Source organism: Streptomyces tritici (assembly GCF_048500665.1).
GTDB classification, from domain to species: Bacteria; Actinomycetota; Actinomycetes; order Streptomycetales; family Streptomycetaceae; genus Streptomyces; species Streptomyces tritici.
The window spans coordinates 827501-884707 of sequence record NZ_CP183183.1 but is presented as its reverse complement, the minus strand read 5'-3'; the positions used below and the strand labels follow the sequence as shown (position 1 = coordinate 884707).

Annotated in this window: 47 protein-coding genes (2 of these 47 only partly in view); 29 read left to right on the top strand and 18 right to left on the bottom strand. The window is 74.9% G+C overall.

Annotated elements, in window-relative coordinates; genetic code table 11:
• Together ACNJ93_RS04080 and ACNJ93_RS04075 are read left to right on the top strand one after the other, a co-directional pair.
• Nucleotides 1-32: the 3' portion of a hypothetical protein gene (locus tag ACNJ93_RS04080; RefSeq protein WP_418955939.1), read on the top strand. Its footprint begins 1090 nt before the window's first position; only the last 32 of its 1122 coding nucleotides appear in the window; its start codon lies beyond the left edge, outside the window; it ends in the stop codon at nt 30-32.
• 9 nt (nt 33-41) lie between these two features.
• Nucleotides 42-1133, top strand: coding sequence for a phosphotransferase family protein (locus ACNJ93_RS04075; protein WP_418955938.1), 1092 nt, complete (start codon nt 42-44; stop codon nt 1131-1133).
• Nucleotides 1134-1145: 12 nt separating this feature from the next.
• Here the strand turns inward: ACNJ93_RS04075 and ACNJ93_RS04070 are convergent, their stop codons facing one another.
• The gene (locus tag ACNJ93_RS04070; protein ID WP_418955937.1) at nt 1146-1520 is read right to left on the bottom strand and encodes a hypothetical protein; all 375 of its coding nucleotides are present in this window, start codon (nt 1518-1520) and stop codon (nt 1146-1148) included.
• 169 nt (nt 1521-1689) lie between these two features.
• Between ACNJ93_RS04070 and ACNJ93_RS04065 the strand changes: the two genes are divergently transcribed.
• The 4 genes from ACNJ93_RS04065 to fxsA all read left to right on the top strand — a co-directional run bounded on the left by ACNJ93_RS04065 (nt 1690) and on the right by fxsA (nt 5779).
• Nucleotides 1690-2130: an Lrp/AsnC family transcriptional regulator gene (locus ACNJ93_RS04065; protein ID WP_030691308.1), complete on the top strand. Its 441-nt coding sequence runs from the start codon at nt 1690-1692 to the stop codon at nt 2128-2130.
• Nucleotides 2131-2171: 41 nt separating this feature from the next.
• Nucleotides 2172-3800, top strand: a complete 1629-nt coding sequence (locus tag ACNJ93_RS04060) for an amidohydrolase (protein WP_418955936.1) — start codon at nt 2172-2174, stop codon at nt 3798-3800.
• A 557-nt stretch (nt 3801-4357) separates the two neighbouring features.
• On the top strand, nt 4358-5128 hold the full coding sequence (locus ACNJ93_RS04055) for a polyprenol monophosphomannose synthase (protein WP_418955935.1): 771 nt from the start codon (nt 4358-4360) through the stop codon (nt 5126-5128).
• Between the two features lie 57 nt (nt 5129-5185).
• Nucleotides 5186-5779 carry an FxsA family membrane protein gene (gene fxsA / locus ACNJ93_RS04050; RefSeq protein ID WP_418955934.1) on the top strand — a complete coding sequence of 198 codons (594 nt, stop codon included), beginning with the start codon at nt 5186-5188 and terminating at the stop codon, nt 5777-5779.
• A gap of 119 nt (nt 5780-5898) precedes the next feature.
• Here fxsA and ACNJ93_RS04045 read toward each other — a convergent pair whose 3' ends face one another.
• The 4 genes from ACNJ93_RS04045 to ACNJ93_RS04030 all read right to left on the bottom strand — a co-directional run bounded on the left by ACNJ93_RS04045 (nt 5899) and on the right by ACNJ93_RS04030 (nt 9363).
• Complete coding sequence (locus ACNJ93_RS04045) at nt 5899-6273, bottom strand: RNA polymerase-binding protein RbpA (RefSeq protein ID WP_026278069.1); 375 nt, start codon at nt 6271-6273, stop codon at nt 5899-5901.
• Between the two features lie 255 nt (nt 6274-6528).
• The gene (locus ACNJ93_RS04040) at nt 6529-7890 is read right to left on the bottom strand and encodes an MFS transporter (protein WP_418955933.1); all 1362 of its coding nucleotides are present in this window, start codon (nt 7888-7890) and stop codon (nt 6529-6531) included.
• Between the two features lie 43 nt (nt 7891-7933).
• The gene (locus tag ACNJ93_RS04035) at nt 7934-8698 is read right to left on the bottom strand and encodes a glycerophosphodiester phosphodiesterase (RefSeq protein WP_418955932.1); all 765 of its coding nucleotides are present in this window, start codon (nt 8696-8698) and stop codon (nt 7934-7936) included.
• Nucleotides 8695-9363 carry a YczE/YyaS/YitT family protein gene (locus tag ACNJ93_RS04030; RefSeq protein WP_418955931.1) on the bottom strand — a complete coding sequence of 223 codons (669 nt, stop codon included), beginning with the start codon at nt 9361-9363 and terminating at the stop codon, nt 8695-8697. Before ACNJ93_RS04030 ends, ACNJ93_RS04035 begins: the two co-directional genes overlap by 4 nt.
• A gap of 103 nt (nt 9364-9466) precedes the next feature.
• On the opposite strand from ACNJ93_RS04030, the gene ACNJ93_RS04025 reads away from it, so the two are divergent.
• A complete protein-coding gene (locus tag ACNJ93_RS04025) occupies nt 9467-10966 on the top strand; it encodes a PLP-dependent aminotransferase family protein (RefSeq protein WP_418955930.1) in 1500 nt (499 codons plus the stop codon).
• 75 nt (nt 10967-11041) lie between these two features.
• Here ACNJ93_RS04025 and ACNJ93_RS04020 read toward each other — a convergent pair whose 3' ends face one another.
• Both ACNJ93_RS04020 and ACNJ93_RS04015 read right to left on the bottom strand, forming a co-directional pair.
• Nucleotides 11042-12679 carry a hypothetical protein gene (locus ACNJ93_RS04020; protein WP_418955929.1) on the bottom strand — a complete coding sequence of 546 codons (1638 nt, stop codon included), beginning with the start codon at nt 12677-12679 and terminating at the stop codon, nt 11042-11044.
• A 43-nt stretch (nt 12680-12722) separates the two neighbouring features.
• Entirely contained in the window at nt 12723-12917 is a 195-nt protein-coding gene (locus ACNJ93_RS04015; RefSeq protein ID WP_046907412.1) for a hypothetical protein, read from the bottom strand.
• Nucleotides 12918-13196: 279 nt separating this feature from the next.
• Between ACNJ93_RS04015 and ACNJ93_RS04010 the strand changes: the two genes are divergently transcribed.
• Together ACNJ93_RS04010 and ACNJ93_RS04005 are read left to right on the top strand one after the other, a co-directional pair.
• The gene (locus tag ACNJ93_RS04010; protein WP_418955928.1) at nt 13197-13616 is read left to right on the top strand and encodes an ankyrin repeat domain-containing protein; all 420 of its coding nucleotides are present in this window, start codon (nt 13197-13199) and stop codon (nt 13614-13616) included.
• Between the two features lie 229 nt (nt 13617-13845).
• Nucleotides 13846-15261, top strand: coding sequence for a HEAT repeat domain-containing protein (locus tag ACNJ93_RS04005; protein ID WP_418955927.1), 1416 nt, complete (start codon nt 13846-13848; stop codon nt 15259-15261).
• A gap of 160 nt (nt 15262-15421) precedes the next feature.
• Here the strand turns inward: ACNJ93_RS04005 and ACNJ93_RS04000 are convergent, their stop codons facing one another.
• Nucleotides 15422-16123 carry a transcriptional regulator gene (locus tag ACNJ93_RS04000; RefSeq protein ID WP_418955926.1) on the bottom strand — a complete coding sequence of 234 codons (702 nt, stop codon included), beginning with the start codon at nt 16121-16123 and terminating at the stop codon, nt 15422-15424.
• Between the two features lie 7 nt (nt 16124-16130).
• A complete protein-coding gene (locus ACNJ93_RS03995) occupies nt 16131-17564 on the bottom strand; it encodes a nucleobase:cation symporter-2 family protein (RefSeq protein WP_418955925.1) in 1434 nt (477 codons plus the stop codon).
• A 415-nt stretch (nt 17565-17979) separates the two neighbouring features.
• On the opposite strand from ACNJ93_RS03995, the gene ACNJ93_RS03990 reads away from it, so the two are divergent.
• The 5 genes from ACNJ93_RS03990 (at nt 17980) to ACNJ93_RS03970 (ending at nt 25720) form a co-directional block, all read left to right on the top strand.
• Entirely contained in the window at nt 17980-19113 is a 1134-nt protein-coding gene (locus ACNJ93_RS03990) for a glycosyltransferase family 4 protein (protein ID WP_418955924.1), read from the top strand.
• Between the two features lie 83 nt (nt 19114-19196).
• The gene (locus ACNJ93_RS03985; protein WP_418961302.1) at nt 19197-20324 is read left to right on the top strand and encodes a glycosyltransferase; all 1128 of its coding nucleotides are present in this window, start codon (nt 19197-19199) and stop codon (nt 20322-20324) included.
• Nucleotides 20325-20350: 26 nt separating this feature from the next.
• Nucleotides 20351-21433, top strand: coding sequence for a GDSL-type esterase/lipase family protein (locus ACNJ93_RS03980; RefSeq protein WP_418955923.1), 1083 nt, complete (start codon nt 20351-20353; stop codon nt 21431-21433).
• Nucleotides 21430-25080, top strand: coding sequence for a hydantoinase B/oxoprolinase family protein (locus ACNJ93_RS03975; protein ID WP_418955922.1), 3651 nt, complete (start codon nt 21430-21432; stop codon nt 25078-25080). Before ACNJ93_RS03980 ends, ACNJ93_RS03975 begins: the two co-directional genes overlap by 4 nt.
• Before the next feature lie 136 nt (nt 25081-25216).
• Nucleotides 25217-25720, top strand: coding sequence for a hypothetical protein (locus tag ACNJ93_RS03970; RefSeq protein ID WP_418955921.1), 504 nt, complete (start codon nt 25217-25219; stop codon nt 25718-25720).
• Between the two features lie 104 nt (nt 25721-25824).
• Here ACNJ93_RS03970 and ACNJ93_RS03965 read toward each other — a convergent pair whose 3' ends face one another.
• From ACNJ93_RS03965 to ACNJ93_RS03955, 3 genes are read right to left on the bottom strand one after another with little or no spacing between them, the layout of a single operon-like run.
• Nucleotides 25825-26691, bottom strand: a complete 867-nt coding sequence (locus tag ACNJ93_RS03965; protein ID WP_418955920.1) for a biotin-dependent carboxyltransferase family protein — start codon at nt 26689-26691, stop codon at nt 25825-25827.
• Nucleotides 26688-27305, bottom strand: a complete 618-nt coding sequence (locus ACNJ93_RS03960; protein ID WP_418955919.1) for a 5-oxoprolinase subunit B family protein — start codon at nt 27303-27305, stop codon at nt 26688-26690. The genes ACNJ93_RS03965 and ACNJ93_RS03960 overlap by 4 nt, the downstream gene beginning before the upstream one ends.
• Entirely contained in the window at nt 27302-28066 is a 765-nt protein-coding gene (locus ACNJ93_RS03955; RefSeq protein ID WP_418955918.1) for a LamB/YcsF family protein, read from the bottom strand. The genes ACNJ93_RS03960 and ACNJ93_RS03955 overlap by 4 nt, the downstream gene beginning before the upstream one ends.
• A 219-nt stretch (nt 28067-28285) precedes the next feature.
• Here ACNJ93_RS03955 and ACNJ93_RS03950 point away from each other — a divergent pair, with 219 nt between their 5' ends.
• The 7 genes from ACNJ93_RS03950 (at nt 28286) to ACNJ93_RS03920 (ending at nt 39213) form a co-directional block, all read left to right on the top strand.
• A complete protein-coding gene (locus ACNJ93_RS03950) occupies nt 28286-29002 on the top strand; it encodes a GntR family transcriptional regulator (RefSeq protein WP_418955917.1) in 717 nt (238 codons plus the stop codon).
• 97 nt (nt 29003-29099) lie between these two features.
• A complete protein-coding gene (locus tag ACNJ93_RS03945; RefSeq protein ID WP_418955916.1) occupies nt 29100-30626 on the top strand; it encodes a hypothetical protein in 1527 nt (508 codons plus the stop codon).
• Nucleotides 30623-31204: a hypothetical protein gene (locus tag ACNJ93_RS03940; protein WP_418955915.1), complete on the top strand. Its 582-nt coding sequence runs from the start codon at nt 30623-30625 to the stop codon at nt 31202-31204. Before ACNJ93_RS03945 ends, ACNJ93_RS03940 begins: the two co-directional genes overlap by 4 nt.
• Nucleotides 31201-32100 carry a hypothetical protein gene (locus ACNJ93_RS03935; RefSeq protein WP_418955914.1) on the top strand — a complete coding sequence of 300 codons (900 nt, stop codon included), beginning with the start codon at nt 31201-31203 and terminating at the stop codon, nt 32098-32100. The genes ACNJ93_RS03940 and ACNJ93_RS03935 overlap by 4 nt, the downstream gene beginning before the upstream one ends.
• Before the next feature lie 41 nt (nt 32101-32141).
• Nucleotides 32142-36953, top strand: coding sequence for a hypothetical protein (locus ACNJ93_RS03930; protein ID WP_418955913.1), 4812 nt, complete (start codon nt 32142-32144; stop codon nt 36951-36953).
• A gap of 102 nt (nt 36954-37055) precedes the next feature.
• Nucleotides 37056-38252 (top strand): NAD(P)/FAD-dependent oxidoreductase, encoded by a 1197-nt coding sequence (locus ACNJ93_RS03925; RefSeq protein WP_418955912.1) that lies wholly within the window; start codon nt 37056-37058, stop codon nt 38250-38252.
• Nucleotides 38253-38262: 10 nt separating this feature from the next.
• On the top strand, nt 38263-39213 hold the full coding sequence (locus tag ACNJ93_RS03920; RefSeq protein WP_418955911.1) for a sigma-70 family RNA polymerase sigma factor: 951 nt from the start codon (nt 38263-38265) through the stop codon (nt 39211-39213).
• A gap of 110 nt (nt 39214-39323) precedes the next feature.
• Here the strand turns inward: ACNJ93_RS03920 and ACNJ93_RS03915 are convergent, their stop codons facing one another.
• Nucleotides 39324-39734, bottom strand: coding sequence for a hypothetical protein (locus ACNJ93_RS03915; protein ID WP_418955910.1), 411 nt, complete (start codon nt 39732-39734; stop codon nt 39324-39326).
• Nucleotides 39735-40172: 438 nt separating this feature from the next.
• Between ACNJ93_RS03915 and ACNJ93_RS03910 the strand changes: the two genes are divergently transcribed.
• The 4 genes from ACNJ93_RS03910 to ACNJ93_RS03895 are packed head-to-tail and all read left to right on the top strand — an operon-like array spanning nt 40173 to nt 44464.
• On the top strand, nt 40173-43019 hold the full coding sequence (locus tag ACNJ93_RS03910; RefSeq protein WP_418961301.1) for a nitrate- and nitrite sensing domain-containing protein: 2847 nt from the start codon (nt 40173-40175) through the stop codon (nt 43017-43019).
• On the top strand, nt 43016-43456 hold the full coding sequence (locus ACNJ93_RS03905) for a roadblock/LC7 domain-containing protein (RefSeq protein ID WP_418955909.1): 441 nt from the start codon (nt 43016-43018) through the stop codon (nt 43454-43456). Before ACNJ93_RS03910 ends, ACNJ93_RS03905 begins: the two co-directional genes overlap by 4 nt.
• A gap of 8 nt (nt 43457-43464) precedes the next feature.
• Complete coding sequence (locus tag ACNJ93_RS03900; protein ID WP_418955908.1) at nt 43465-43878, top strand: DUF742 domain-containing protein; 414 nt, start codon at nt 43465-43467, stop codon at nt 43876-43878.
• On the top strand, nt 43859-44464 hold the full coding sequence (locus ACNJ93_RS03895; RefSeq protein ID WP_418955907.1) for a GTP-binding protein: 606 nt from the start codon (nt 43859-43861) through the stop codon (nt 44462-44464). Before ACNJ93_RS03900 ends, ACNJ93_RS03895 begins: the two co-directional genes overlap by 20 nt.
• 163 nt (nt 44465-44627) lie before the next feature.
• Here ACNJ93_RS03895 and glpK read toward each other — a convergent pair whose 3' ends face one another.
• The 3 genes from glpK to ACNJ93_RS03880 form a co-directional block, all read right to left on the bottom strand.
• The gene (glpK, locus tag ACNJ93_RS03890; RefSeq protein ID WP_418955906.1) at nt 44628-46133 is read right to left on the bottom strand and encodes a glycerol kinase GlpK; all 1506 of its coding nucleotides are present in this window, start codon (nt 46131-46133) and stop codon (nt 44628-44630) included.
• Nucleotides 46134-46159: 26 nt separating this feature from the next.
• A complete protein-coding gene (locus tag ACNJ93_RS03885; RefSeq protein WP_418955905.1) occupies nt 46160-46921 on the bottom strand; it encodes an MIP/aquaporin family protein in 762 nt (253 codons plus the stop codon).
• A gap of 285 nt (nt 46922-47206) precedes the next feature.
• On the bottom strand, nt 47207-48016 hold the full coding sequence (locus ACNJ93_RS03880; protein WP_418955904.1) for a M15 family metallopeptidase: 810 nt from the start codon (nt 48014-48016) through the stop codon (nt 47207-47209).
• A 92-nt stretch (nt 48017-48108) separates the two neighbouring features.
• On the opposite strand from ACNJ93_RS03880, the gene ACNJ93_RS03875 reads away from it, so the two are divergent.
• Together ACNJ93_RS03875 and ACNJ93_RS03870 are read left to right on the top strand one after the other, a co-directional pair.
• On the top strand, nt 48109-48609 hold the full coding sequence (locus ACNJ93_RS03875) for an NUDIX domain-containing protein (RefSeq protein WP_418961300.1): 501 nt from the start codon (nt 48109-48111) through the stop codon (nt 48607-48609).
• Nucleotides 48606-49691: a hypothetical protein gene (locus ACNJ93_RS03870; protein ID WP_418955903.1), complete on the top strand. Its 1086-nt coding sequence runs from the start codon at nt 48606-48608 to the stop codon at nt 49689-49691. Before ACNJ93_RS03875 ends, ACNJ93_RS03870 begins: the two co-directional genes overlap by 4 nt.
• A gap of 226 nt (nt 49692-49917) precedes the next feature.
• On the opposite strand, the gene ACNJ93_RS03865 is transcribed toward ACNJ93_RS03870, so the two are convergent.
• Nucleotides 49918-52302, bottom strand: coding sequence for a glycoside hydrolase family 31 protein (locus ACNJ93_RS03865; RefSeq protein ID WP_418955902.1), 2385 nt, complete (start codon nt 52300-52302; stop codon nt 49918-49920).
• A 215-nt stretch (nt 52303-52517) separates the two neighbouring features.
• On the opposite strand from ACNJ93_RS03865, the gene ACNJ93_RS03860 reads away from it, so the two are divergent.
• Complete coding sequence (locus ACNJ93_RS03860; protein WP_418955901.1) at nt 52518-54539, top strand: acetoacetate--CoA ligase; 2022 nt, start codon at nt 52518-52520, stop codon at nt 54537-54539.
• 80 nt (nt 54540-54619) lie between these two features.
• Nucleotides 54620-55645 carry a hypothetical protein gene (locus ACNJ93_RS03855; RefSeq protein WP_418955900.1) on the top strand — a complete coding sequence of 342 codons (1026 nt, stop codon included), beginning with the start codon at nt 54620-54622 and terminating at the stop codon, nt 55643-55645.
• 114 nt (nt 55646-55759) lie between these two features.
• Here ACNJ93_RS03855 and ptsP read toward each other — a convergent pair whose 3' ends face one another.
• A protein-coding gene (gene ptsP / locus ACNJ93_RS03850) for a phosphoenolpyruvate--protein phosphotransferase (RefSeq protein WP_418955899.1) crosses the window boundary here: on the bottom strand, nt 55760-57207 show its 3' portion. It continues 223 nt past the right edge of the window; only the last 1448 of its 1671 coding nucleotides appear in the window; its start codon lies off the right edge, out of view — the gene reads right to left on this strand; it ends in the stop codon at nt 55760-55762.

Here is a 57207-nt window from a genome sequence, read left to right as displayed (position 1 = left end):
GTTTCGCCGACCACACGTCCGTCGCCGAGTGAGGAGCAGCCATGGCCGCCGCCCCCCGTCCCCGCACCACCACCCGTGACCCCGAGGAACTCGGCCGCCGGCTCACCGCCTGGCTCGCGCCGAGACTGCCCGGCGTCCGGATCGCCGGCCTCGAAGTCCCCGCCTCCAACGGCATGTCCAGCGAGACCCTGCTGTTCACCGTCGACCACCCCGACGCCCCGGCCCGCGGCTGCGCCCTGCGGCTGGCCGCCGACCCCGCCGCGTACACGATCTTCCCCGTGTACGACATGGAGCGGCAGCACCGCGTGATGCGGCTCGTCGGCGAGCACACCGACGTGCCGGTGCCCCGGGTGCTCTGGCTGGAGACCGACCCCGGCCCGCTCGGCGCGCCGTTCTTCGTGATGGAACGCGCCGAGGGCCGCGTCCCGCCGGACGTCATGCCCTACACGTACGAGGGGAACTGGCTGCACGCCGCCACCGACGCCGAACGCGCCCGCCTGGAGGCCGCCTCGATCGGCGTCCTCGCCCGGCTGCACGACCAGTTCCCCGCGAAAGAGGCCGAGTTCCTGCTGCCGGACGGCGCCGGCAGCCCGCTGCGCCGCCACGTCGACGCCCAACGCGCCTACTACGCCTGGGTGGTGGACGGGCTCGCGCCCTCACCGCTGATCGAGTCCGCCTTCGCCTGGCTGGAGGACCACTGGCCCGCCGACGAGGGCCCCGCCGTCCTGAACTGGGGCGACGCCCGCATCGGCAACATCGTCTACGACGGCTTCCAACCGGCGGCCGTGCTCGACTGGGAAATGGCCGGCTGCGCCCCGCGCGAGGTCGACCTCGGCTGGACCGTCTACCTCCACCGCTTCTTCCAGGACCTCACGGTGAGCTTCGGCCAGCCGGGACTGCCGGACTTCCTGCGCCGCGACGCCGTCGAGCGGCGCTACGCCGAACTGACCGGCCACACGCCGCGCGACATGGAGTTCCACACCCTCTACGCGGCCCTGCGGCACGCGATCGTCATGCTCAGGGTCGCGTACCGGCAGGCGCACTTCGGAGAGGTGGAGGTGCCGGAGAACCCGGACGGCCTGATCCTGCACCACGCCACGCTCGCGGCGATGGTGCGCGGGGAGTACTGGTGAGGGACCGCGCCGTCAGGCGGCGCGGCGCAGCTGACGCGCCTTCATCGGACGCGAGCCCGGACCGCCGACGTGCGAGAAGGGCTGCATCCGCCAGTCGAGCCCCTGCGGCAGCGTCAGCAGAAGGCCGGTGTCCTGCTCCTGCACGTCGAGGGTCTCGTCGGCCGGGCGGGCGTCCGCGGCCGCGCGACCGGTGCCCGGGCACACGGTCAGCGTGAACGGGTTCCACGGCGTGGGGCAGAGCGCGTGCTCCGGGAGCACGTCCTCGTCCGCCAGCAGCGCGATCGGCTGGGCGCAGTCCGGGCAGACGACCCGGTACATCTCAAAGGTGTCGTAGGCGTCGAGGACGTCGTCCTCGGAGGTCACGACGGAATCGACAGGCTCCTGCATGGAGAATCTCCCCCTCGGGTGGGCCGGCCACGTACGTATGGCCTCGACCACAGCAAGCAATTCCCCTCGCGCGCGCCGTATAACCGCGAGGTCACGATCCACTCCACGGCTGACCTGTGGTCTTCGTCACATGCCTCTCGCAGGTGCCGTGCACATGTAAGTTGACCGCATGGAGGAGCTGGATCGTCAGATCGTCGAATTGCTCGTCAAGGACGGGCGCATGAGCTACACCGACCTGGGCAAGGCCACCGGCCTGTCCACCTCGGCGGTGCATCAGCGCGTCCGGCGGCTCGAGCAGCGCGGGGTGATCCGCGGCTACGCCGCGGTCGTCGACCCCGAGGCCGTGGGCCTGCCCCTCACCGCCTTCATCTCGGTGAAACCCTTCGACCCCAGCGCCCCCGACGACACCCCGGACCGGCTGGCCGACATCCCGGAGATCGAGGCCTGCCACAGCGTGGCCGGCGACGAGAACTACATTCTCAAGGTGCGCGTGGCCACGCCGCTCGAACTGGAGCACCTGCTCACCCGGATCCGCTCCCAGGCCGGCGTCTCCAGCCGCACCACCGTCGTCCTGTCCACTCCGTACGAGGCCAGACCGCCGCGCATCTAGGGGGCGTCCGGCGGCTCGTGGCCGGGGCCTAGGCTGGTCGCATGACCGACAGCCTGACCCAGCGTCTGCCCGAGGACGCGCACCGCACCGTCCTGCTCCGCCGGGGAGAAGTCCACAGCCCCGCCGACCCCTTCGCCACGGCCATGGTGGTGGAGCGCGGACACGTCGCCTGGGTGGGCTCCGAGGGCGCGGCCGACGCGTTCGCCGACGGCGCCGACGAGGTGATCGACCTCGACGGCGCCCTGGTCACCCCGGCGTTCGTCGACGCCCATGTGCACACCACCGCCACCGGCCTGGCCCTGACCGGGCTCGACCTGTCCGGGGCCCGCTCACTCGCCGACGCCGCCGCGCGCATCCGCGCGTACGCCGCGGACCGGCCCGGCGACCGGATCCTCGTCGGCCACGGCTGGGACGCGGCCCGCTGGCCCGAGCGGCGCGCCCCGCGCCGTGAGGAGCTCGACGAGCTCACCGGCGGCCGGCCCCTCTACCTCACCCGGATCGACGTCCACTCGGCCGTGGTCACCACCGCCCTGCTCGATCTCGTCCCCGGCGTCCGCGACCTCGACGGCTTCCGCGACGGCGAGCCCCTGACCGGCGACGCCCACCACGCGGTGCGCGCCGCCGCGTACGGCGCCCTGGCGCCCGCCCAGCGCACCGAGGCGCAGCGGGCCGCGCTCGCCCACGCCGCCTCCCTCGGCATCGGCACCGTCCACGAGTGCGGCGGCCCGCAGATCTCCTCCGAGGACGACTTCACCGGACTGCTGGCCCTCGACGGGCCCGGCCCGCGGATCGTCGGGTACTGGGCCGACCTCGACGTCGAGCGGGCCCGCGCGCTCGGCGCCCGCGGCGCCGCCGGCGACCTGTTCGTGGACGGCTCGCTCGGCTCGCACACCGCCTGCCTCCACGAGCCGTACGCCGACGCGGCCCACACCGGATCCGAGCGCCTCGACGCGGCGGCCGTCGCCGCGCACGTCGTGGCCTGCACGGAGGCCGGGCTGCAGGCCGGTTTCCACGCCATCGGCGACGCGGCGGTGACCGCCGTGGTGGAGGGCGTCCGGGCCGCCGCCGAGAAGCTGGGGCTCGCCCGGATCCGGGCCGCCCGGCACCGCGTCGAGCACGCGGAGATGCTGACGCCCGAGACGATCGCCGCCTTCGCCGAACTCGGGCTCACCGCCTCCGTCCAGCCCGCCTTCGACGCCCTGTGGGGCGGCGACGAGGGCATGTACGCGGAGCGCCTCGGCGTGGAGCGGGCCCGCGCCCTCAACCCGTACGCGGCGCTGCTGCGCGCCGGTGTCCCGCTGGCGCTCGGCTCGGACAGCCCGGTCACCCCGCTCGACCCCTGGGGTACCGTCCGGGCCGCCGCCTTCCACCGCACGCCCGAGCACCGGGTCTCCGTCCGGGCCGCGTTCACCGCCCACACCCGCGGCGGCTGGCGGGCGGCCGGCGTCGACGACGCGGGCGCGCTGGTGCCGGGCGCCCCGGCCGACTACGCGGTCTGGCGCACCGGCGAGCTCGTCGTGCAGGCCCCCGACGACCGGGTGGCCCGCTGGTCCACCGACCCGCGCTCCGGCACCCCCGGCCTGCCGGATCTGACCCCGGGACGCGAACTCCCCGTCTGTCTGCGGACGGTCGTAGGCGGACAAACGGTATTCCTGAGCCCGAACGAGTGACATCGGGACATTTCGCACCCTCGGAAGGAGGTCCGCAGGCTCCGCCGCGACCTGCGGATCTTCCTCGCCGGCCGCCGGCTCCCGGCCGTCCGCCCAGGTCAAACGGGTGTTGACAGCGAGCCGCCACCGGCCGGTAGGTTCGGCGCGTCCACCACGGGACGTCCGACCGGTTCACACCTCCACGCAGTCGCCGAACGCCGCTGGGTCATGGGACGGCCGCGCCGCACAGGGCGCGGACCAACCCCCGAGCCAGGTTCAGCGTCCGTGCCTCGGGGGCGAGGGAAGGTTTTTCCGGCGGAGGGTGCGATCCGGGTGGGGCCCGGGCGTTCAGTAGACAACGGCTCTGGCCGACCCGCAGCCGGCGGGACGGCAGGTCGGCCCGAAGGACGCCGGGCCCCCACCCGCAGCGCATCCGGGACCTCCCGTGCCCGGCGGCCCCGGCCGGGGCCGCCGGCGCGTGCGGGCCGGGACGCGGACGGCGCGCACGCCCGAGACGCCGGCCCTCGCACGGACCTCGCTATGGTGGGCATTCGCGTACGGACGTCAAAGGGGCAGCATTGAACGACGGTGGGCAGCGACGGTACGGCCCGCTCGGCCGGGTCCTGGTGATCATCCCGACCTACAACGAGGCCGAGAACATCAAGCCGATCGTCGCCCGGGTGCGGGAAGCGGTCCCCGAGGCGCACGTCCTGGTCGCGGACGACAACAGCCCCGACGGCACCGGCAAGTTCGCCGACGAGCTCTCCGTCGAGGACGACCACGTCCACGTCCTGCACCGCAAGGGCAAGGAGGGCCTCGGCGCCGCCTACCTCGCCGGATTCCGCTGGGGCATCGAGCACGACTTCGGGGTCCTCGTCGAGATGGACGCCGACGGCTCGCACCAGCCCGAGGAACTGCCCCGGCTGCTCACCGCCCTCAAGGGCGCCGACCTCGTGCTCGGCTCCCGCTGGGTGCCCGGCGGCCGGATCGTCAACTGGCCCAAGTCCCGCGAGTTCATCTCCCGCGGCGGCAGCCTGTACTCCCGCGTCCTGCTCGACCTGCCCCTGCGCGACATCACCGGCGGCTACCGGGCCTTCCGCCGCGAGACCCTGGAGGGCCTCGGCCTGGACGAGGTCGTCTCGGCCGGGTACTGCTTCCAGGTCGACCTGGCCCGCCGCGCCGTCGCCGCCGGCTACCACGTCGTCGAGGTGCCGATCACCTTCGTGGAGCGCGAGGTCGGCGACTCCAAGATGAGCAAGGACATCCTCGTCGAGGCGGTCTGGCGGGTCGCCGGCTGGGGCATCGGCGACCGGGCCCGCAAGATCGGCCGACGGCTCGGCCGCGGCTGACGGGCGCCGACCCCCTCTTTACGACGTTCCTGCGGGCCGCCAGGCACACTGGGGGACATGACGACCGGCGCACCGCCTCCTCTCGCCCCGAAGCGCTCCCGCCTGCGCACCTTCCTCCCGCTCGCCCTCGCCGTCTGGCTGGTCCTGGAGATCTGGCTGCTGACGCTCGTGGCGGGCGCGGCCGGCGGACTGACCGTGTTCCTGCTCCTCGTCGGCGGCGCCGTGCTGGGCGCGGCCGTCGTCAAGAAGGCCGGCCGGCGGGCGTTCGCCAACCTGTCCACCACCTTCAAGGAGGCCCAGGCGGCCGCGCAGAGCGGCCGGGTCCCCGAGGCCCCGCGGCAGAGCGGCGCGGACGACCGCAACGGCTTCCTGATGCTCGGCGGCCTGCTCCTGATGATCCCCGGCTTCCTCTCCGACGCGGCCGGTCTGCTGCTGCTCGTCCCGCAGGTCCGCTCGGCCCTCGGCCGGTACACGGAGAGGGCCGTGGAGCGCCGGATGAGCGCCGCGACGCCCGGCAGCCTCCAGGACGCCTTCCGGCAGGCCCGCATTCACCGGCCGGACGGAAAGGTCGTGCAGGGTGAGGTCATCCGCGACGACGCGCCGCAGGGGCCCGGCGGCCCGCAGGCGCCCCGCCCGCCCCTGACGCCCTGACGCAGCGCGGGGCGCCCCTCGTCCGGGGCGCCCCGGAGGTACGCGAACGCCGCGGGGCCCGGTACACCCTGAACGTGTACCGGGCCCCGCGGCGTTGCTGCGTGCCGTCGCGCTCCCCGCTAGGCCGACTTGCGGCTGTCGCGCGGATGCACCGCGATGTTCATGGCGCCGGAGCGCAGGACGGCCAGCCGCTCGGCCAGCACCTCCTCGAGCTCCTCGCGGGTGCGCCGCTCCATGAGCATGTCCCAGTGCGTACGCGCCGGCTTGCCCTTCTTCTCCTCGGGGCCGTCCCCGTCCACCAGGAGTGCCTGGCTTCCGCAGACCTTGCACTCCCACTCCGGCGGAATCTCCGCCTCGACCGAGAACGGCATCTCGAAACGATGCCCCTTCTCGCATGCGTACTCCACCGCCTGGCGCGGGGCCAGATCGATGCCGCGGTCGGTCTCGTAGCTGGTCACCACGAGGCGCGTGCCGCGAAGAGCTCGCTCACTCATGAATCGTGCCTCCCGGGCTTGTCGCCCACAGGACAGGTGTCGCTGTCGTCGTCATCCGGTCAACGTCCGGTCGGCGGTAAAGATTCCCGTTGCGGGTCATGCGTCGCCCGTCGTGCCGCCCCTTGTTGTACCCACCAGTGCCCGGTTTGTCACATCTGGCAGCAGATGTCACCCAGCGCCTTCACGAAGTTGGCACGCAGTAACGGTCCGTCTGGCAGGCCAAAGGTGTACACTACCGGACTTTCGTTCCGACGTCTAAATCCGCTCCGGAACCGGGTTCCCCGCGGCCTCCACCGCACGCCGCACCGGCACCCGTGCCAGCAGCACGAACCCGAGCACGAAGAAGATCACCAGGGAGATGATGGCATCCCGGTAGCTGCCGGTCAGCTGATACGCGAGACCGAACACCAGCGGACCGAGCCAGCTCAGCCCCCGGTCGCTCATCTCGTACGCGGCGAAGTACTCCGCCTCCTTGCCGCGCGGCACCAGGTGCGAGAACAGCGAGCGCGACAGCGCCTGGCTGCCGCCCAGCACCAGACCGATCGCCGCCGCCAGGCAGAAGAACGCCACCGGCGCCCCGGCCGGCAGGAAGTAGCCGGCCGCCAGGATCAGCGTCCACACCGCCAGCGAGGCCAGCACCGTGCGCTTCGCGCCGTACGTGCGCGCCAGCCGGCCCATGCCCAGCGCGCCCGCCACGGCCAGGACCTGCACCAGCAGCACCGCCGTGATCAGCGTCGTCTGCTCCAGCTCCAGCTCCTCGGAGCCGTACACCGACGCCTGCGAGATCACCGTCTGCACGCCGTCGTTGTAGATGAGGTACGCGACCAGGAACGACAGCGTCAGCGGATGCCGGCGCATGTCCCGCAGCGTCGCCATCAGCTGCTTCCAGCCGCCGCCGACCTCGCCCTCCCGGGCAGCCGGCCCCACGGCCCGGTCCCGCAGCCTGCGCAGCGGGATCAGGGTGAAGGCGCCCCACCACAGACCGGCCGACGCCAGGCAGATCCGCACCGCCGCGCCCTCGCTCAGCCCGAACGCGTCGTGCTGCGCGTACAGCACCAGGTTCAGCACCAGGACCAGCGCGCCCGAGGTGTAGCCGAAGGCCCAGCCCCGCGAGGACACCGCGTCCCGCTCCTCGGGCGCGGCGATCTGCGGCAGATACGCGTTGTAGAGCACCATCGACACCGACAGCGAGGCGTTCGCCACGATCAGCAGGAACGCGCCCAGCAGATAGCGGTCGCCCTCCAGGAAGAACATGCCCGCCGTCGCCGCCGCGCCCGTGTAGGCCGCCGCGGCGAGCATCGGCTTCTTCCGGCCGGTGCGGTCCGCCGCCGCGCCGACCAGCGGCATGACGAGCACGGCGACGAGGATCGAGGCCGAGACCGCGTACGCGAACAGCGAGCCCGCCCGCACCGGAATGCCCAGCGGGTGCACGAAGCCCTCCGCGTCCGCGGCCGATTTGGCCACGGCCGTGAGATAGGGCCCGAGGAAGACGGTCACCACGCTCGTCGAGTACACGGAGCAGGCGAAGTCGTAGAAGTACCAGCCGCGCTGCTCGCGCTTGCGCTCGGCCGGATCGGCGGTCAGGCCCTCCGGCTCCCCGGCGGTGTCAGCGGTCACGTGCGCGGCCCCCTCGTGCGGTCCCCGTGGCGGAGACGCGCGCTCAGCTCCACGCGCCCCGATCGGTCAGGACGTCGCGCAGCGTCTCCAGATGATCGGTCATGATGCCATCGACCCCCAGGTCGAGGAGAGAGTTCATCCGCTCCGGATCATTGACGGTCCACACGTGCACCTGCAGCCCGCGGGCGTGCGCCTCGCGCACGAAGCGCCGGTCCACCACCCGGATCCCGCCCTGGCTCTCCGGCACCTGCGCCGCCACCGCGCCCGCGCGCAGCGCCGCCGGGATGCCGAACGAGCGCAGCCGCAGCCCCAGGACCCCGCGCACCCCGAACGAGGTGGCCAGGCGCGGTCCGGCCAGGCGCTGCGCCCGGGCGACCCGGCGCTCGTCGAAGGAGCCCACGCAGACCCGGTCCCAGGCACCGGTCCGGCGGATCAGGTCCACCAGCGGCTCCAGCGCGGACTCCGCCTTCAGATCCACGTTCCACCGGGCCTCGGGGAACTCGTCGAGCAGGTCCTCGAAGAGCGGCAGCGGCTCCTTGCCGGCCACCCGGACCTCGCGCACCGCGCTCCACGGCAGGTCGCGGATCCGGCCGGCGGTGTCGGTCACCCGGTCCAGGGTGGTGTCGTGGAAGGCCACCAGCACCCCGTCCGAGGTGGTGTGCACATCGGTCTCGAAGTAGCGGTAGCCCGCCGAGGCGGCGCGCCGGAACGCGGCGGCGGTGTTCTCCAGGCCGTCCGCCGTGCCGCCGCGGTGGGCGAACGGGATCGGGGCCGGGTGGTCCAGGTAGGGGTGGCGTACGCGAGTCACGGCCGCAGTATGACCTGCTTCGGTGTCCCGGAGGCGACCACGGTGCTGCCCGCGTCCGGCTCGGCGACGGCGAAGTACCGCAGGAAGAACTGCGCGAGCGGGCCGATGCTCAGCGCGTACAGCACCGTGCCGACGCCCAGCGAGCCGCCGAGCAGGAAGCCGGAGACCACCACGGCCACCTCGATCGCCGTGCGGACCAGACGGATCGAGCGGCCGGTGAGCCGGTGCAGTCCGGTCATCAGGCCGTCGCGCGGACCGGGCCCGAAGCGGGCGGCGATGTAGAGGCCGGTGGCCAGTCCGTTCAGCACGATGCCGAGGAGCATGAGCGCGATCCGCAGCGGCAAACCCTGGGCGTCGGGGACCAGGGCGAGGGTGGCGTCCATCGCGACGCCGATCACGAACACGTTGGAGACCGTGCCGAGGCCGGGCTTCTGCCGGATCGGGATCCACAGCAGCAGCACCACGGCGCCGACGACGATCGACACGGTGCCGATGGTCAGTCCGGTCCGCTCCGCGAGACCCTGGTGGAGCACGCCCCAGGGCTCCAGGCCGAGCCCGCCGCGCACGAGGAGCGCCGAACTCGCCCCGTACAGCGCGAGGCCCACGTAGAGCTGCGTGAGCCGGCGAGGCAGATGCCGGCCGCGGAGGCCGGAGGCGATGGACATGGAGATGCCCCCCTGTCTGGTGGATGTGGACTGACACATGACACCCTGTGGCAGGGGCAGAGATGCCAACCATGGCCAATCCGAGGAAGGTGGACTGAATTCCATGGCTGAATGGACTTCGGCGGTGGGGGCCGCCCAGCTGGCCCGGCAGCTCCAGGCGCAGCAGCCGCGGCCCGCGGGCCCCGGCGCCCGCAAGCCGCCCGCCTACCGCGCGCTGGCCGACGGCATCCGCCTGCTGGTCCTGGAGGGCCGGGTCCCCGTCGCCGCCCGGCTGCCCGCCGAGCGCGAACTGGCGCTCGCGCTGACCGTGAGCCGGACGACCGTCGCGGCCGCGTACGAGGCGCTGCGCGCCGAGGGCTTCCTGGAGTCGCGGCGCGGCGCCGGCAGCTGGACCGCCGTCCCGGCCGGGAACCCGCTGCCCGCCCGCGGCCTCGAACCGCTGCCGCCGGAGTCGCTGGGCTCCATGATCGACCTCGGCTGCGCGGCGCTGCCCGCGCCCGAGCCGTGGCTCACCCGCAGCGTGCAGGGGGCGCTGGAGGAGCTGGCGCCCTACGCGCACACCCACGGCGACTACCCGGCCGGGCTGCCGGTGCTGCGGCAGATGATCGCCGACCGCTACACCGAGCGCGGCATCCCCACGATGCCGGAGCAGATCATGGTCACCACCGGGGCCATGGGCGCCATCGACGCCATCTGCCACCTCTTCGCCGGGCGCGGCGAGCGGATCGCCGTGGAGTCGCCTTCCTACGCCAACATCCTCCAGCTCATGCGCGAGGCCGGCGCCCGGCTCGTGCCCGTCGCCATGGCGGAGGGGCTCGGCGGCTGGGACCTCGGCCGCTGGCGGCAGGTGCTGCGGGACGCGGCGCCGCGCCTCGCGTACGTGGTCGCCGACTTCCACAACCCGACCGGCGCGCTCGCGAGCGAGGACCAGCGCCGGCAGCTCGTCGACGCGGCCCGGTCCGCGGGGACGGTGCTGGTCGTGGACGAGACGATGACCGAGCTGTACCTGGACGACGACCTGGAGATGCCGCGGCCGGTCTGCGCCTTCGACCCCGCGGGCGCGACCGTGCTGACGGTCGGCTCGGCGAGCAAGGCGTTCTGGGCCGGGATGCGCATCGGCTGGGTGCGGGCCTCGCCCGACGTGATCCGCTCCCTGGTCGCCGCCCGCGCCTACGCGGACCTGGGCACGCCGGTCCTGGAGCAGCTGGGCGTGCACTGGCTGATGCGCACCGGCGGCTGGGAGGAGGCGGTCGCGCTGCGCCGCGCCCAGGCCCGCGAGAACCGGGACGCGCTGGTCTCGGCGGTGCGAAGGGAGCTGCCGGACTGGGAGTTCCACGTTCCGCGCGGCGGTCTGACGCTCTGGGTCCGCACCGGCGGCCTGTCCGGCTCGCGCCTCGCCGAGGTCGGCGAACGCGTCGGCGTCCGGGTGCCCTCGGGCCCCCGCTTCGGCGTCGACGGCGCCTTCGAGGGCTACGTCCGGCTGCCCTTCACCGTCAGCGGCCCGGTCGCCGAGGAGGCGGCCGCCCGTCTCGCCGCCGCCGCCCGCCTGGTGGCCTCCGGCGCGGCCACCGGCGCCGAGCCGCCGCGCACGTTCGTGGCGTGACCTCCGGGTCCTGACACGAAGACGGCCCGTACGAGGCGGGGTCCTCGTACGGGCCGTGTCGTGCCGCGTGGTCCGTCAGCCCTCCGCGGGGACGATCGCGTGCTGCGCCGTGGCCTCCGCCTCGGACTCCGGCACGGTCTTGCGCAACCCCTCCGGCAGGACCTGGGGCAGCGCCTGCGGGTCCGGGAGCGGGTCAGGGTCCAGGGCGCCGGAGCGCGGGGGCAGGAGCGCGGTGACCGCCTGCCGGTGGGCGGCGGGGGCGGCGTCGTCGTACGGGTCCGGCGTCGCCGGGGTCTGCAGGCGGACGACGGGGCCGGCGCCCAGGCGGGCGTAGCCGCGGCCCGGGGGGACCTCCGGCGCCGGCGTCGTGTGCGGCGCCGCGCCGAGCACGGCCTCGATCCGGTCGGGGGCCGCCGGGCCGAGGACCACGCGGGCGCGGGTGTGCGTCCGTACGGCCTCGCCGATGGCGTCCAGGGCGTCGAACTGCTCCGCCACCACCACCGTCACCTGCGCCGCGCGCCCGTGCCGCAGCGGCACCTGGAGCAGGGCCTGCGGGTCGGTGCGGTCGTCGGCGGCCGCCAGGTACGACAGGACGCTCGGGCGGTCCAGCAGGATCCACAGCGGCCGGCGGGTGTCCTCCGGCGCGGGCAGGCCCGCCTGCCGCGCCCGGTTCGCCGCGACCAGCCGCCGCTCGGTCTCGTGCGCCGCCCACTCCAGGCTCGCCAGCGCGCCCGGCAGTCCGCACTCGACCGCCAGCACCCCGGCCCGCCCGGTCAGGCAGGCGTACTCGCCCGTGCCCGCCCCCTCGACGACCAGCACGTCGCCGTGCGGCAGCGCCTGCAGGGCGAGCGACCGCAGCAGCGAACTCGCGCCGCTGCCCGGCTGGCCGACGACCAGCAGATGCGGCTCCTGCGAGCGCGGGCCGGTCCGCCACACCACGGCCGGCGCGTCCTCCTCGCCGTCCGCCGCGACCACCGGCACCGTCCGCTGCACCGCGTCCGCGTCGGTGAACCCGAGCACCGTCTCCCCGGGCGCCGTCACGAAGCGCTGCGCCGCGATCGTGGTCGGCAGCGGCGCGAGCACGGTCATCAGCAGCTGGTTGCCCTCCTCGTCCCAGTCGAAGCGGTACTCCCGTCCGCGCCCCGACTTGGCGTGCAGCAGCTGCTCGATGCGGGTCCGGGCGGCGGGCTCGCCGTCCGTGAAGTACGCCGGGTACCTGATGCGCAGCCGCGTCAGCCGCCCGTTCTCGTCGAAGGCGTGGTCCGCGAACGCGCCGCTCCACTCGCCCCCGTGGGAGTACAGCGGCGCGGGGTCGTCCGGCACGGAGAAGTACGGCACCAGCGCCTCGTACAGGCCCTGCAGCCGGGCCAGCTCCGCCTCGTCGGGCCCCGTCCTCACGACGGGGCGTTCGCGCCCCTTCCACGCGGCCGCGCCCATCACCGAGACGAGGGCCAGGAGCGGCCCGTACGGCATGAGCGCGACGACCAGGACGCAGGCCGCGACCAGGAACAGCGTGGGACCGCGCCGCTCCTTGGGGGTCGCGGCCCACTTGGCGCGCGCGGTCGCGGCCAGCTTCCGCATGCCACGGGAGACCGTGATCAGCGGATGGAGCACGTCGGTGGCGCTGTCGGCGGCCGTGCGCGCGATCTCTCGACTGCGAGCGATCCGGTCGCTGCCGCTGGTCAGAATGCGGGGGAGTGGTCGCCGGGCCACGTCGTACTCCTGGAGTTGTGGAAGGGGCTGTGGGGCGTCGGCGTCAGAACTTGATGCCGCCCAGGAGGCTGGCGAGGCTCTGGCCGCCGGCCGTGATGCTCGGCGCGATCGCCGTGCCGGCGAGGTAGAAGCCGAACAGTGCGCTGACGAGGGCGTGGGACGCCTTCATCCCGTCCTTCTTGAAGAACAGGAAGCAGATGATTCCGAGCAGCACCACACCTGAGATGGACAGGATCATTTGGGGTTCTCCTGGTTGAGGGGACAGTCACCATGAGTCCTTCCAGGTTCACAGGAAGTATCTATGCGATAAAAGGTGCAAAAGAGTGAAAAGCTGGCGTTTTCACTTGACCGGCGGACGGGGACCCGTTCCCCGGGTGGCGAAAGCCCCGGGGTGCGGTAGAGGACCCGGCCGTCGCCCCGTCCGCGGGTGATCTTTGCCGTGGAGGCCCCCGCTCATGTCGCGCGACGGGCAGTACCCTGTCGATTCACTCGTACGGCCCCAGCGAAAGGCGGACCCATGGGCAGCGTCCCGGAGACCCCCGAGACCCCTGCGACCCCCGACCCGGAGGTCGTCCGGCTGGCGACCGAGGTCTTCGACCTCGCGCGCCGGGGCGACGCCGGCGCCCTCGCGGCGTACGTCGACGCGGGCGTCCCGGTGGACCTCACCAACGACCGGGGCGACACCCTGCTCATGCTCGCCGCGTACCACGGGCACGCCGACGCCGTGCGGGTCCTGCTCGCCCGCGGCGCCGAGGCCGACCGCGCGAACGACCGGGGCCAGACCCCGCTGGCCGGCGCCGTCTTCAAGGGCGCCGAGGACGTCGTCCGCGCCCTCGTCGAGGGCGGCGCGAATCCGGAAGCCGGGACTCCGTCCGCGGCCGACACGGCGCGGATGTTCGCCAGGACCGAGCTCCTGGCACTCTTCGAATCCCGGTGAACGGGTACTGAACAGCAGGTGAGAGCGGTCCCGTAAATGTGGTCGCGGTCCGGAAACCGCTGGGTCATCATGACGACGAGCCCACAGGGGGCCACCGAAGAGAGGCAGAGGAAGATGGTCATCATCGAGCGACGGACGACGAGCGGCCCTACATGTTGCTGCGCGGCCTAGGTGAACCCCACTGTCCGGTTTTCCCCGGTTGCGTCGACAGCTTGATGTGAGGCCTTCCATGTTCGATCCCGTCATAGCGCCGAGCGGCACGCTGCTCGGTCTGCTGCAGAGGGGCCGCGGCGACGGCACCCTGCACGCCCTCGCAGCGCCACGCGCGGAAGCGCTGGCCGCCCTCAACCACTGCGTTCTGCACGACCCCCGCCAGGACTGGCGCGTCGAGAACCGCTCCCTCTACTACGCACGCCTGTACCTCGACCTGCACGGCGGCCTCGACGAGATCGAGGCGCACCTGTTCGGCGCCGAGGACCTGTTCGACACCGAGGACTCCCGGACCGGGCTCGCGCTCTCCGTCCTGGGACACCTCGCCGCCTACGGCCGCCGGGACGCCCTCCTCCTGCTCCGGCGCTACGCGGCGACCGGGGCGAACTGGGCCTGGGCGCTCGACGAGCTCGCCCTGCGCGACGACGACACCGGACTGCGCGCCCTGGCGGAGCCCGTCCTCGCCCGCTTCCCGGCCGACCCGGAGGGCGACGCCGCCCTGGCCGCGGCCGTCCGGGACGCCTACGAGCCGCGCCCCTGGCGGCTGTGGGCCGACGACCCGCGCGAGGCCGTGGGCGCCCGGGTGCGCGCCGCCGGCGAACGCGGCTCCTTCGACCGCTGGCAGCGGCAGCTGCGGCCCACCGGGCCCCGCCCCGGCTGGAGCGTGCAGGCCGTCCTCGACTGGGCCCAGCAGGGTCTGGAGCGCGGCACGGAACTGCACGGCCCCGCCGCGCGCTGCCTCAACGCCGTCGCCGGACCCGAGGACCGGCCCGCTCTTCTCGAGGCCGCCCGCAGCGGCCCCGACGGAGCGCGCTGCGCCGCACTCCACTACCTCGCCGAAGCCCGTGACCCGGCTGTGCTCGACCTGATCGAGACCGCGTCGACCGACCCCTCCCGGATCGTCGCGACCACCGCCGTCAGCGCCTTCGAGCGGATGTGCGGCGAGGCCGCCGTCGACCGGGCCCGCGGCTGGGTGCAGCGGCCCGACGCGCTCGGCGCCTCCGCGGCCGCCGTGCTCGCCGACCGCGGCGCCCCCCAGGACGCCCCGCTCGTGCTCGGCGCCCTGCGGCGCACCGTCCGCTCCGAAGGACCCGACGCGCCCGCCCTGTACGCCCTCGTCGACGGCGCCGGCCGGCTCGGCATCGGCTGCGCCGCGCCCGTGCTGCGCCACGTCTACCGCGAGACCTCCTCGTCCGAGCTGCGCGGCCGGACGGCCCGCGCGCTCGCCGCGACCGACCCCACGTACGCGACCGGCTTCGCCGTCGAGTGCCTGTGGGACTGCGAGGAGACCACCCGGGAACTGGCCGCCCAGTACGCCGAGACCGGGGACGTCCGGGTGGCCGAGCGATTGCGCAGGCTCGCCGCGGACCCGGCCGAGGAGGCCGAGGTCCAGACGGCGGTACGCAACCGCATCGGCCCCGACCTCCAGGTCTGAGGCCGCCGTCCGAGCCCGCCCCCACCGGGGCGGCGCGGCCCGCGCCGGACACGTACCGGCGCCGAGGCCCCGCCCGGCTGCGCGGGTGGGCTCGCGCAGCACCGCGCCCCGTCGGTCATGTGACCGACGGGGCGCAGTGTTGTCCGGGGGCCCGGGCGCCTCATGGCCGCGGGCTCCGGCCGGCGAGGTGGAGGAAACGGTCCGGCAGGGCGGCCAGCCACGCGGCCCGCTCGCTGGCGATCTCCTTCAGCCGGGCGTGGTCGCTGCGGGCGACCAGGTGACCCAGGTAGCGTTCCTCGAACTTCGCGTACTCCCGGTGCAGCGTGCGCAGCGCCGAGGCCACGTCGCGCTCCGGGGCGCCGACGAGGCGGGCGAGCGGCGCCGTGTACTGCTTCCAGCGGCCCTCGACGGCCTGCCGCAGCCGCACGTCGAGTTCGCCGGACCGGTCGATGACGCGCCGCAGTTCCTCCGGCTCGAGGCCGAGCGCGTCCGCCAGGAGCAGGGTCTGCCGGTCGGTCCCCGTCCAGTGGTGCTCCTGCTCCGCGCGGACGTAGTCCTGCGGATGCATGCCGAGGCGCCGGGCCAGCCGCTCGGCGGTGAACTGCCGGGCCAGGCGGTGTTCGCGCAGCGACCGCGGCCGCAGATCCATGAGTTCCGGCACCGGGGACCACAGCGCGTCGGCCAGTGCGAAGAGTTCGGCCTCCGACGGCGGTGCGGTCCCCGCCTCCCAGGCCAGCAGGGCTTCCACCGGACGGTGCACCCCCAACTGCGCCATCGCGGCGACCACTTGCTCCGGGGTCAGGCCGATGCGGAGACGGGCGGCCCGGGCCTGGCCGGGGGAGAACGGAGGGTACGAGGACACGTGCGGATCACCTCGGCTGCGCCGGGGCGGCCCAGGGATCCGCTCCGTCGTCGTCGGACGCGGCGAGGCTGTCCCAGTCGATGTTCCGCCGGGTGCGCCGGTTCTCGAACAGGTGGAAGAACAGGTTCAGTCCGACCGCCGTGAGCGTGCCGAGGGTGATGCCGCTGCCGAGGACGGCCCGTACCTCCGTGGGCATGCGCTCGAAGAAGGGCGCGACGGCGGTCGGCAGCATCGCGGCGCCGAGGCTGATGGCCAGGATGAGGGCGTTGCGCTCCTCCCGGAGGTCGACCTTGGCGAGGATCTGGATGCCCACCGCGGCGACCATGCCGAACATGGCGACGGCCGCGCCGCCGAGCACGGGATGCGGGACGGAGGCCACGACGGCGCCGGCCTTCGGCACCAGACCGAGCAGGATCATGAAGACACCGGCCGCGACCACGACGAACCGGCTGGTGACCCGGGAGATCCGGACCAGACCGATGTTCTCCGCGAACGCCACGTACGGGAAGGCGTTGAGCATGCCGCCGATGACGGTGGACAGGCCGTCGGCCCGCAGGGCCCGGCTGACGGTGTCCCCGTCGACGTTCTTGCCGGTGATCTCGCCCATGGCGTACACGTCACCGGTGGTCTCGACCATGGTGATGAGCATGACGACGACCATCGCCAGCATCGGGAAGACCGCGAAGTGCGGCAGGCCGAAGTGCAGCGGGCTGGTGACACCGACCCAGTCGGCGGTGTCGACCGCCCCCAGGTCGACGTCCCCGAGCAGCCAGGCGACGAACGTCCCGCAGACGAGCCCGAGCAGGACCGCGATGCCGCGCAGGAACGGGCCGCCGAACCGCACCACGAGCAGGATGAACAGCAGGGTTCCGCCCGCGTACGCGAGGTGGGCCGGGCTGCCGTACTCGGTTCCGCCGATGAGCGCCGCCCCGCCGCCGACGTCCTGGAGCGCCACCGGGATCAGCACGATGCCGATGACCGTCAGCAGGGTGCCGGTGACGATCGGCGGGAAGTACACGGTGAGCCGCCCGACGAACGGGGCGAAGAGGAAGACCGCGAGGCCGCCGGTGATGACCGCGCCGTAGACGACCAGCAGTCCGGCCGTGCCGCCGCCCGCGCCCTGACCGATGGCGATCATGGGCGAGACGGCCGTGAAGGTCGCTCCCTGGACGAGCGGCAGCCTGGCTCCGATCCGCCAGAAGCCCCATGCCTGGATGATCGTGGCGATTCCGGCGGTGACCAGGTCGGCGTTGATGAGGTAGACGAGTTCCTGCCGCGAGAGCCCGAGGCTGTTGCCCAGGATCACCGGTACGAGCACGGCGCCCGCGTAGAAGGCGAGGACGTGCTGGAAGCCGTAGAGCGCGAGGGTGGGCAGCGGGAGGACCTCGTCCACCGGGTGCACGGGGGTGGAGGGTCGTCGGCGCGAGGCCAGTGGTGCCATCTCTGCCTTGCCTTGAGGGGGAGGGAGAAGGGGTGGTGAAGGGTGAAGGGTGAAGCCTCGGGGAGAGCGTCCGGGCGACCGCGCGGATCGGGCGGTGCTCCGGCGGCGGCACGGGGTTGCCGGTGCGCGGCCGGGCGTTCGGACGGGGAGGCGGGAAGGGCCACGGGCGAACCACCCGGGCCGGAGACAGATCTTGATGGAAGGGAAGGCTCGGCGCAAGACGAGGGGCCGTATTTTTGCAGGCAAAACCCTTGAGTAACTTACGATTCCATGGCCTGATGCGGGGTCAGCTACGGATTTCGTCGTCCGTCTCGTCGGTCGTCCCGCGGTGCCCGGGGGAAACGCTCATGGGACGTTCGACGGGCGGAAAGATCCACGTTGGCGGGGGAACCCCGGGCCCGACGACAACACCGGTATGCGTGTCGTCATCGTCACCGAATCCTTTCCCCCCGACGTCAACGGTGTGGCGCACTGCGCCCTGCAGACCGCCCGGCACCTCGTCCGGCGCGGTCATGACCCGCTCGTGATGGCCCCGGCCGCGCCGCACGGCGCGGCCGACCCCGCGGACGCCGCCGCACCCTGCCCCGTGGTCCGCGTCCCGTCCCTTCCGCTTCCGGGATACCCGCAGGTCAGAGTGGCCCTGCCGAGCCGACGGGTGGCCGCCGCGATCGCCGCGCACCGCGCGGACGTGGTCCACCTCGCGAGCCCGTTCGTGCTCGGGGTACGCGGCATGGCGGCCGCCGCCCGGCTCGGCATCCCCGCCGTCGCCGTCTACCAGACCGACCTGGCCGGTTACGCCCGCACCTACGTCGGAGCCGGCGAGGGCACGGCCTGGCGCCGGCTGCGCACCGTGCACGCCGCCGCCGACCGCACCCTCGCCCCGTCCTCCGCCGCCGTGCGCGACCTGGAGGAGCACGGCGTGCCGCGGGTACGGCTCTGGCAGCGCGGCGTCGACACCGCGCGCTTCCGGCCCGGGCTGCGCGACGAGGCCCTGCGCCGCGCCCTCGCGCCCGGCGGCGAGGTCCTCGTCGGGTACGTGGGCCGGCTCGCGCCCGAGAAGCGCGTGGAGCTGCTGGCCGGCGTGTGCGGGCTGCCCGGGGTCCGCGTCGTCGTGGTCGGCGACGGGCCCAGCGAGCCCGGCCTGCGGGCCGCGCTGACCGGGGCGGTGTTCCTCGGCCGGCGCACCGGCGACGAGCTGGCGCGCATCTTCGCCTCCCTCGACGTGTTCGCGCACACCGGCCCGTACGAGACGTTCTGCCAGACCGTGCAGGAGGCCATGGCCAGCGGCGTCCCGGTCGTCGCCCCCGCCGCCGGCGGGCCGCTCGACCTCGTCGACCACCGCACCACCGGCTTCCTGGTGCCTCCGGACGACGCCGCCGCGACGAGCGCGGCCGTGGCGACCCTGGCCGCCTCACCGGACCTCCGCGCCGTCTACGGCCGCGCCGCCCGCGCGGCGGTCGGGCGGCGCACCTGGGAGGCGGTCGGCGACGAGCTGCTCGTCCACTACACCGAGGTCCTGGACGCCCGGCGCACGGCGGTGGCGGCGTGAGCGGCGCGGCGGTCCGGACGGCGGCGCGGACCGGGCCGCGGACGGACGCGGCGGAGGCGGCGGGGGCGGGGGCCGCGGGCGGGCTGCGGATCGTCCGCGTCGCCAACTTCGTCACCCCCACCTCCGGCGGACTGCGCACCGCCCTCGACCGGCTCGGCCGCGGCTACCTCGCCGCCGGGCACGAGCCGGTGCTGATCGTTCCGGGCGCGGAGGCCGACGACCGGGTCACCGAGCAGGGCCGCGTGATCACACTGCCCGGCACGGTCCTGCCCGGAACCGGCGGCTACCGGGTGCTCGCCGACCGCACCCGCGTCCGACGGCTCCTGGAGGAGCTCGCGCCCGACCGCCTGGAGGTCAACGACCGCACCACGCTGCGCTGGACAGGGCAGTGGGCGCGGCGCGCCCGCATCCCCTCCGTGATGGTCTCGCACGAGACGGCCGACGGCGTCCTGCGCACCTGGGGCGTCCCGCAGGCCGCCGCCGCCCGCGTCGCCGACCGGCTCAACCGGCGCAGCGCCTGGGCGTACTCGCGGATCGTCTGCACCACCGAATGGGCCGAGCGCGAGTTCGCGCGGATCGGCGCGCGCAACGTCGTCCGCGCACCGCTCGGCGTCGACCTCGACCGCTGCCGGCCCGGCCGGCACGACGCCGCGCTGCGGGCCCGGCACACCGGCGGCGCGCGCGTCCTGCTGCTGCTCTGCTCCCGCCTGTCGGTGGAGAAACGCCCCGGCACCGCCATCGACGCGCTCGCCGAGCTGCGCGCCTCCGGGGTGAGCGCCGCGCTGGTGGTGGCGGGCGAGGGGCCGCTGCGGGAGGGGCTGGAGCGGCGGGCCCGGGGGCTGCCGGTGCGGTTCCTCGGCCACGTCGCCGACCGCGAGGCCCTCGCCGACCTCCAGGCCGCCGCGGACGTGTGCCTCGCTCCCGGCCCCGCCGAGACCTTCGGGCTGTCCGCCCTGGAGGCGCTGGCCTGCGGCACGCCCGTCGTCGCGAGCGCCTCCTCGGCGCTCCCCGAGGTCCTCGGTCCGGCCGGGGCGGCCGCCGCCGACGAGCCCGCGGCCTTCGCCGCCGCCGTACGCGCCCTGCTCGCCGAGCCGGAGGCCGCACGCCGGGCCCGCGCCCGGGCCCGCGCCGAGCTCTTCTCCTGGCACCGCTCCACCACCGCCTTCCTCCGCGCCCACGACGCCCGCACCCTCGAGGCGGCCCCCCGATGACCCCGCACCCCCGAGGCGGCCCCCCGATGACCCCGCGCACCGACTCCCCGCCGCCCCGGCCCGCGCCGGGCGACGACGCCTCCGTCGTACCCGTCGGCGACGCTCCCCTCGCCCCCGGCCGCAGACCCGGCGGGCCCTCGCGGCCGCCGGGGCGGCCCGACGGGCCCGAACCGCCCCGGCTCCCGGAGCCGGCGGACGCGCCCGACGAGGGGCGGGGGCCCGAGCCGTACGGGCCGCCCCCGAACGGCGTCGCCACGCTCCGGTTCGCCGTGCTCGGGGACTCCCTCAGCGAAGGGGTCGGGGACCGTGTCGAGGGGCGCTGGCGAGGCTGGGGCGCGCTGCTCGCCGAGCACCTCGGGGACGACGAACGCCCCGTCGCGTTCCGCAACTTCGCCGTCAGCGGGGCCCTCAGCCGGGACGTCGCCGAGGACCAGACCCCGCGCGCCCTCGCCTTCCGGCCGCACCTCGCCTCCGTCGTCGTCGGCGTCAACGACACCCTGCGCCGCACCTTCGACATAGGACGGCTCGCCCGCAGCCTCGACCGCGCCTGCGGCGAGCTGGCCGCCGCCGGAGCCGTCCTGCTCACCGCCTGCCTGCCCGACCCCGGCCGAATGCTCGCGCTGCCCGCCCCGCTCGCCCGGCCGCTCGCCCGCCGCCAGCGGGCCGTCAACACCGTCGTCCACGCCCTCGCCGCCCGCCACCGCACCCTCCACCTGCACCTCGCCGACCCCGTCTGGACCAGCGACCGCACCCTGTGGAGCGCCGACCGGCTGCACCCCGGCGAGCGCGGCCACCGGGCCATCGCCGCCGAGTTCCACGCCCTGCTGGCCGCCGCGGGCCTCGCCCACGGCACGCCGCCCGCCCGCGAACCCCGGCAGCCTCCGCCCACCACGCTCGACGTGCTGCTCTGGCTCGCCACCTCCGGCACCGGCTGGGTGGTCCGCCGCTGCCACGACCTGCTGCCGCAGCTGACGGTCCTCGCCGCGGACGAGCTGAGGCACCGCGCCCGCGGCACCGGCGCCCGCCTCGACCGGCGCGCCGAGCAGGCCCTGACCGCCGCCCTCGCGGCCGTGTCGCTCGACGTCCCCCGCGCCAAAATGGGGGAATGACCGGACGCTGGGAGTTCTGGATCGACCGCGGCGGCACCTTCACCGACGTCGTGGGCCGCCGCCCCGACGGCCGCCTCGTCACCCGCAAGCTGCTCTCCCACGACCCCGCGCGCCGGCAGGACGCCGCCGTCGCCGGGATCCGGCTGCTGCTCGGCCTCGGCCCGGAGGAGCCCGTCCCGGCCGACCGGATCGAGGTCGTCAAGATGGGCACGACCGTCGCCACCAACGCCCTCCTGGAGCGCCGCGGCGAGCCGACCGTCCTGCTGATCACCGAGGGCTTCCGCGACGCGCTCCGCATCGCGTACCAGAACCGGCCCCGCCTGTTCGACCGTCACATCGTGCTCCCCGAGGCGGTGTACGAGCGCGTCGTCGAGGTCCCCGAACGCGTCGACGCCCACGGCCGCGTCGTCCGCCCCCTCGACGAGGACGCCGCCGCCGACGCGCTGCGCACCGCGCACGACGACGGCTACCGCAGCGTCGCCGTCGTCCTGCTGCACGGCTACCGCCACCCCGCGCACGAGACCCGCGTCGCGGCCCTCGCCCGCGCCGCCGGCTTCCCGCAGATCAGCAGCTCGCACGAGGTCAGCCCGCTGATCCGGCTCGTGCCGCGCGGCGACACCACCGTCGTCGACGCCTACCTCTCGCCGATCCTGCGCCGCTACGTCGACGAGGTCGCCCGCGAACTGCGCGGCGTGCGGCTGATGTTCATGCAGTCCAACGGCGGGCTGCGCGAGGCCGCCCGCTTCCGCGGCAAGGACGCCGTCCTGTCCGGCCCCGCGGGCGGGGTCGTCGGCATGGCCCGCAGCTCCCGGCAGGCCGGCCACGACCGCGTCATCGGCTTCGACATGGGCGGCACGTCCACCGACGTGTCCCACTACGCGGGCGAGCTGGAGCGCGAACTCGGCACCCAGGTCGCCGGGGTCCGCATGCGCGCGCCCATGACGAGCATCCACACCGTCGCCGCCGGCGGCGGCTCCGTCCTGCACTACGACGGCAGCCGCTACCGCGTCGGCCCGGACTCCGCCGGCGCCGTCCCCGGCCCGGCCTGCTACCGCCGCGGCGGCCCGCTCACCGTCACCGACGCCAACGTCATGCTCGGCCGCGTCCAGCCCGCCCACTTCCCGGCCGTGTTCGGCCCCGACGGCGACCAGCCGCTCGACGCCGGCGTCGTCCGGGAGCGGTTCACCGCCCTCGCCGAAAAGGTCGGCGGCGGGCGCACCCCCGAGGAGGTCGCCGCCGGCTTCCTGGAGATCGCCGTCCTCGACATGGCCAACGCCGTGAAGAAGATCTCCGTCCAGCGCGGCCACGACGTCACCCGCTACGCCCTCACCAGCTTCGGCGGCGCCGGCGGCCAGCACGCCTGCGCCGTCGCCGACGCCCTCGGCATCGACACCGTCCTCGTCCCGCCGCTCGCCGGCGTCCTGTCCGCGTACGGCATCGGCCTCGCCGACGCCACCGTCCTGCGCGAGCAGTCCGTCGAGGCGGAACTCGACGCCGCCGCGCTCGCCCGCGTCGAGGAGCTGTGCGCCGCGCTCGCCGACCGCACCCGCGCCGAACTGCGCGCCGACGGCGTCCCCGACACGGCGATCGGCACCCGGGCCCGCGTCCTGCTGCGGTACGCGGGAACCGACGCGAGCCTGCCCGTACCGCTCGGAGCGGCGGACACGATGACCGAGGAGTTCACCGCCGCCCACCGCGCCCGGTACGCCTTCACCATGGACCGGCCGCTCGTCGTCGAGGCCGTCCAGGTCGAGGCCACCGGCGCCGCCGGGCCGCACGAACCCCCCGCCGCGGACACCTCCGACCGCCGCGGCCCGCTCGTCCCGCACGACACGGTCACCCTGCACACGGGCGGCGCGCCCCGCGACGTCCCGCTGCACCGCCGCGCGGACCTGCGTCCCGGCGACGTGGTCACCGGCCCCGCGATCGTCGCCGAACCGGACGCCACCACCGTCGTCGACCCCGGCTGGCGGGCCACCGCCACCCCGCAGGGTCATCTGCGGCTCACCCGCGCCACGCCCCGCCCGGCGCGCGTCGCCGCCGGGACCGAGGCCGACCCCGTCCTCCTGGAGGTCTTCAACAACCTCTTCATGGCGATCGCCGAGCAGATGGGCGTCCGCCTGGAGAACACCGCCCACTCCGTCAACATCAAGGAACGCCTCGACTTCTCCTGCGCGCTGTTCGACGCCGAGGGCCATCTGATCGCCAACGCCCCCCACATCCCCGTCCACCTCGGCTCCATGGGCGACTCCATCAAGGAGGTGCTGCGCCGCCGCGCCGGGGACCTGCGGCCGGGAGACGTGTACGCGGTCAACGACCCGTACCACGGCGGCACCCACCTGCCCGACGTCACCGTCGTCACCCCCGTCTTCGGCCCGGAGGGCGAGCTGCGCTTCCTCGTCGCCTCGCGGGGCCACCACGCCGAGATCGGCGGCCTCACCCCCGGCTCCATGCCGGCGTTCAGCCGCACCGTCCACGAGGAGGGCGTCCTCTTCGACGCCTGGCTGCTCGTCCGCGACGGCCGGCTGCGCGAGGAGGAGACCCGCGCCCTGCTCACCGGCGCCGCGTACCCGTCCCGCGACCCCGACACCAACCTCGCCGACCTGCGCGCCCAGATCGCCGCGAACGAGAAGGGCATCGAGGAACTCGGAAAGATGGTCGACCAGTTCGGCCTCGACGTCGTCCGCGCGTACATGCGGCACGTGCGCGACAACGCGGCGGAGTCGGTACGGCGGATCGTCGCGGGGCTGCGCGACGGCGCGTACCGCTACGAGACCGACGCCGGCGCGGTCGTCGAGGTCGCCGTCCGCGTCGACCGTGAACGCCGGTCCGCCGTCCTCGACTTCACCGGCACCTCGCCCCAGCAGCCGGGGAACTTCAACGCCCCGAAGTCGGTGGTGACGGCCGCCGTCCTGTACGTGTTCCGGACGCTCGTCGACGACGACATCCCGCTCAACAGCGGCTGCCTGGAGCCGCTGGAGATCCGCGTCCCGGACGGCTCCCTGCTCGCCCCCGCGTACCCGGCGGCCACGGTCGCCGGGAACGTCGAGACCTCGCAGGCGGTGACCGGGGCGCTGTACGCGGCCCTGGGCGTGCAGGCCGAGGGCTCGGGCACGATGAACAACGTGACGTTCGGCAACGACCGCGTCCAGTACTACGAGACCGTCGCCAGCGGCTCCGGCGCGGGCGACGGCTTCGACGGCGCGGACGCCGTGCAGACCCACATGACCAACTCGCGGCTCACCGACCCGGAGGTCCTGGAGTGGCGCCACCCGGTCCGCGTCGACGCCTTCGAGATCCGCACCGGCAGCGGCGGGCGCGGCCGGTGGCGTGGCGGCGACGGCGTGGTGCGCCGGCTGCGGTTCCTGGAGCCCATGACGGTGACCCTGCTGACCGGCCACCGCCGTGTCCCCCCGTACGGGATGGCGGGCGGCGCCCCCGGCGCCCTCGGCGAGAACGAGGTGCGCCGCGCCGACGGCACCACCGAGCGCCTGGCGGGCGTGGCCGCGGTCGAGGTCGGCCCGGACGACGTCCTGGTCCTGCGCACCCCTGGGGGAGGGGGATACGGCAGCCCGCCGGACGACGGGGACGACGGGGACGACGGGGTGGACGGGGAGGGCGGCGGCTGCGCGCCGGTGTCGCGCTGACCCGTGGCCGACCTGTGCTGGTCAGGGATGACATTCGGCCAATCGTTTGACGTGCGCCTGACAATTCAACATCCCTGTGGGACCTTCCCCGACGCACCCTCACACCCCCACGAGGACGTGGCCCGAAGGAGCGAACATGAAGCACATGTCGAAGCTCTCCTGCGTCACCGCCCTGATCGTCGCGGCCACCGCCGCGGCGGCCCCGGCGGCCACCGCGGCGGGACCCGCCGCCACCCAGCTGGTCGACGGCGTGATCGTCGTCTCGGGCAACACCTGCACCTGGACCAACGCCCGCACCAGCGCCAACCCGCCCACCGCCCTGACCATCGACCGCACCACCATCAACCGCCCCGGCGGCAACCTCACCTGCACCGGAGGCATCACCGCCGCGCTCAACAACAACCCCGCCCTCACCTTCGACGACGCGGCCGGCCGGGCCCGGGCCGACGTCCTCGACATCACCGGGACGATGAGCGGCATCTCCTGCCGCTACAAGGCGACGAACGTCCTGCTGAACCGCGACGGCACCACGCGGAAGTACGTGAACCAGGCCTTCACCGCGACGAAGACCTCCGGCAGCTTCCTGTGCCCGGGCTCCGTCACCACCGCCGCCGGAGACGCCACCCTCACCTTCCACTGACACCCCGCCCCGGAAGGGCCGGCACCGCGCCGCCGCCGGAAGGAGCCCGCCGGCGGCGGCGCCCGCCGCCCCGGCCGTACGGGACGGTCACCCGTTCGGGGCGGTCAGCCGTACGGGACGAAGCGCACCGGCGTCCCCGGCCGGGCCTGCGCCGCCGCGGCCAGGTCGTCCTCCCGGACCACCCCGACCACCGGGTAGCCGCCGGTCGTCGGATGGTCGGCCAGGAAGACCACCGGCCGCCCGTCCGGCGGCACCTGGACCGCGCCCAGCACCATGCCCTCGCTCGGCAGCTCGCCGGGCACGGCCCGCTCCAGCGCGGGCCCCTCCGTCCGCAGCCCGATCCGGTTGCTCGCCGCCGCCACCCGGTACTCCGCCGTGCCGAGCGCCCGCAGCGCCCCGGGCGTGAACCACCCGTCGCGCGGCCCCCGCCGCACCCGCAGCACCAGCACCTCCGGCGGGCCCGGCCACGGCGCGGCGTCGACGGCCGGCCCCGGTACGGCCGGAGCCGCCCCCAGCGGCAGCACCGCGCCGTCCGCCAGCGGCGCCGGACCCAGCCCGGACAGCAGGTCGGCCGACCGGCTGCCGAGCACGGGCTCCACGGCGATCCCGCCGCCGAACGCCACGTACGACCGCAGCCCCCGCACCGCCGCGCCCACGTCCAGCACCGCCCCGGCCGGAACCCGTACCGCCGCGCCCCACGCGGCCGGCCGCCCGTCCACGGTCACCGGGCACGGCGCGCCGCCCACCGCCACCGTCACGTCGCCGCGCGGGCGCACCGCGCACCCCGAGACCGTGGTCTCCAGGACGGCCGCCGTCTCCGGGTTGCCGGCCAGCCGGTTCACCAGCCGCGCCGCCGCCCGGTCCAGCGCGCCCGACCGCGGCACCCCGAGGTGGGCATGCCCCGGCCGCCCCTGGTCCTGCACGGTCGTCAGCGCCCCGGCCCGCACGACGGCGAACGCCCGGTCCGTCATCGCACGGCCGCCGTGAACCGCACCGGCGTGCCCGGGGCCAGCAGCGCGGCGGGCTCCCGCGCCGGGTCCCACAGCACCGCGTCCGTGCTGCCGATCAGCTGCCAGCCGCCGGGGGAGGAGCGCGGGTACACGCCGGTGTACGGCCCCGCGAGCGCGACCGAGCCCGCGGGCACGGCCGTGCGCGGCGTGGCCCGGCGCGGCACGTCGTACTCCGGGCCGAGCCCCGTCAGGTACCCGAAACCCGGCGCGAACCCGCAGAACGCGACGGTGTACGCGCCCGCCGTGTGGATCCGCACCGCCGCCTCCGGCGACACCCCCCACAGCGCCGCGACCTCCGCCAGGTCCGGTCCGTCGTAGCGGACCGGGACGACCACCGGCCCGGCGGCCCGCTCCGGCAGCTCGGGCACCTCCCAGCCGGGCAGCTCCGCCGCGAGGCGACGCGGCTCCGCCAGGCCGTCGAGGAGCACCGTCCGCGCCGCGGGCACGATCTCCCCCACCGCGGGCAGCGTGCCGGCCGCCCGCCGCCGCAGCAGCTCCGCGTGGAGCGCCCGCACCCGGGCCCCGTCCTCCAGCTCGACCAGCAGGGCGTGGTCCCCGACCTCGTACGTCCTCACGCGAACGCCTCCACGCGCACCCCGGCGGCCTCAAGGCGTGCCCGCACCCGGCGGGCGAGCGCCACCGCGCCCGGGGTGTCGCCGTGCAGGCACAGCGACCGGGCCCGGACGGGCACCGGCCGTCCGCAGTGCGAGGTCACGACGCCCGAGCGGGCCATGGCCAGCGACCGCTCCACCACCTCGTCGGGGTCGCTGACGACCGCCCCCTCCCGCGTCCGCGGCACGAGCGTGCCCTCCGCCGTGTACGCCCGGTCGCCGAACGCCTCGGCGACCACGGGCAGTCCGGCCTTCTCCGCCGCCGCGTGCAGCGCCGAGCCGGGCAGGCCCAGCAGCGGCAGCCGTTCGCCGCCGAGCAGCACGCCCTCGACGACCGCCGCCGCCTGCTCCTCGTCGCGCACCACCCGGTTGTAGAGCGCGCCGTGCGGCTTCACATAGGAGACCCGCGTCCCGGCCGCCCGCGCGAACACCTGCAGCGCGCCGATCTGGTACGCGACCTCCGCCGCCAGCTCCTCCGCCGGGACGTCCATCGCCCGGCGGCCGAAACCGGCCAGGTCGCGGTACGAGACCTGGGCGCCGATCCGCACCCCCAGCTCGGCCGCCCGCGCGCACACCCGGCGCATGGTGACGGCGTCCCCGGCGTGGAACCCGCAGGCCACGTTGGCGCTGGTCACGACCGACAGCAACTGCTCGTCGTCGGTCAGCCGCCAGCGGCCGAAACCCTCGCCGAGGTCGGCGTTCAGGTCGATCGAGGCCGAGGTCATGGGGGAGTCCCTCCTGTCGCGCGGGAGCACGCCACCGTAGGGGATTGTTCAACGATCCGACAAGAGGCGTGTTGTCCGGTCCTCGTTTCTGCGCTTGACTCGACGCCGCGGCCGGGTGGCGGAACAGGACCGAAGAGGACCGGGCGGACCGGGCGGACCGGGCGGACCGGGCGGACCGGGCGGACCGGGCGGCGGAACCGGACGGAGAGGCGGAGGACAGTGGAGGAAACCGGCGGGCGGGCCGAGGGCCTGGCCGGCGACCGGGCGCTGCTCGGGCGCACGAGCACGGCGGAACGGGTCGCGGACATCCTGCGCGGCCGGATCGCCGACGGCTGGTTCCCGCCCGGCGCCCGGCTCTCGGAGGAGAGCATCGGCGGCGCGCTCGGGATCTCCCGCAACACGCTGCGCGAGGCGTTCCGGCTGCTCACGCACGAACGCCTGCTGGTGCACGAACTCAACCGGGGCGTCTTCGTCCGGGTCCTCGCCGTGGACGACGTCGCCGACATCTACCGCACCCGGCGGCTCGTCGAGGTCGCCGTCCTGCACGGCCTCGGCCGCCCGCCGTACCCGCTCGACGCCCTCGCCGCCGCGGTCGCGGAGGGCGAGGAGGCGGCCCGGCTCGGCGACTGGACGGGCGTCTCCACCGCCAACATCCACTTCCACCGCGCCCTCGTCGCCCTCGCCGGCAGCGCCCGCACCGACGAACTGATGCGCGGGGTGCTCGCCGAACTCCGCCTCGCCTTCCACGTCGTGGCCGACCCACGCGGACTCCACGAGCCGTACCTCCTGCGGAACCGGGAGATTCTGGACGCGCTGGAGGCCGGGGAGCGCGCGACGGCGGAACGGCTGCTCGCCCGCTACCTGGACGACTCCCGCGACCGCATGATCGCCGCCTACGCCCGCTCCGTGGCGGCGGCGCGCGCCGGCCGCACGTGACTCCGGTCACGCGCCGGGCCCGAAGGGCCCGTTGACGCGGCGGGTGGTTTCTGCGCCGTTTCGACCGTTGTCACTGCGAGGACCTAATCTGTGCACCGTGACATCGCCTGCCTCGACGGACCTCGCTCCGCCCCAGCTCAGCGCGGGACCGCGACCCGCGCAGGGACCGGCCGCCGACGAAGGGCTGGCGCGGCGGCTGCGCGCGCTCGCGTGCACCGCGCCGCTGCACGACCTCGACGCCCGCAAGGCGAACCTGGCCGGCGAGTACTCGGTGTACGCGATGGCCGAGGTCGCGCTCGCCGCGATCGACCTCGTCACCCTCAACATGGACTTCGACACCGGCGCGGACCACGAGCAGATCGTCGCCCGGCTCCTGCCGCGCGTCGCCGCGCAGGCCCCGGGGCGGCCCGCCGCCGAGCACGAGCGGGTGGCCCGCTGGGTCCTGGAGAACCTGATCAACGTCGGCAGCGTCGACCGGGGCTTCCGCGCCGTGTACGGCACGTTCGGCCCGGACGGGGTGTACGTCCGGCGGGACTACGACTTCAAGCTCATCGAGGAGGTCCCCGGGTACGGCGGCGGTGTGTACCTGCGGACCACGGACGAGGCGGTCAACGTCCTCGTCGGCGCGCTCGACACGGACGTCACCAGCGCCCAGATCGCCGCCGAGGTCAAGCTGGAGGTGCTGATCAGCCGGGGCCGCCTCGCGGACGCGCAGCTCGCGGCCGAGCAGGCGCGGTACCGCACGGTCCAGTACGCGGAGACGCTGCGCAGGACGCTGGAGGCGACCCGGCGCAACGTACGGGCGGTCGACTGGCTGAGCGCGGTGCCCGACATGATCGCGGAGGCCCTCGACCACGTCGCCGACCGGTACCGCCACGAGAACGCGATCCTCACCAACATCCGCAAGGCGCGCGACGAGGCGGAGGACCACGAGCACAAGCGGCGCGCGGCCGAGCTCGTCGACATCGTCAAGGACTGCATCCGCCGGCACACCCAGCTCCAGTCCCGTCTGCTGGAGGCGGGCCCGCTGTTCCGCGCCGAGCAGGACCGGCAGGCGTTCGCCACGCCCACCGCGTACACCGGCATCGACCTGTACGGCCAGCTCGTCGCCCCGCTGCTGCCGCTGCCCGTCGAACAGGCGACGCGCGTCACCGACGCGTTCTTCGCCCGCGGCACGGGCCTGCGCACCCCCGTGTCGGTACGCGTCGGGGACCTCGTCGAGCTGCTGCTCACCCCGCCCGTCGAGCGGGAGCACCTCGGCGCGGAGATGCCCGAACCGGACCTGATCGCCACGCCGGACGACAGCCGCTTCAGCGAGGAGCAGCTCGCGAGCGCCATGGAACTGCTCGACCTGGAGCACGACGCCCCGCGCCGGCTGTCCGGCCTGCTCGCCGACGCCCGCCGCCGCGACCCCGACCTGCCGTACCTGGTCGCGCTGCTCGCCGTGCACGCGGCGAGCCCGCCGGTCGGCACGGCGTACCGCCAGGGCGAGGAGCGCCTGCTCTTCGCCGTCGACGACGGCACCCCGCTGGAGGACCCCGAGTTCGGCGGCGCCGACCTCATCGTCGGCACCGCCCTCCTCGACGCCGCCGGCATGGCCGCCGACCGGACGGAATCGGCATGAGCGACCTGATCCCGGACGACCGGGAACCCACCGGCGCGCCCGAACCCGCCGCGGCGGACGCCGTAGCGGCGGAGACGGCCACGGCGGAAGCGGCGACGGCTCCGACGGAAGCGGGGACTGCGGAGACGGCTCCGGTGGAGACGACGGCGGATGCGCCGACGGCGCACGGCGGCGAAACCTCCACTTCCGGCTCCGCCGGCGGAACCGCCGGGCGGGCCGAGACCGCCGGGCGCGCGGACGCCGCCGGGCGGGCCGACACCGCCGGGCGCGCCGACGCCGCCGGGCGGGCCGACACCGCCGAGCGCGCGGACGCCGCCGGGCGGGCCGACGTTGCCGGGCGCGCCGAGCGCGCCGACACCGCCGGGCGGGCCGCCGTCGTGTCCCGGGCGCGGATCGTCCGGGTGGACGTCGGGCCGCCGCCCGCCCCGCCCGCGACGCGGCCGTACGTACGCGGCGTACGGCTCGCCGACGTCTCGCCCGTCGTGGCCGCCCCGCCCGACCGGCCCGCCGTGCAGCCCGTGGAGCTGCCCCTGAAACCCGTACGACCGTCCGTACCCGCCGAGGAGCCCCAGTCGTGAGCGACCACCACGCCGAGCCCGCCGCCGCGTGGAGCGAGCCCGAGACCGTGCCCGCCGCGCCCGCGCCGGGCGGCGCCGTCACGCCCGCCGACGCCGCCGACGCGGCCCGGCTCGTCTCCTTCGGGCTGCAGCCCAAGCTGCTGCCCGCCCGCGACGCCGAGTACACGGAGCTGCTCCGCCGCTACCGCGAGGACCCCGCCTTCGCGCGCCTCGCCGACGCCGTCGCCACCGGACTCGGCCTCGTCGTCCTGGAGGTCTCGCCGCGCGCCGGCATGGCCGTCACCGCCGGCGAGGACTCCGTCTTCGCCGTCCGCATGGGCGACTACGCCCGCCGCGCCAACACCGACGCCGCCGACCGGTTCCTGCACGGCCTCGCCCACCTCGCCGTCGCCGCCCTGGCGTTCCCGCGGCCCGAGGACCTCGCCGACGACTCCTACATCGGCCGCATCACCGTCAACGGCGTCGACGCCTTCGTCCGCCAGGCCTGCCGCCGGCTCGAGGAGCGCGCCGAGCAGCAGGGCGACAACACCGACCCGGCGACCGACGCCCCCGGCCTGGAGGCCGCCTGGCGGATCTACGCCCGCCGCAGCGCCACCGGCGCCACCAAGGACGCCCGCCGCCTCGCCGGCTCGACCACCGGCATCGTCGGCAAGGCCGTCGCGTTCCTCACCGACTCCGGCTTCCTGCAGCGCACCGGCGACGACGCGGGCGGCGCGTACCGCACCACCGCCCGCTACCAGCTCCAGGTCCGCGACATGGCCGGCACCGCCGCCATGGCCGAGCTGATCGACCTCGGCGTCGTGCCCGTCACCGACGGCTCCGCCACCCTGCTCCCGCCGCCGGACGGCGACGACCTGGAGCTGGTCGCCGACGCCGGCCTGCCCTTCCACGCGTAACCGCCCCGCGTAACCACCGAACCAGCCGACGAGAGTTCGCCATGTACGAGTTGTCCCGGGTCCGCCTCTACTCCATCGGTCCCGCCGGTGCGCGCTACGCCGACACCGTCCTGGACCTGCGCGGAGTCGGCGAGCCCGTGCCCAACCCCGCCCCCACCCAGGCGGAGTTCTTCGAGGAGGAGCCGGTCGGCCCGCCGCGCCGCCCCGCGCCCGCGGGCGTCCTCTTCCTGGAGAACGGCGGCGGCAAGTCCGTCCTGCTCAAGCTGATCTTCTCGGTCATGCTGCCCGGCCACCGCAACACCCTCGGCGGCGCCAGCTCCGGCGTGCTGCGCAAGTTCCTGCTCGCCGACGACTGCGGCCATGTCGCGCTGGAGTGGCAGCACACGCTCACCGGCGAGCTGATCGTCGTCGGCAAGGTCAGCGAATGGCGCGGCCGCCAGGTCTCCAACGACCCGCGGAAGTTCGCCGAGGCCTGGTACTCCTTCCGGCCCGGCCCCGGCCTCAGCCTGGACAACCTGCCCGTCGCCGAGGCCACCGCCGTCCGCCCGGCTGCCGAGGGCGCCTCCGGCGCGCAGGGCCGCCGCCGCACGATGAAGGGCTTCCGCGACGCGCTGACGGAGGCCGGCAAGGCGTACCCCCACCTGGAGGTGTACTGGGAGGAGATCCACGACCGCTGGAACGAGCACCTCGGCGAGCTCGGCCTCGACCCCGAACTCTTCCGCTACCAGCGGGAGATGAACGCCGACGAGGGCGAGGCCGCCGGCCTGTTCGCGGTCAAGAAGGACTCCGACTTCACCGACCTGCTGCTGCGCGCCGTCACCGACACCCGCGACACCGACGGCCTCGCCGACCTCGTCAGCGGCTTCGGCAACAAGCTCGGCCGGCGCGCCGAGCTCACCGCCGAACGCGACTTCACCGCCGGCTCCGTCGACCTCCTCGGCCGCATCGTCGAGGCCGCCGACACCCGGGCCCGCGCCCGCGACGTCCACGCCGGCGCCGAGCGCCGCACCCGCACCCTCGCCCGGCGGCTCGCCGCCCGCGCCGCCGAGGAACGGGCCCGCGCCGCCGACCTCGCCCAGCAGGTCACCGCCGCCGCGCACGCCGTCTCCGAGGCCGAGCAGGCCCGCGGACGCAGCTCGCTCGTCGCCGCCGAACTCGCCTACCGCCACGCCTCGCTGGCGCTGACCGCCGCGGAGAAGAGCGCCGCCTCCCAGCGCCGCGAGCTGATCGACGCCCGCACCCTGCACTCCGCCTGGCAGGCCGCCGAGGCCGTCCTGCGGCACCGCGCCGCCGCCGACCGCTCGGCCCGCGTCGCCGCCGCGATCCAGGAGGCCGAGCGGGACGCCGCCCCGGCGCTCGCCGCCCGCGCCAAGGCCGCCGCCGACCTCGTACGGGCGCTGCACGCCGCCGCCGAGGAGGGCGAACGGCACGCGGCCGAGGAGGAGGAGCGCTCCGCCGCCCTCCAGGAGGCCGGCGAGACCGCGCACCGCGACGCCACCGCCGCCGCCACCGAGGCCCAGCGCGCCCGCAGCGAGGCGCAGCACCTGCGGCAGCGGCTCGCCGAGGTCGAGCAGGAGACGGCCGAGGCGGTACGGGCCGGCTGGCTCGACGACAGCGCCCCCGACGCCGACCCGGCCCGCGCCGCGCTCGCCGCGAGCGACGCGGAGAAGACCACCGTCGCGGCCTGGGACGCGGCCCGCGAGGCCGCCCGCACCGCCGCCGACCGGGCCCGGGAGGCCGCCGCCGCGGAGACCCGCGCCGAACTCGCGGCCGCCCGCGCGCAGGACGCGGCCTCCGCCGCCGAGTCCGCGTACGAGGCGGAGCGGCGCGCCGCGGAGTCGATCGCCGCCGACGAGCGCCTCGCCGAACTGCTCAGCCTCCCCTCGTCGGCCCCGGCCCTGCCGGGCCAGCGCGCCGCGGAGGAGCCCGGGACGGGCACCGGCGCCACCGAGGACGCGCCCACCGCCGGCGGGCCGGACTCCGCTCCCGACGGCTCCGGGCCTGCCGCGGACGGCACCGCGCCCGGCGCCGACGGCTCCGCGCCCGCCGCCCGCGGCGCCCGCGCGCAGGCGACCGCCGTCCATGCCCGCGCCGCCGTCCGCCGTCTCGACGGGCCTCTGACCGTCGAGGAGTTCGACCGGTACGCGGACGAACTGCGCGCCCTGCTCGACGGGTCGATCTCCTCCGCCGAGCGCAGCCTGTTCGACCTGCGCACCGCGGCCGCCGACGACGCACGCATCCTCGGCGCCCTCGGCGACGGCGGCCTGCTGCCGCCCGGACCGGACGTCCTGGCCACCGTCGAGTTCCTCGGCGAGCACGGCATCCCCGCCCTGCCCGGCTGGCGCTACCTCGCGCAGGCCGTCGACCCCGCCGACCACGCCCGCGTGCTCGCCGCCCGCCCCGAGCTGGTCGACGGCGTCGTGATCACCGACCCCGTCTCGTACACCCGCGCCCGTGAGGCCCTGGCCGGCGCCGCGCTGCTGCCGCGCTCCACCGTGGCCGTCGGCACCGCCGCCGCGCTGCTCGCCCCGGTCCCCGCGGCCGAGGGCGCCGACTCCGACGTGTTCCTCGTGCCGCCGAACCCGGCCATGCACGACGAGCACGCCGCCGACGAGGAGCGCCAGGCCCTGCGCGAGCGGGCCGCCCGCCGCGACGAGGAGATCCGCACGCTCGCCGCCCGGCTGGCCGGCGACCGGGCGCTGGCCGCCCGGATCGGCTCCTGGCGCGCCGACTGTCCGCCCGGCATGCTCGCCGAGCTGCAGGCCGCGGCCGTCGCCGCGCGCACCGCCGCCGAGGACGCGGCCGCCGCGCTGGCGGAGGCCCGTACCGTACGCGCCGAGGCCGAGGAGGCCGCCACCGACGCCGCCGGCGTCCGCGACGAGCGGCAGGAGGCGGCCCAGCGGGCCCGCCGCGCCGCCGACGCCCTCGCCGGCCTGGCGTTCCGGCTGCGCGAGCGCTCCGCCTGGCAGGCGAGGCTCCGGGAACTCGCCGACGAGGCAGCCGAGTCGGAGGCCCGCGCGCAGACCTGCCTGGAACGCGCCCGCGCCGCCGACGAGGACCGCCGCGCCGCCCAGCGCGCCGCCGACGACGCCCACCGCACCGCCCGCGCCCTGCGCGCCGAGCGCGCGGAGATCGCCGGCGCCCCGGAGAGCCTTCCGGAGGCCGACCCCGACGCGCCGCGCGTCGCCCTGCCGACGCTGCGGGAGGCGTACCGCGCCGCCTCGCAGGTGTACGAGAAGGTCGGCGTCGGCGCCGACCTGCGCGCCGAGCAGGCCCGCGCCGAGAGCGACGAGTCCGCCGCGCTCGCCGAGCTGGACCGGCTCACCAACAAGGTCCGCACCCGCGCCGAGCAGCTCCTGGAGTCCACCGACGGCGCCGACGGCCCGTCCCGCCAGGCCGCCGCGGCCCGTGCCGAGTCGCTCGTCCAGATGCTGGAGTCCCGGGCTTCCGAGGCCAGCGAGAAGCTGGGCCGGCTGCGCGGCGAGGCCGAGCGGCTCGCCCCCGAGGACGGCGCGGCGCACACCGAGCTGCCCGAGGACCAGGTCCCGGCCGACGCCGAGCAGGCGCAGACGCTGCTGCGCGGCGCCACCGCAGAACTCGCCGCCCGCACCGACGCCCTGGACGCCGCGCGCACCGCGCACACCCACCTGCTCCAGGCGCACCGGGCCGCGGAGGACGCCGCCGGCGGCTTCGACGAGACGGCGGCGCTCCTGCGCGACCTGCTGCGCGAGCACACCGACGAGGACCAGGAGCAGCCGGAGCCGTACCCGGGCGGTCTGGAGGAGGCCCGCCGGGCCGCCGCCGAGGCCCGTCGCTCGCTGCGCGGCTGCGCCGCCGACCTGTCGGCCGCCGAGGCGTCCGTGCGCGAGGCGAGCGACATCCTCGTCCGGCACGCCAACTCCACCCGGTACGAGCAGGTCCGCACCCCCGCCCGCCAGCAGATCCGTGAACTGCCCGCGGCCGCCCTGCCCGAGCACGCCGCGAAGTGGGCCGAGGCGTTCGCCCCGCGGCTGCGCGTCCTCACCGACGAGCTGGCGCAGCTGGAGCGCAACCGCGAATCGATCGTGGACCGGCTCCGCGGCCTCGTCGAGTCCGCGCTGACGACGCTGCGCTCGGCCCAGCGGCTGTCCCGGCTGCCGGAGGGGCTCGGCGAATGGTCGGGCCAGGAGTTCCTGCGCATAAGGTTCGACGAGCCCGACCAGGCCACGCTCACCGAGCGGCTCGGCGAGGTCGTCGACGAGGCCACCCGCGCGGCCGTCCGCAAGAACTCCGACCTGCGCCGGGACGGCATGTCCCTGCTGCTGCGCGGCGTGCAGGCGGCCCTCGAACCGCGCGGCGTCGCGGTGGAGATCCTCAAGCCGGACGCGGTGCTGCGCGCCGAGCGGGTGCCGGTCGGTCAGATGGGCGACGTGTTCTCCGGCGGCCAGCTGCTGACCGCCGCCATCGCGCTGTACTGCACGATGGCAGCGCTGCGCTCCAACGACCGGGGCCGCGACAAGCACCGGCACGCGGGCACGCTGTTCCTCGACAACCCGATCGGCCGCGCCAACGCCACGTACCTGCTGGAGCTCCAGCGGGCCGTGTCGGACGCGCTCGGCGTGCAGCTGCTGTACACCACCGGCCTCTTCGACACCACCGCGCTCGCCGAGTTCCCGCTGGTCATCCGGCTGCGGAACGACGCGGACCTGCGGGCGGGCCTGAAGTACATCAGCGTCGAGGAGCACCTGCGGCCCGGACTGCCCCAGCCGAGGACGGAGGGCGAGACGATCCACGGCGAGATCACCGCCACCCGCATGTTCCGCCGCACCCCGGACCCGGCCCCCCAGGCCCCGTCCGCGCCGGAAGCCGACTGAGATCCGACATGATGTGACCCAGGTCACATCGCGCTCCTGTCAGGAATCGCGTCGCTGTCCCGCTCAAGCCACTGACAGCACGCGAAACGACAGGAGCGCACCATGAAGCACCGCATCGTCGTCCTCGGCGCCGGCTACGCGGGCGCCTACGCGGCCGGAACCCTGGCCCGCCGGCTGTCCGCGTCGGACACCGAGGTCACCGTCGTCAACGCCGAACCGGACTTCGTCCAGCGGCTCCGGCTGCACCAGCTCGTGGCCGGCCAGGAGATCGAGGCGCCCAGGCTCGGCGAGCTCTTCGCCGGGACAGGCGTACGGCTCCGCGTGGCCCGCGTCACCGCCGTCGACCCCGAGCGCCGGGTCGTCGCCGTGGCCGACGCCCGCGGCGGCGAGGAGCTCGGCTACGACACGCTGGTCTACACGCTCGGCAGCCACGGCGCCGACGGCGGCGTCCCCGGCGCGGCCGAGCACGCCTACGACGTCGCCGCCCGGCCCTCCGCGCTGCGGCTGCGCGAGCGGCTGGACGGCCTGGACCGGGGCGGGCGGGTGGTGGTCGTCGGCGACGGGCTGACCGGCATCGAGACCGCCACCGAGATCGCCGAGTCCCGGCCCGGCCTGGCGGTGACGCTCGTCGCCCGCGGCGAGCTGGGCGCCCGCCTCTCCGACGGCGCCCGCGCCCACCTGCGCCGCGCGTGCGACCGGCTGGGCGTCACCGTCCTGGAGCACACCGAGGTCACCGCCGTCGAAGCGGCCCGGGTGCTGTGCGCCGACGGCGGCGTCCTGGCGTCCGACGCGACCGTGTGGACCGCCGGTTTCACCGTCGGCCCCCTCGCCGCCGCGGCCGGCCTGGAGGTCACCGCCGACGGCCGGATCGTCGTCGACCGCAGCATGCGGTCGGTCTCCCACCCGGACGTCTACGCCGCCGGCGACAGCGCGTACGCCATCGGCGACAACGGCCTGCCGCTGCCGATGTCCTGCGCCTCGGCCGGCTACACCGGCCGGCAGGCGGTGAACGCGATCGTGGCCCAGCTGACCGGCCGCCCGGCGGCCCGCACCAAGCTGGAGTACGTGGCCAACCACATCAGCCTGGGACGGCGCGACGCCATCCTGCAGCTGGTCGACGGGGAGGGCCTGGCGAAGCCGAAGTACCTCGCCGGCCGCAGGGCCGCGCGGGTCAAGGCGGGCATCCTGTGGATGTCGCTCTGGGCCAGCGTCCACCCGACGTTCGGCCTCCCCACGCGCAGGCGCCGGCTGGCCGCCGCCCCAACGGCCGCCCGCGCCCGGGCGGTTGCGCAGCCCTAGGGTGGTCCGCATGGACAGCACCGCCACCGACCGCTTCGACACCAGCCGGTTCGAGGCCAGCCGCGACCGGCTGGCCTCGCTGGCCTACCGGCTGCTCGGTTCGGCCACCGACGCCGAGGACGCCGTCCAGGACGCGTTCCTGCGCTGGCAGGCCGCCGACCGGCAGCGGATCGAGGTGCCGGAGGCATGGCTGACGAAGGTCGTCACCAACCTGTGCCTCGACCGGCTCCGCTCCGCGCAGGTCCGCCGCGAGCGCACGGTCGGCGCCTGGCTGCCGGAACCGCTGCTCGACGGCGACCCGATGCTCGGCCCGGCCGGCACGTTCGAGCAGCGCGAATCGGTCTCGCTGGCGGTGCTGATGCTCATGGAGCGCCTGTCGCCGGTCGAGCGGGCCGTGTACGTGCTGCGCGAGGCGTTCGCGTACGGGCACGCCGAGATCGCGGAGATCCTCGACATCAGCGAGTCCGCGAGCCAGCAGCACCTGCACCGGGCCCGGCGCCGCGTCACCGCAGTGCGCCGCGGCGGCGAGGTCGACGCGGCGTCGGCCCGCAGGATCGTCGAGGAGTTCCTCGCCGCCGCCGCCTCGGGCCGCACCGAGCGGCTGGTGGCGCTGCTCACCGACGACGCCACCGCGATCTCCGACGGCGCCGGCCTGGCGAAGAAGCTGCTGCGCTTCGACACCCCGCAGAGCGTCGCCGCCATCGCGCGGGCCGGCTTCAAGCCCAGCGACGCGAAGCGGCGGCTGGCCGGCGGCACGCCCGCCGTCCACTACGCGCTCGTCAACGGGGCCCCGGCGATCCTCTTCGTGGTCGGCGACCGGGTCGTCGGCGCCGTCACGTTCGACCTCGCCCACGGCCGGATCGCCACCGTCCGCGGCATCGCCGCCCCCGACCGGCTCGTCCGCCTCGCCGAGGCGTGGCGGCGGCAGCCCCCGGGCACGCCGCTCGTCGCCGAGTGGTGAGCGCGGGCGGTACGGGGGCTCAGGAACCGGGCCGGCCCGCCCCGGGGCGTCGCGGACGAGGAGCGCGAGCTGCGCGCGGTGGGCGCGCGAGGCCGGACGCGTCCGGACCGCTACGCCGCCTCCGCCATCGGCGAGCCGACCGCCTCGGACCCCGACGCGTCGGCCCCGCCCTGCCGCTTCGCCGCGCGCCGGGCCCGGCGCCGCTCGCGCCGCAGCTGACGGGCCGTGCTGCTGGGCACGGAGACCACGCCGTGCCGCTGGTTCCAGACCTGACGCGTCACCCACACGTCGAGGACGCTCCACGTGGCGGCGATCGTGCCCCCGACCGAGGTGAGCACCAGCGGGAACGCCAGCCACGACTCCGTCATCGTGAGGAAGAACGCGACCATCGCCTGTATCAGCGTGACGGCGACGAGCAGGACGGCGCGCACCGCCGCCGTGCGGACCGGATCGGGCATCCGGCGCACACCCTTCTCGTCGTCGACCCACAGCTGCTGCGGCGCCCGCGCCTCGTGCTCCATCGTGCCTGTCACTCCCCACCACCGAACGACTTCTGGGTGGCTGCCCGTTCTGCGCCGGTCCACACCGCTTCGCGCGGACAGAACCCTCCCTGCACGGAAGACGAACGAAGGGAGGGAAAGGTTTCCTCGTCAGCCCGGTACGGACGCACCGGAACGCCCAATTCCAGCCATCTGTGGCGGCGCGGGAATTGACGGCGGGGCAGGTGGCCTGCGCCACAGCGGCGAGACTCAACTCCCTGAATACCAGGACATCTCCTGATCAACGGTCACTCGGTAGGCTGAAAATCGCCCGGATGCACCTTCGAGTTGACTGTGATGCAGTAGTAGGCTCGCGCCGCCGTTTGTTCAAACCGAAGGTTGACGCCGCGTGTTGACGCCGAGCGTCACGACGACGAGGTGAGCACCCCCGCGGCGGCGAGGGGCGAGCTGGGGGAGGCCATGCGCTTTCGCGGGAAGTCCATCCGCCGGAAGATCGTGGCGTTGCTGCTCGTACCCCTCATCTCCCTCACCGGGCTGTGGGGCTTCGCCACGCTCCTGACCACCCGCGAGGCCGACCACCTGATCGGCGTCGGCTACGTGATCGAGAAGGTCGGCTACCCCGTCGAGGACATCGTTCGGGTGATTCAGCAGGAACGCCGGCAGTCCCTTCTCTATCTGGCCGATCCCCGCGCCTCCGACGCCCTCGCCGCCCTGCGCCGGCAGCGCGCCGCCACCGACGCCACCGTCGCCGAACTCCGCGCCAACGCCGCCGACGACGAGGTGCGCGAGGAACTGCAGCCCGGCTCCGCGCAACGCCTCGACCTGCTCCTCGAATCCCTCGACGGGATCGACTCGCTGCGCAGCTCCGTGGAACGCCGCAGCATCGACCGGCTCCAGGCGCTCACCTTCTTCGACCGGTTCGTCGACCCCTGCTACAGCTTCCTGATGACCCTGCACGCCCTCGAGAGCGTGGAGCTGGACAAGCAGGGCCGCGCGCTCGTCGGCGTCGCGCGGGCCCGGGAGATGCTCGCCCGCGAGGACGCCCTCGTCGTCTCCGCCCTCGTCGCCCGCCGCGTCACCGGCCCGGAGATCCGCGCGATCACCGACCTCGTCGCCCACCGCAAGCTGTTCTACGAGGTCAACCTGGAGGTCCTGCCCACCGACGACCGGCGCCGCTTCGAGGAGTACTGGAGCAGTCCGGCCGCCGGCCAGCTCCGCAAGGCCGAGGACGCGCTGATCGCCGCCGGCCCCACCAAGAACCCGCGCGGCGTCGACGCCGCCGCCTGGGAGGAGCTGAGCAGCCGGGTCCTCGACGACCTCGCGCGGGAGAACACCGAGGCCGGCGACCGCTACCAGGACCGCGTGCGGCCCGCCGTCCGCACCGTGCTCCTGGAGGCCGGCGTGGCCGGCGTCATCGGCTTCCTCGCCCTGCTCGTCTCGCTGGTCGTCTCCGTCCGCGTCGGCCGCGGACTCGTCCGCGACCTGCGGACGCTGCGCAAGGAGGCCCACGAGGTCTCCGGCGTCCGGCTGCCCAGCGTCATGCGCCGGCTCGCCGCCGGCGAACAGGTCGACGTCGAGACCGAGGTCCCGCGCCTGGAGTACGACAAGGACGAGGTCGGCCAGGTCGGCCACGCTCTCAACACCCTCCAGCGCGCCGCCGTCGAGGCCGCCGTCAAGCAGGCCGAGATGCGCCGCGGCGTCGCCGAGGTCTTCGTCAACCTCGCCCGCCGCAACCAGGTCCTGCTGCACCGCCAGCTGACCCTGCTCGACACCATGGAGCGCCGTACCGAGGACGCCGAGGAACTCGCCGACCTGTTCCGGCTCGACCACCTGACCACCCGCATGCGGCGGCACGCCGAGGGCCTGGTGATCCTGTCCGGCGCCGCGCCCTCCCGCCAGTGGCGCAAGCCCGTCCAGCTCATGGACGTCGTGCGCGCCGCGGTCGCCGAGGTCGAGGACTACGAGCGGATCGAGGTGCGCCGGCTGCCGCGGATCGGCGTCGGCGGCCCCGCCGTCGCCGACCTCACCCACCTGATCGCCGAACTCCTCGAGAACGCCACGGTGTTCTCCCCGCCGCACACCGCCGTGCAGGTCCTCGGCGAGCGCGTCGCCAACGGCTTCACCCTGGAGATCCACGACCGCGGCCTCGGCATGCACCCCGACGCCCTGCTCGACGCCAACCTCCGGCTCGCCGAGACCCCCGAGTTCGAGCTCTCCGACACCGACCGCCTCGGCCTGTTCGTGGTCAGCCGGCTCGCCCAGCGCCAGAACGTGCGGGTCTCGCTGCAGACCTCCCCGTACGGCGGCACCACCGCGGTCGTCTTCATCCCGGCCGCCCTGCTCACCGACGCCCCCGAGACCCAGGGCGCCGGCTTCCGCCTCGACCGCAAGAGCCCCGCGGAGGCGCCCGCGCGCCCGGCGCTCACCCAGGTCCCCTCCCAGGGCACCGCCGCCGCCCGCCGCGGCGCGCCGGCCGTGCTCGACGGCCCCGTCGAACTCGAGGCCCCGCTCCCCGACCTCGACGCGCTGCTGGAGTCCACCGGCGACCTCGAGGACACCGAGAGCGAGCGCGGCGGCATCTTCCGGGCCCGCGAACTGCGGCGCCCCGGCACCGGCGAGCAGCACCAGCAGGCGTACGACCACGGCGCCGCTCCCGGCCCCGCGGGGCCCGCCGGCCGTGCCCCGGGCCGCGACGAGGGTCCCGTCCCGCTGCCCCGCCGCCGCCCGCCCACGCTGGTCAGCGACCACGGCCGGCGCGTCGACGAACCCGGCCGCGCCCACCCCGGCCTCGGCCGCGACGCCGCTTCCGCGCACGACGCCGCCTCCGCCCGCGACGCCGAGCGCGCCGCCGGCCGTGACGCCGAGCGCGCCGCCGGCCGGGACCCGGGCCGTGACCCCGAGCGGGCCGACGGCCGCGACCGGCCGACGCTCCCCACCCTTCTGCCCGGCCGCAAGCCCGACCCGGCGCCCGCCCCCGGGCCCGCGGCCCCGGCCGCGCCCACGCTCGTCCCCGTACCGCCGGAGGGCCCCGCGCCGTTCGGCGGACTGCCGCGCCGCGTTCGCCAGGCCAGCCTCGCCCCGCAGCTGCGGGACGCCTCGGCCTCCGGCGGCGCGGACGCCCGTACGACCGGACCGACCGAGCCGGACGTCGAGCGCGACGCCGAGGAAGTGCGCCGCCGCATGTCCTCGATGCAGCGCGGCTGGCAGCGCGGACGCCGGCAGAACGCCCAGAGCCACGCGGCCCCCGGCCGTCCGGCCCCGGGCCAGACAGCACCAGGAACGACACCCGAGGGGGACGGTCGATGACCGCACCGAACGCCGCAGTGCCCAACACCTCCGGAAACACCGACGGGGAGCTCAACTGGCTCCTCGACGAGCTGGTCCAGCGGGTCGGGTCGATCCGCAAGGCCCTGGTGCTCTCCAGCGACGGCCTCGCCACCGGCGCCTCGAAGGACCTCACCCGCGAGGACGGCGAGCACCTCGCCGCCGTCGCCTCCGGGTTCCACAGCCTCGCCAAGGGCGTCGGCCGCCACTTCGACGCGGGCCAGGTCCGCCAGACCGTCGTCGAACTCGACGACGCCTTCCTCTTCGTCACCGCCGCCGGCGACGGAAGCTGCCTCGCCGTGCTCGCGGACGCCGACTCCGACGTCGGTCAGGTCGCCTACGAGATGACGCTGATGGTGAAGCGGGTCGGCGCCCACCTCGCCACGGCGCCCCGGTCCGGGCTGCACACCGGAGGGTGATGGATGGCATGAGCGACGCGAGGCCCGGGGGGCGGACGCCGCAGGACCCGCACCACTGGTACGACGACGACGCCGGACCGGTCGTCCGGCCCTACGCGATGACCCGCGGCCGGACCACCGCGGCCACCCGCCACCGGCTCGACCTGATCGCCGTGGTCGTGCCCGAGCCCGCCGCCGACGACCCCGGGCGTGACCAGACGCTGTCGCCCGAGCACGTCGAGATCGTCGAACGCTGCAGCGAACTCCCGCAGTCCATCGCCGAGCTCGCCGCCGGACTCGACCTCCCCGTCGGGGTGGTCCGGGTGCTGGTCGGCGATCTCGTCGACGAACAGCTCGTCCACGTGACCCGCCCCGTTCCGCCGGCCGAACTGCCGGACGTGAGCATCCTTCGCGAGGTGATCAATGGCCTTCGGGCGCTCTAGCCGCAAGCCGGCCCCGGTCGAGCCGGTGACCCTGAAGATCCTGGTCGCCGGTGGCTTCGGGGTCGGCAAGACCACCCTCGTGGGCGCGGTCAGCGAGATCAGACCGCTGCGCACCGAGGAGACCCTCAGCGAGGCCGGGCGGCCGGTCGACGACCTGGAGGGCGTGGAGGGGAAGTCCACGACCACCGTGGCCATGGACTTCGGCCGCATCACCCTGCGCGACGACCTCGTCCTGTACCTGTTCGGCACCCCCGGCCAGGACCGCTTCTGGTTCCTCTGGGACGAGCTGGCGCAGGGCGCGCTCGGCGCGGTCGTCCTCGCGGACACCCGCCGGCTGGAGGACAGTTTCGCCGCGATCGACTACTTCGAGCGGCGTGGCATCCCCTTCACGGTGGCCGTCAACTGCTTCGAGGGCGCCGCGCGTCACCCCGCGGAGGCGGTGCGGGGGGCGCTGGACCTCGACCCGGAGGTGGAGCTCGTGATGTGCGACGCCCGCGACCGCGAGTCGGTCAAGGACGTCCTGGTGACGGTCGTGCAGCACGCCCTCGTCCTGGCGGACCGGGAGCGGGAGCCGGTCGGCACCTGAGCGCCGCGTCGGAACGCGGACCACGCCGTACGAGGACCCGCGTCCGTACGAGGACCCACGTCCGTACGAGAACCCGCGTACGCACGCGGAGCACCGCCGCACGCGGAGCACGGCCGTACCCCCACCGACAGGGGTACGGCCGTGCGTTCATGAGGGGGCGGCCCTACGTCCCGTCCTCCCAGTCGAAGCTGCGCTCGACCGCCTTGCGCCACCGCGCGTACTCGCGCTCGCGCACCTCCGGCGCCATCGCCGGCGTCCACTCGACGTCCGCCCGCCAGTGCGTCTTCAGCTCGTCGAGCCCCGACCACACCCCCGTCGCCAGCCCCGCCGCGTACGCCGCGCCCAGACAGGTCGTCTCGGCGACCCGCGGCCGGATCACCGGCACGCCGAGCACGTCCGCCTGGTGCTGCATCAGCAGCCCGTTCGCCGTCATCCCGCCGTCGACCTTCAGCGTCGTGATCGGCACGCCGCTGTCCTGGTACATCGCGTCCACGACCTCGCGGGTCTGCCAGCTCGTCGCCTCAAGGACCGCCCGCGCCAGATGCGCCTTCGTGACGTACCGGGTGAGCCCGGTGACCACCCCGCGCGCGTCCGCCCGCCAGTACGGGGCGTAGAGCCCGGAGAACGCCGGCACGATGTACGCACCGCCGTTGTCGTCCACGCTCGCCGCCAGCGTCTCGATCTCCGCCGCGCTGCCGATGATGCCGAGCTGGTCGCGGAACCACTGCACCAGCGCCCCGGTGATCGCGATCGAGCCCTCCAGGCAGTACACCGGGTCCGCGTCGCCGATGCGGTAGCCGACCGTCGTGATCAGCCCGCTCTTCGACGGCACCGGCCGGTTCCCGGTGTTGAGCAGCAGGAAGCTGCCCGTCCCGTACGTGTTCTTCGCCGTGCCCGGGTCGTAGCAGGCCTGTCCGAACACCGCCGCCTGCTGGTCCCCGAGCGCGGAGGCGACCGGCACCCCGGCGAGCTGCCCCACGGCCGTCCCGTACACCTCGGCGGACGACCGGATCTCCGGCAGCATCGCCGCCGGGATCCGCAGGGCGTCGAGGATCTCCGGATCCCACTCCAGCCGTTCGAGGTTCATCAGCAGGGTGCGGGAGGCGTTGGTGACGTCCGTGACGTGCACGCCGCCGTCCACGCCTCCGGTGAGGTTCCAGATCAGCCAGGTGTCCATCGTGCCGAAGGCGATCTCGCCGCGCTCGGCCCGCTCCCGCAGCCCCGGCACCTCGTCCAGCAGCCAGGCGGCCTTCGGCCCCGAGAAATAGCTCGCCAGCGGCAGCCCGGTGGCCGCGCGGAAACGATCCTGCCCCACGGCGCCGCCCAGCTCCGCGCACAGCGCGGCGGTCCGGGTGTCCTGCCAGACGATCGCGTGGTGCACCGGCCGGCCCGTGGTCCGGTCCCACAGCACGGTCGTCTCGCGCTGGTTGGTGATGCCGAGCGCGCTGAGCCGGTCGGCGCTCAGCCCGGCCTTCGCCAGCGCCCCGGCCACGACGCCCCGGACCTTGTCCCAGATCTCCACGGGGTCGTGCTCCACCCAGCCGGGCCGGGGGAAGATCTGCTCGTGCTCGCGCTGGTCGACGGCGACGACGGAGCCGCCCTGGTCGAAGACGATGCACCGGCTCGACGTGGTGCCCTGGTCGATCGCGGCGACGTACGCGTCGGTCATGGGGTCTCCTCGCTCTCGGGGACGGCTCAGAAGGCCAGGGTGAACACGCAGCCGGCGAGGGCCCCGCCGATCAGCGGCCCCACGACCGGGATCCAGGCATAACCCCAGTCCGAGCCGCCCTTGTTGGGGATGGGCAGCACCGCGTGGGCGAGCCGCGGACCGAGGTCGCGCGCCGGGTTGATCGCGTAGCCGGTGGGTCCGCCGAGCGACAGGCCGATCCCGACGACCAGCAGCGAGACCAGCAGGATCGAGATGCCGGAACCGTAGATCCCGGCGTCCATGCCCGGGATCTGCCCGACGCCGATGCCGTCGTTCCGGCCGAAGGCGAGGATCGGCAGCACCAGCGCCACGGTCGCGATGACCTCGGTCGTCAGGTTCGCCGCCGGACTGCGGATCTCGGGGGCGGTCGAGAAGATCCCGAGCGTCGGCTGCGCGTGCTCGGCGTCCGCGTTGGCCGCGAACTGCGCGTAGTACGTCAGCCAGGCCAGCACCGCGCCGAGGAAGGCGCCGACCATCTGGCCGGCCACGTACACCGGGACCGTGTCCCAGACGCCGCTGTCCACGGCCACGCCGACCGTGACCGCCGGGTTGAGGTGACCGCCCGAGAGGGGAGCGGCCGTGTAGGCGCCGGCCAGGACCGCGAAGCCCCAGCCGAAGGCGATGACCACCCAGCCGGCGGCCCTCGCCTTGGAGAAGCGGAGGGTGACGGCGGCGCAGACGCCGGCGCCGAAAAGGATCAGGATCGCTGTTCCTATGGTCTCGCCGAGGAAGATGTCTCCGTTGCTCATGGCGGCTCCAGCTCCGGGTGGGAACGGTTCCATGACGGTGGGGGCGACGAGACGGCAGTCTTCAGCGGGACTGAGGGGGCGTCAAGGGATCTGACAACAGGTGCAGTTCGGACGCGTCGCGGTGGACACGGGGGACGGAAAGGTCAAGCGGGGGAGGGGCGCCGGGCGAACTCCACGGAAGAGGCGAACCTGAGAACCGCCGGGCGCCCGATGGCGTCGTCACACACGTGGACGGCCGGCCGGGGCCCACGGGGGTGGTCCCGGCCGGCCGTCCTCGCGCGTCGGTCAGTGCCCGGCCACGGAGCGGCGCACCACGGGGAAGTCGAAGTACGTGCTCGGGAACGGCTCCGGCTTGTAGGTGAAGTGCCACCACTCCTCGGGCAGGTTGACGAAGCCCTGCGCGGCCAGCGTGGACTTCAGCAGCTGACGGTTCGCGCGCTGCTCGCCCTGGATCCGCGGGTCGTCGGTGTGCGAGAGCGTGTCGAAGCAGTCGTACCCGGTGCCCATGTCCACCGAGTTGTCCGGGAACCGCTCGTCCTGCGGGGCGTAGCACGGCACCAGCGGCTCACCGGGCACGTACGGCCGCGTCGGCGCGGCCGGCAGCCGGACCAGGGTCAGATCGACGGTGGAGCCGCGGCTGTGCCCGGACTTCTCGGCGATGTACCCGTCCGCGAACAGCCTCGACTTGTCGACATGCGGATAGAACTCGGCCTTCGTCCGCTCGTCGGACAGGTCCTTCGCCCAGCGTACGAAGTGGTCGACGGCCCGCTGCGGCCGGTAGCAGTCGTACACCTTCAGCGTGTACCCCTGCGCACGCAGCGCGGTCTGCGCGCGGCGCAGCGCCTCCGCGGCCGGACGGGTCAGGATGCACAGCGGCTGCCGGTAGCCGTCGATGCGCTCGCCGACGAAGTTGTGCGGGGTGGTGTAACGCATCTCCTGGAGGATCGTCCGGTCGACCGAGCCGAGCGCCACGAACTCCCGTGGCGCCCTTGGTTCGGGCTCCGCGCGGGCCGCCGGAGCGGCGGCGGTGGCGGCGAGCAGACCGGCGGCGGCGAACACGCCCAGGGCACGGAAAGCGGAAGCAAGTCCTGTCATGCGCACCGTCTATCAGGTGGCGCCCGCCCACGGAAAGACCGCACGGACCACCGCCGGCATTGACTACCGTCGGCGTCGTGACGACGCACTCGATGAACTCCCACTGCTCCTACTGCGGCACGGCCTACCCCGCCGACGCGGCCTGGCCGCGCACCTGCCGCGCCTGCGGTGCGACGACGTACCGCAACCCGCTCCCGGTCGCGGTGGCCCTGCTCCCCGTGACCCACGCCGACGGCACCGGCCTCGTCGTCATCACCCGCACCATCGAACCGGCCCGCGGCCGCGTCGCCCTCCCCGGCGGCTTCATCGACCACGGCGAGGACTGGCAGCAGGCGGTCGTCCGCGAACTGCGGGAGGAGACGGGCATCGAGGCCCCCGCGGACGACGTCCGCCTGGCCGACGCCCTCAGCTCGCCCGGCGGCCACCTCCTCCTCTTCGGCCTCCTCCCGCAACGCGACCTCCACGCCCTCCCCCGGCCCCGCCCCACCGCCGAGACCACCGGCTGGCACCTCCTCACCGAGCCGACGGACCTCGGCTTCCCCCTCCACACGACAGCGGCGGCCCGGTGGTTCGCAGGGCAGTACACCGCATGACGCCGCCGCCACTCGTCACCGAGGCGACCGCCCTGTCCCTCGCCGGCTCCGGCCTCGTCCGGTACGCGATGGGCACGGCGCTGATAGGGGCCGGGGCGGACGCGACCGTGGTCGTCGTCGAGCCTGGCGACGATCCGGGAGTCAGCGGCGTCCAGGACGCCACCTGCGTGCTCGTACGCGGGGACAGGATTCCGGAACTGCACCCGCGGTTCGACTTCCTCGCCGCCCCGCCGCTCCATGTCTTCGCCCGGCTCGACGGGGGCTGCCTTCCCCTCGGCACCGCGCGGTGCCGGGGAATGTCGTCGGCGCCCGCCTCGTTCGACCGTGCCGAGCTGTGTCTGGACGAGCCGCTGACCCGCGAGGTGCTGGACACCGTCCGACCGGTCCCGGCGCCCGGGCGGGCACCGGCGCCCGTGGACTGGGTCGACCAGGTCGACACGGACCCGGTCCGGGCCCTGGAGTCGTTCGTCCTCGCATGGTTCCCCGAGACGGAACCGGCGGGCGGGACCGCGACGGCCGGACACGACGACCTGCCGGAGCCGTTGGCCGCCTTCCACCGCCTGGCCCGTCTCCGGCCCGCCCTGTACGGCTTCCACGACCCGGTGCTGGAAGCGCCCCGGCGCGCTGCCGGACCGCGCGGCGGCCGACTGGTCTTCGCCGTCCGGAGCGGGGCCGGCATGGACTGGTCGATCCCGTGGCCGACGGAGCGGGCCGACCCCCGGGTGTGGCACACCGAGGACCCGGAGGCCGCCGACCCGGCCACCACCCTCGAAGCGGAGCCGCTGAGCCGCTTCCTCCTGCAGTTCACCCTCTACGGAGCCATGCAGGCCGCGCCCTTCCACGCGGCGACCTACGTCATGCCGACGGCGCGCCTCGACCGGCTGCGGCCCCTGCTGCGCGCCGTACCCCTGAGCCCCTTCCTCCCGACGTACGAGGCCGAGACGTTCTGCGTGGCACCGGGCCTGCTCGCCGCGGTGAGCGGCGACGAGAAGGAGGCGGTGGTGAGCTTCGCCGCGCACCACCGAGGCACCCTGACCCCCCTTCTGCAGCACGACTTCGACTGGCTCACCTTCGACGGTTGACCGACCCCGCCGCCGCCCCCGACTCCACCGCCCTGGCGGCGGGGCACCACGTCTCCGTACGGCACCGGCGGCCCCTCGGCCAGGCGCATCGTCCGCCACGGACGGCCCCGAACCGAGCCCCGGCCCGGGCTCCCGCCGGACGGCCCAGCCCCGTCGGACCGGTTTCAGCCCGCCCCGGTGCCGTCAGCGTTCCAGCGCCCGGCCGGGGCCGCCCCGCCCCGGTCGGTCAGTCGCGGGCGCCGCCCCGCACCCGCACCCGCAGATCCCGTACGGGCTCCGTGCCCGTGTCCGTCACGCGTTCCACCAGCACGCGGCCCGCGGCGAGGCGGGTGGTGTAGCGCTCGATGTCCGCCGGATCCCAGCCGTCGCCCCGGTCGCGGACGACCAGGCCGCCGCCCGTCCGCCCCGCCGCCGGCGCCCAGGCCTCCAGCTCCAGCGCCCCGTCCGCGCCCCGCACCGGGAGCACCGCGCCCGCGCGGGCCAGCACCGGGATCCGGGACAGCGGGGCGTCCAGCAGCACCTGGCCCGGGCCCTCGTACACCCGCTCCGTCGCCGTGTCGTACCAGCGCCCCCGCGGCAGCCGCACCGCCCGCCGGTCCGCCCCGCGCGCCAGCACCGGGGCGACCAGCAGCGCGTCGCCCAGCAGGAACGCGTCCTCGCAGTCCCGCAGCGCCCGGTCCTCCGGCGCACCCCACCACACCGGCCGCACGTACGGCGCTCCGGTCAGCCGCGCCAGCTGCGCCAGCGTCACGAAGTACGGCCGCAGCCGCTCCCGCTCCACCAGCGCCGCCCGCGCGTGCTCCAGGACCTCCGGCCCGAACTCCCACGGCTCCCGCCGCCCCGCGTCGATCGCCGCGTGCGTACGGAACAACGGCAGCCACGCGCCCAGCTGGAACCAGCGCAGGTACAGCTCCGGCGACGGCGACCCGTCGAAGCCGCCGACGTCCGGCCCCGAGTACGGCACCCCGCACAGCCCGAGCCCCAGCACCAGCGACAGCGAGGCCCGCAGCCCCGGCCACCCCGTCGACACGTCGCCCGACCACGTGCCGCCGTACCGCTGCATCCCCGCCCACCCCGACCGGGTGAACAGGAACGGACGCTCCTCCGGGCGGAGCCGGCGCAGCCCCTCGTACCCCGCCCGCGCCATCGCGAGCCCGTACACGTTGTGCGCCTCGCGATGGTCCCCGCCCCGCCCCTCCAGCGCGTGCCGCGCCGACCGCGGCAGGGTCATGTCACCGAAGGGCGCGAAGGAGACCGGCTCGTTCATGTCGTGCCAGAACCCCGAGAACCCCTGCGCGAGCCGCTCCTCGTACAGCCCGCCCCACCACTCCCGCACCCCCGGATCCGTGAAGTCCGGGTACGCGCACTCGCCCGGCCACACCACGCCCCGCACCTCCTGCCCCCGCGCGTCACGCACGAACGCCCCCGCCGCGGCCCCGGAGTCGTACACCGGATCCCCCGGCTCCGCCTTCACCGCCGGATCCACGATCGACACCAGCCGCACCCCCTGCTCCCGCAGCTCCGCCGCCAGCCCCGGCAGATCGGGGAACCGCTCCCGGTCCACGGTGAACACCCGGTGCCCGTCGTAGTGGTCGATGTCCAGATGCACCGCCGACAGCGGCAGCCCCCGCTCCCGGTACCCGGCGACCACCCGCCGCACCTCCCGCTCGCTGCCGAACCCCCAGCGCGCGTGCTGCGGACCCAGCGCCCAGGCCGGCGGCAGCGCGGGCGCGCCGGTCAGCGCCGCCCAGCCGTGCAGCACCCGCGCCGGCGTGCCCACGACCACCCAGCACCGCAGCGGCCCGCCGCTCATCCGGACCTCACTGGTCCCCGGCCGGTCGTGCCCCGAGCCGTGCCCCTCCTCGCCCTCGGCGATCGTGACCCGCCCGTCCCACGTGTTGTCGTGGAAGGCCAGATGCGTCCCCGCGTCGGACACCACGAACTGCACCGGCATCGTGAGGTACAGCGGATCGTCGCCCGGCGCGAAGCCGCCCTTGGGATCGGTGTTCCACAGCCGGTACGAACCGTTCCGCAGCCGCGGCCCCGACGCCCGCCCGCCCAGCCCGAAGAACCGGGCGTCCGCCGGCAGCTCGCTCCGCTGCACCCAGCGCGCCGGCCCGCCCGCCACCGGCTCCCACCAGCGCGGCGGCAGGTCCCGGCGCAGTAAAACACCCCCCGGCGTACGGATCTCCACCGCCCCGTGCCGGGACACCGCCAGCGTCACCCGCTCCGACACCACCCGCCAGCCGCCGTCCGTGTCCGGCTCGAGCTGCGCCCGCACGTCCGGCTCCGGCGGCTCGCCGGCCAGCGCGTACGAGGGCGACGGCTCGGCCCCGTCCCAGCCCCAGAACACCGTGCCGCCCACCGACACACTGATCCGCAGCTCGGACCGGGCGAACCGGACGATCCCCCCGCCCGGCAGCGGCTCCGCCTCCCCGACCGGCCCCGGCACCCGGGCCCGCTCCGCCCCGCGCGCCTGCAGCCCCCACGCGTCGGTGCGACGCTGCCGCAGCGCCGCCCGCAGGCCCTGCAACCCCCGTACCGCCCCCAGCACCTTCACCGAACGCACCGACCGCACCACACCCTGCCCCAGCCCACGACCACCGTTCATGAGCCTCACCCTGCCATCCGGAGAAGGCCGGGAGAGCGGCGTTCAACTGCCGTTCACCCGTGGTGGGAGCACATATTCAGCCGCCGGACCATGGGCAGGGAACCCTGGTGCGAAAGACGATCACATGGCATCGTCCCTGTCAGCCGTGTCACGCGCACACCCCAGCCCGTGCGCGGACCACGCAGACCCCGCGTAGCAGCCAGGGAGCCGTACCCATGACGTCATCGCAGTCGTCGCAGCCGTCGCAACTGTCGTCGGAACCGACGCCGTCGCAGTCCTCGCCGGCCGAGCCGCTGTGGCAGCCGGACCAGGACCGCATCGACTCGGCCGCGGTCACCCGCTTCCAGGCCTGGGCCGCCGAACGCTTCGGCGCCCCCGCCGACGGCGGCTACCCGGCGCTGCACGCCTGGTCCGTCGCCGAGCTCGACACGTTCTGGCGGGCCGTGACCGAGTGGTTCGACATCCGCTTCGCCACCCCCTACGAGCGCGTCCTCGGCGACCGCTCCATGCCCGGCGCCGAGTGGTTCCCCGGAGCCACCCTCAACTACGCCGAGCACGCCCTGCGCACCGCCGACGAGCGCCCCCACGACACGGCCCTCCTCCATGTGGACGAGACACATGAGCCCGTGCCCGTCACCTGGGCCGAGCTGCGCCGCCAGGTCGGCTCCCTCGCCGCCGAGCTCCGCGCCCTCGGCGTCCGCCCCGGCGACCGCGTCAGCGGCTACCTGCCGAACATCCCGCAGGCCGCCGTCGCCCTCCTCGCCACCGCCGCCGTCGGCGCGGTCTGGACCTCCTGCGCCCCCGACTTCGGCGCCCGCAGCGTCCTCGACCGGTTCCAGCAGGTCGAGCCGGTCGTCCTCTTCACCGTGGACGGCTACCGCTACGGCGGCAAGGAGCACGACCGCCGCGCCACGGTCGCCGAACTCCGCGCCGAGCTCCCCACCCTGCGCGCCGTCGTCCACATCCCGCTCCTCGGCACCGAGGCCCCCGAGGGCGCCCTGCAGTGGGCGGACCTGGTGGCGGCCGACACGGAGCCCGCGTACGAGCACGTGCCCTTCGACCACCCGTTGTGGATCCTGTACTCCTCCGGCACCACCGGCCTGCCGAAGGCGATCGTCCAGTCCCAGGGCGGCATCCTGCTCGAGCACTACAAGCAGCTCGGCCTGCACTGCGACCTCGGCCCGCAGGACGTGTTCTTCTGGTACACCTCCACCGGCTGGATGATGTGGAACTTCCTCGTCTCCGGCCTGCTCACCGGCACGACCGTGGTCCTCTACGACGGCAGCCCCGGCCACCCCGACACCGCCGCCCAGTGGCGCATCGCCGAACGCACCGGCGCCACGCTGTACGGCACCTCCGCGGCGTACGTGATGGCCTGCGCCAAGGCGGACGTGCACCCCGGCCGCGACTTCGACCTGTCGCGCGTGAAGTGCGTGGCCACCACCGGCTCCCCCCTGCCGCCGGACGGCTTCCGCTGGCTGCACGACGAGGTCCGCGACGACCTGTGGATCGCGTCGGTCAGCGGCGGCACGGACGTCTGCTCCTGCTTCGCGGGAGCCGTCCCCACCCTCCCCGTCCACATCGGCGAACTGCAGGCCGCCTGCCTGGGCACGGACCTCCAGTCCTGGGACCCGGCCGGCAAGCCGCTGACCGGCGAGGTCGGCGAGCTGGTCGTCACCAACCCGATGCCGTCCATGCCGATCCACTTCTGGAACGACCCCGACGGCAGCCGCTACCACGACAGCTACTTCGACATGTACCCCGGCGTCTGGCGGCACGGCGACTGGATCACGATCACCGACCACGGCTCGGTCGTCATCCACGGCCGCTCCGACTCCACCCTCAACCGCCAGGGCGTCCGCATGGGCAGCGCCGACATCTACGAGGCGGTCGAACGGCTCCCGGAGATCCGCGAATCCCTGGTCATCGGCCTGGAGGAGCCCGACGGCGGCTACTGGATGCCGCTGTTCGTGCACCTGGCGGACGGCGCGACGCTCGACGAGCCGCTGATCGCCCGCATCAAGCAGACCCTGCGCACCGAGCTCTCCCCGCGCCACGTCCCCGACGACATCATCGAGGTCGAGGCGGTCCCGCACACCCTCACCGGCAAGCGCCTGGAGGTCCCGGTCAAGCGCCTCCTCCAGGGCACCCCGATGGAGAAGGCCGTCAACCCCGGCTCCGTCGACAACCCGTCGCTGCTGACCTTCTACACCCGACTGAAGCGCCCGCAGGGCTGAGCACCACCCCCTCGGACGGTCACTGTCAGTGCTCACGGTTACGGTGAGTGAGCACTGATCGGAACGTCCGAGGGGGAGCCATGCGCACGAACGGCAAGAACAGCTGGAACAGGAACAGGACCCGTAACAACAGCAGCAGGACCCGTAACAACAACAGCGAGAACAAGAACAACAGCAGCAGGAACAAGAGCGACAGGCGCAGGGGAGGGACCCGACCGCCCTCCGCCCCGCCCCTCCGCCGCGCCCTGCGCCGCGAAGTCGCCCGCACCCTCGGCGTCCTCGCCGACGCCGAGGACTTCGCGACCATGGCCGCGCGCTACCCGAGCTTCCCGTTCGACGACCACCTCACCTACCTCCACGAGGTCGACCGCCTGCTCAGGACCCTCGCCTCCCAGGGCGGCCACACCACCGTCGCGCTCTTCGACCCGCACGACTACGCCGACCACTGCGCCGACACCGGCAGCGACCCCGACACCCCGGCCGCCCGCAGCCGCTACACCGCCGCACTCGCCGCCACCGGCCCGCACGTCCCGTACACCGGCCAGCCGCTGGCCGAACTCCTCCCGGACCTCATCGACGCCGCGGTCCGCCACGCCACCCACCAGTACGCCGCCCTGCTCCTCGCCGAAGCCGGCGCCTGCGCCGAATGCGGCCAGGACATCGGCCGCGCCAGCCACGGCCGGGCCGTGCTCCTCCTGCGCCGGCTCCTCGACACCGCCGGACCCGGCGTCCACCACCTGGTGTGCAGCATCCCCGCTCCGGAGGAGACCCTGCTCGCCGTCCTCCACGTCGAGACGGGCCCCGCGCACCCGCCCCCGCTCCGACCCACCGGCCCCTGCGCGGAGTTCCTCACCGTCCTCGCCGCCGGCATCGCCCTCCACGGCCCCGGAGGACTCGTCCTGCGCACCTCCCGCCCGGGAGCCCGAGACCGCCTGCACGGCTGGCGACTCGACCGGGGCAACCTGATCCCGCTCACCGAGGCCGAGGTCTTCGACGCCTACTGCACCGACGCCGACACCGGCGAACCCCTCGCGCCCGAACCCCATGTCGACTACCGCGCCGGCTTCGACGTCACCCCCGACACCCCCTGGCCGGACCACCACTGACCCGGCACCGACCTGACACCGGCCCGACCCCGTCCGCGTACGAGCGAGGGGCTCCCCGCCACCGGGCGGGAAGCCCCTCGACACCGGGCCGCCGTCACAGAGACGGCCCTGCGGTCACTCGCCCGACAGCACCGCCTGCGCCGCGCGCCGCGCCTCCTCGGCGGAGTCCGCCGCACGCGCCGCGGCCGCCGCACGCTCGCACTGCGCCAGCGTGTACTTCGCAAGCGTCGCCCTCACGTAGGGGATCGACGCCGCACCCATCGACAGGGAGGTGACGCCCAGACCCGTCAGCACACACGCCAGCAGGGGATCCGAGGCGGCCTCGCCGCACACGCCGCAGCTCTTGCCCTCGGCCTTCGCCGACTCCGCGGACAGCGCCACCAGGTCCAGGAGCGCCGGCTGCCACGGGTCCTGCAGCCGCGACACCGCACCGACCTGCCGGTCGGCGGCGAACGTGTACTGCGCGAGGTCGTTCGTGCCCAACGACAGGAACTCGACCTCCTGCAGGATCGAACGCGCCCGCAGTGCGGCCGACGGGATCTCCACCATCGCGCCGAACTTCGCCCGCAGCCCGGCCTCCCGGCAGGCGTCCGCGAACGCCTTGGCGTCCTGGCGGTCCGCCACCATCGGCGCCATGACCTCCAGGTACACCGGCAGACCCTCGGCCGCCTTCGCCAGCGCGGTCAGCTGCGTCCGCAGCACCTCCGGGTGGTCCAGCAGCGTCCGCAGACCCCGCACGCCCAGCGCCGGGTTCGGCTCGTCGGCAGGAGTCAGGAAGTCCAGCGGCTTGTCCGCGCCCGCGTCCAGCACGCGCACCACGACCCGGCCCTCCGGGAACGCCTCCAGGACCTGCCGGTACGCCTCGTACTGCTTCTCCTCGGACGGCGCCTTCTTGCTGTCGTCCAGGAACAGGAACTCGGTACGGAACAGGCCCACGCCCTCCGCACCCGCCTCGACGGCCGCCGGCACGTCCGCGGGACCGCCCACGTTCGCCAGCAGCGGCACCTTGTGCCCGTCGGACGTCGCACCCGGACCGCTCGACGCCGCCAGCGCCGCCTTGCGCTCCGCCGCCGCGCGCTCCAGCTCGGCCCGCTTCTCGTCGCTCGGCTCCACGAAGACGTCACCGGTGCTGCCGTCCACCGCGATCACGGTGCCCTCGGCCAGCTCGGTCGCGCCCGGCAGCGCCACCACGGCGGGCACGCCCAGCGCCCGCGCGAGGATCGCGCTGTGGCTGGTCGGCCCGCCCTCCTCGGTGACGAAGCCGAGCACCAGCGCCGGGTCGAGCAGCGCCGTGTCCGCCGGAGCCAGGTCCCGCGCGATCAGCACGTACGGCTCGTCGCTGTCCGGCACCCCCGGCATCGGCACGCCCAGCAGCCGCGCCACGATCCGGTTCCGCACGTCGTCCAGGTCGGCCACTCGGCCGGCCATGTACTCGCCCGCACCCGCGAGCAGCTCGCGGTAGTGCGAGAAGGCGTCGTAGATACCGCGCTCGGCCGTGCTGCCCACGGCGATCCGGCGGTCGACGTCCGCGATGAGCTCGGGGTCCTGGGCGATCATCGCCT

Excerpts from the sequence above, each read along its gene's own strand:
- ACNJ93_RS04075 (WP_418955938.1), top strand. The coding sequence starts at position 42 with ATGGCCGCCGCCCCCCGTCCCCGCACCACCACCCGTGACCCCGAGGAA.
- ACNJ93_RS04070 (WP_418955937.1), bottom strand. The coding sequence starts at position 1,520 with ATGCAGGAGCCTGTCGATTCCGTCGTGACCTCCGAGGACGACGTCCTC.
- ACNJ93_RS04065 (WP_030691308.1), top strand. The coding sequence starts at position 1,690 with ATGGAGGAGCTGGATCGTCAGATCGTCGAATTGCTCGTCAAGGACGGG.
- ACNJ93_RS04060 (WP_418955936.1), top strand. The coding sequence starts at position 2,172 with ATGACCGACAGCCTGACCCAGCGTCTGCCCGAGGACGCGCACCGCACC.
- fxsA (WP_418955934.1), top strand. The coding sequence starts at position 5,186 with ATGACGACCGGCGCACCGCCTCCTCTCGCCCCGAAGCGCTCCCGCCTG.
- ACNJ93_RS04045 (WP_026278069.1), bottom strand. The coding sequence starts at position 6,273 with ATGAGTGAGCGAGCTCTTCGCGGCACGCGCCTCGTGGTGACCAGCTAC.
- ACNJ93_RS04030 (WP_418955931.1), bottom strand. The coding sequence starts at position 9,363 with ATGTCCATCGCCTCCGGCCTCCGCGGCCGGCATCTGCCTCGCCGGCTC.
- ACNJ93_RS04025 (WP_418955930.1), top strand. The coding sequence starts at position 9,467 with ATGGCTGAATGGACTTCGGCGGTGGGGGCCGCCCAGCTGGCCCGGCAG.
- ACNJ93_RS04015 (WP_046907412.1), bottom strand. The coding sequence starts at position 12,917 with ATGATCCTGTCCATCTCAGGTGTGGTGCTGCTCGGAATCATCTGCTTC.
- ACNJ93_RS04010 (WP_418955928.1), top strand. The coding sequence starts at position 13,197 with ATGGGCAGCGTCCCGGAGACCCCCGAGACCCCTGCGACCCCCGACCCG.
- ACNJ93_RS04005 (WP_418955927.1), top strand. The coding sequence starts at position 13,846 with ATGTTCGATCCCGTCATAGCGCCGAGCGGCACGCTGCTCGGTCTGCTG.
- ACNJ93_RS03995 (WP_418955925.1), bottom strand. The coding sequence starts at position 17,564 with ATGGCACCACTGGCCTCGCGCCGACGACCCTCCACCCCCGTGCACCCG.
- ACNJ93_RS03990 (WP_418955924.1), top strand. The coding sequence starts at position 17,980 with ATGCGTGTCGTCATCGTCACCGAATCCTTTCCCCCCGACGTCAACGGT.
- ACNJ93_RS03980 (WP_418955923.1), top strand. The coding sequence starts at position 20,351 with ATGACCCCGCGCACCGACTCCCCGCCGCCCCGGCCCGCGCCGGGCGAC.
- ACNJ93_RS03975 (WP_418955922.1), top strand. The coding sequence starts at position 21,430 with ATGACCGGACGCTGGGAGTTCTGGATCGACCGCGGCGGCACCTTCACC.
- ACNJ93_RS03970 (WP_418955921.1), top strand. The coding sequence starts at position 25,217 with ATGAAGCACATGTCGAAGCTCTCCTGCGTCACCGCCCTGATCGTCGCG.
- ACNJ93_RS03965 (WP_418955920.1), bottom strand. The coding sequence starts at position 26,691 with ATGACGGACCGGGCGTTCGCCGTCGTGCGGGCCGGGGCGCTGACGACC.
- ACNJ93_RS03955 (WP_418955918.1), bottom strand. The coding sequence starts at position 28,066 with ATGACCTCGGCCTCGATCGACCTGAACGCCGACCTCGGCGAGGGTTTC.
- ACNJ93_RS03940 (WP_418955915.1), top strand. The coding sequence starts at position 30,623 with ATGAGCGACCTGATCCCGGACGACCGGGAACCCACCGGCGCGCCCGAA.
- ACNJ93_RS03930 (WP_418955913.1), top strand. The coding sequence starts at position 32,142 with ATGTACGAGTTGTCCCGGGTCCGCCTCTACTCCATCGGTCCCGCCGGT.
- ACNJ93_RS03925 (WP_418955912.1), top strand. The coding sequence starts at position 37,056 with ATGAAGCACCGCATCGTCGTCCTCGGCGCCGGCTACGCGGGCGCCTAC.
- ACNJ93_RS03920 (WP_418955911.1), top strand. The coding sequence starts at position 38,263 with ATGGACAGCACCGCCACCGACCGCTTCGACACCAGCCGGTTCGAGGCC.
- ACNJ93_RS03915 (WP_418955910.1), bottom strand. The coding sequence starts at position 39,734 with ATGGAGCACGAGGCGCGGGCGCCGCAGCAGCTGTGGGTCGACGACGAG.
- ACNJ93_RS03910 (WP_418961301.1), top strand. The coding sequence starts at position 40,173 with ATGCGCTTTCGCGGGAAGTCCATCCGCCGGAAGATCGTGGCGTTGCTG.
- ACNJ93_RS03905 (WP_418955909.1), top strand. The coding sequence starts at position 43,016 with ATGACCGCACCGAACGCCGCAGTGCCCAACACCTCCGGAAACACCGAC.
- ACNJ93_RS03900 (WP_418955908.1), top strand. The coding sequence starts at position 43,465 with ATGAGCGACGCGAGGCCCGGGGGGCGGACGCCGCAGGACCCGCACCAC.
- ACNJ93_RS03895 (WP_418955907.1), top strand. The coding sequence starts at position 43,859 with ATGGCCTTCGGGCGCTCTAGCCGCAAGCCGGCCCCGGTCGAGCCGGTG.
- glpK (WP_418955906.1), bottom strand. The coding sequence starts at position 46,133 with ATGACCGACGCGTACGTCGCCGCGATCGACCAGGGCACCACGTCGAGC.
- ACNJ93_RS03885 (WP_418955905.1), bottom strand. The coding sequence starts at position 46,921 with ATGAGCAACGGAGACATCTTCCTCGGCGAGACCATAGGAACAGCGATC.
- ACNJ93_RS03880 (WP_418955904.1), bottom strand. The coding sequence starts at position 48,016 with ATGACAGGACTTGCTTCCGCTTTCCGTGCCCTGGGCGTGTTCGCCGCC.
- ACNJ93_RS03875 (WP_418961300.1), top strand. The coding sequence starts at position 48,109 with ATGAACTCCCACTGCTCCTACTGCGGCACGGCCTACCCCGCCGACGCG.
- ACNJ93_RS03870 (WP_418955903.1), top strand. The coding sequence starts at position 48,606 with ATGACGCCGCCGCCACTCGTCACCGAGGCGACCGCCCTGTCCCTCGCC.
- ACNJ93_RS03865 (WP_418955902.1), bottom strand. The coding sequence starts at position 52,302 with ATGAACGGTGGTCGTGGGCTGGGGCAGGGTGTGGTGCGGTCGGTGCGT.
- ACNJ93_RS03860 (WP_418955901.1), top strand. The coding sequence starts at position 52,518 with ATGACGTCATCGCAGTCGTCGCAGCCGTCGCAACTGTCGTCGGAACCG.
- ACNJ93_RS03855 (WP_418955900.1), top strand. The coding sequence starts at position 54,620 with ATGCGCACGAACGGCAAGAACAGCTGGAACAGGAACAGGACCCGTAAC.